The organism is Amycolatopsis sp. NPDC051128, assembly GCF_040682715.1.
Taxonomy (GTDB): Bacteria; Actinomycetota; Actinomycetes; order Mycobacteriales; family Pseudonocardiaceae; genus Amycolatopsis.
Genome location: NZ_JBFBBN010000004.1, coordinates 1 through 54289, shown reverse-complemented (window position 1 = coordinate 54289; position 54289 = coordinate 1). Strand labels below are relative to the sequence as shown.

The window sequence follows — 54289 nt, the reverse complement described above, 5'->3', positions numbered from 1 at the left end:
CGAGGCGTCCGCGGAGGACCTGTCGGGCATCCTGCGCGAGTCGGTGTCACTGTGGTGAACGGGTATCCGCACTGGCAGGCGATTCCGTTGCGCTGGAAGGACAACGACGTCTACGGGCACGTCAACAACGTCGTGCACTACTCGTTGATGGACACCGTGATCAACACCTGGCTGATCGAGCAGGGCGGCCTCGACATCGAAACCGGGACGGTGATCGGGCTGTGCGTCGAGTCGCGCTGCGGGTACCACTCGTCGGTTTCCTTTCCCGGTTCGCTGCGGGTGGGATTGCGCGTGGCACACCTCGGGAAGTCCAGCGTGCGCTACGAAATCGGGATGTACGCCGCCGACGAGTCCCTGGTCGCGGAAGGACACTTCGTGCACGTCTTCGTGGACCGCGAGACACGCCGGCCGACGCCGGTCTCCGGCAAGCTGCGTGCGGCGCTGGAAGCACTACAGCCCGGCTGACGGCATGCCGCCCAGGAAGGGCAGCGCCTCCTTGCCGTCCAGGAGGGCGGCGAGGGCGAGGAGGATCCCCGCGCCGCCGGTCTTGACGTCCATGGACAGGCGCAGCAGCTGGTGGCCGGGGAAGGCGAGGCCGCCCTTGAACGGCACCGCGTACCAGGCCAGCCACGCCAGGTGCCGGTCGATCGCCGCCCGGGTCGGCGCCGCGGGGTCCGGGTCCAAGCCCAGCGCCACGGCCAGGCCGCACCGGCCGTGGAGCAGACCGGGATGCGTGACGAACTCGCCGCGGCACGCTTCGCGCAGGCCGGGGCGGCTTTCGCCGGCGGCCGCGTCCGGGCGGTGCCGCGCCAGCTGCTCGGCGACCAGGAGGATCCCGGCACTGCCGATGCCGGCGTAGGGCAGCGTGCGGGCCGAGCCGTCGCGGACCCGCAGCGACCCGTCGCCGGCCTCGACGCATTCTTCGAGGTCACGGCGCAGTGCTTGGTCGGCGAAGGACAGCCACGTGGGTTCGCCGGTGCGCTCGAAGAGCCGGACGAACAGCAACGCGGGCCCGGACCAGCCGGACAGCAGCCCGGCGCGGCCGGAATCCCCGGGCAGCGCCGCGGTTTCCAGCGCCTCGGCCAGCCGGACGGCCGTGGTCAGCGCCTGGCGGCCGTACTCGTTGTCCTGGCGGACCGTCGCGAAGTGCAGCATGGTCAGCCCGATGCCGGCCAGCCCGCGCTCCAGCGAATGGTCGGTCGTCTGCTCGACGAGCCGCGCGGACGACGCCAGCAGCTTGCTCGCCTCGTCGTGGTAGCCGAAGTTCTCCAGCACGTAGGCGATGCCGTAGCTGCCGTCGTAGAAGCCGGGCCGGGCCGGCGGGTCACGGCGGACCGACTCGAGCAGCCAGCGCTCGTGCTCGGGAAACCGGCCGGCGCCGATGACCTCGAGGGCGTGCAGCACGCCCGCGGCACCGACGCCGAAGCAGGCGCCGCCGACCCGGAACTGCTCGATGTCGCCGGGGAACAACCGGTCCTGCCGCTGGGGCGTCGCGCCGGCCAGAATGGCCTCGGCGATCTGCTTGCGGACCAGCGGCCAGTCCGGTTTCTCTTGGTCGAGCCCGGTGTGGATCGGTGCCGGCTCCCCGGAGGCGGCACGCGGAGCCAGCACCGCGACTGCGGCGTCGACGTACCCCTCGGGCAGCGCGAACCGGCGTCCGACGAAGCCGGCGATGCCCCGCAGCTTCGCCGGGGCGAGCTCCGTCAACGGGAAAAGCGGCAGGAACAGCCACAGCCGCAACGCGGCGACGGCGTGCTCGTCGATCTCGAAGCCGGTGCGGTCGGCCGGGGCGCGGAACCCGGGCGCAGCGAGCGCCGGGTGGCCGCCGGACTCGACGTCGAAGGCCGTCTCGAAGCCGATCAGCGAGATCCGGTCGTCGTGGTCCTCGTCGATCAGGATGTTCCGCGGGCACAGGCCGCCGAAGACGATGCCGCGGGCGTGGACGGCCTCCATCGTCTTCTCGACCCGGGCGACCACGTCCAGCGCGCGCCTGGCGTAGTCGGCGAGGTCCGCGTCGCTCGCATCCTTCCTGGTCAGCGGGTAGTGGCGGGTCAACCAGGTGTCCAGCGAGTTGCCCGGCATGTGCTCCATGGCCAGGTAGTGGTGCTCCCGGACGGTGAAGCGCTCGAAGGCCCGCGGCACGCCGGGGACACCGGCCAGCCGGTCGAGCACCTCGTGCTCGCGGCGCAGCCGTTCGACGGCGTCGATCCGCGCCGGGTCGAGGCCGGCGTACGGCCGGGCCTCCTTGAGGACGACCTGGTCGCCGCCCGCCTCGGGGTCGGCGAGGTGGACGCCGCCGCCGTTCGAAAGGCGCGGGGAACTCGTGATCCGGTAGGGGAACCGGGTCGAGTCGCCGCTCTTGCGCGCGGCGATGCTGCTCCGCAAACAGGCCGGAATCTTGACCCAGCCGGGAACGGAGAACGTCGGCTCCCGCTTGTCGGGCACGATTCTGCCGTCCGGCTTGCGGATCGCCGGGACGCGGCGGCCGCCGTGTTCGATCCACTGTTCGCCGAATCCGCCGTAACGGACGTAGAGTGGTCCGTCGCCGTATCGCAGGTCGCCCGGGATATCCGCGCCGTGCTCGCCTTCCAGCCGCGCCGACAGGTCTTCGAGAACTCGCTCCAGTTCGTTGTCGTCGGCCGGGTAAATGGTCACCAGCTTGGCGCCGCCGTCTCGCGGCGCGTATTTCGAATTCCGCGCGAGCAGCGTCAACGCCGAGCGGAGGTGCTTGTAGGGGATCCGGTGCTCGACGCAGTACTCGTGCACTGGCACGAGTACGCGGCGGGCGTTGTCCGGACCGGCGGAAACGTGGATTTTCCACCCCTGGCCGGGCAGAGCGCGACCTTCGGGGCGCAGCACGCGCCAGCCGCCGCGGTCGGCGCCGCCCCAGCCGGCGGCCGGCAGCGGCAGCGCCGTGGCGAAATCGTCGATCGGCGCGCCGGTTTCCGGTTGTTCGTCGTAGAACCACGGGTCGGCGAAGCAAAAAGCTTCATAGCGCGGATCCATCCGAGATTCCCCCTCCGTACGATCCCGGCACGTCGCGGCGCCAGGATGAGGAATATTCCCTCATACCGGCCGCGTCTGAGCAAATCCGCCAAGCCGGGGTTTCAACTGGGCTATCCGAGGTAGGCAAAAACGTCGCTTACCGCCCAGTAGTCGAACCCAGAGTGCTTCCCCGGCGGCAGCCACCACCCTGTAGAGGGGTAACACGAAGGTTCTTCCGGCATCCCACCGCATTGGCAGAATGCCATCAAAGCCCGGCTCGTGATCACTCTCTCCGATCGGCCCTGGCCCCGTGACCACCACCGGGCCGGATGGCCCGCGTCACGCCCCGGCCCCCTCGGCGGACGGCCCCGCCGGTTCCACGGAGTAAGTTGGCGCCCGGCGGACCGGAAGGAGGAACGCGTGATCTTCGGATTCGCCGTGACGGTCGCCGTGGCTGCCACGCTCGTCGCGCTTTGGAGCTTCGTCCAGACGGCTCGCAACCGGCTGCCCGACAACCCGCTCTTGGTCGCGCTCACGGTGCTCGAACTGCTGCTGGTGGTCCAGCTGGTGATCGGGATCGTGCTGCTCGCCGGCGGCGACAAGCCCGGCAGCCTGGCGACCTACCTGGCCTACCTGATCGGCAGCCTGGTCGTGCTGCCGGTCGGCGCCGCCTGGGCGCTGGCCGAGCGGAGCCGGTCGAGCACGGCGGTGCTCGGCATCGCCTGCTTGGCCATCCCGGTGATGGTGCTGCGACTGAACGAGGTGTGGAGTGGAGCGACAGCGTAGGACGGCCGGCGGCCCCGGACGGGTGCTCGTCGCCGTGTACGCGATCTTCGCGCTGGCGGCGACGTCGCGGGCGGGCGTCCAGATCAGCACGAAGTTCCACGAAGCCCCGCTGGCCTACCTGCTCTCGGCGTTCGCCGCGGTCGTCTACATCGTGGCGACGATCGCGCTCGCCCGGCGCGGTGACGGCTGGTGGCGCGTGGCCCTCGCGGCCTGCTCGATCGAGCTGCTGGGCGTCCTGACCATCGGCACGCTGAGCCTCGTCGACGCGGCCGCGTTCCGCCACCCGACCGTCTGGTCGGTCTACGGCGAGGGCTACCTGTTCATCCCACTGGTGCTGCCGGTCATCGGGCTGTACTGGCTGCGCCGGACCGCCCCGGCGAAGGTCGCGGTCTGAGCGTCGCCGCAGTCACGCCGCCTCCCCTCCGTGGGTCGAGCGCGGAACAGTACGGGAACTGCACGTAGCTGCGACTCGGGCGGCCCGATGTTCGCCTCCGGCCGCCAGGTCGGCGTCGCTTCGACCAGCGACCGGTCGAACAACACCGCGTACACGAACGTCACGCGTTATCGCAGCTGGATTTCCCAGGTCGCCGGGGTCTGAATTCCCGGGCCCGATTCACGGAAAGGGCCCGGCGGCGCGGCCGGGCCCTTTCGCCGTCGTCGTCAGGAATCTAGTCGCGCGGCCGGAAGAAGGCGACGAGCCGGGCTTTCGTGAGCGCGTCCCAGCCATCGGTGGTCTCGAGCACGGCGGCGGCACCCGTGGGGAACTTGGCCTGGACGTCCCGAGTGTCCTCGCCCTCGCCGGCGAGGTGCAGGGTCAGCTCGCCGACACCGGGCTCGTGCGCGATGAGAGCGAGGGTGGCGACTCCGGGCGGCGTCCGACGTACGGCGTTCAGCAGATCGGGGACGTCGGCGCCGTAGAGGTCTTCGTCGTACCTGACGGCCGGCGCGGCGGGAAGTTCGCCGGTGACGTACTGGCAGGTCTCCCTGGTCCGGCGGGCGGTGGAACAGAAGACCAGGTCGGGAACGTGCCCGGCTTCGGCGAGCCAGCGGCCGAGCCTCGGCGCATCACGAAGCCCACGAGGCGATAGCGGGCGTTCGTGGTCGGGAAGGTCGTGCGACCAGTCCGACTTGGCGTGGCGGACAACGATGAGCCACCTGGTCGAGTCCATGTTCACCGCCTGTCCCCTGGGCCGACTCTTCCGTCACAGTAGCCGAGGGGCCGAGGTGCCCAGCGCCGCTGGGCACCTCGAACTCACTAGCACCAAAACCAGAACCAGTGGAACATCTACTTCCTCTCGAAATTCACCACATACGCGAAACATTCAGGCGAGGACGAAAGAGCAATCCTCTGTTGACGCGGAGATTAAGGCAAGGAAGAGCCCAGCGCAAGCCTCTTACGAAGATCCAGTTACTTACAGTCGTGTCCGTAAATTCCTTCGAGGCTGCGACCCACTCGACAGTGGGCAACACCTGCACGTTCGCCCACCGACAGCTAGTGAGAGCCCACGAACGTTCAGTGATTCACACTTTAGTGCGCTATGAGGAGTGACGACGGGGTGGGGCAGGAAGGGAGATCGTGTCCTCGTCGCTGACCCGGGAGGCCGGGACGTCGGGCGCGTCGGGCGCGTCGGGCGCGACGCCGAGGTCGGCCAAGAGCCACTCGACCCGCTCGGCCCGGCGGTGGCGCTCCCGGTCACGGTACAGCCCCGCGGCGCGGTTCCAAGCGGTCCGCGCTGGTTCCAGGTCGCCGCGACGCGCCAGGACAGACCCGAGAGCGGTCAGCGCCCGCGCTTCTCCAGTGGCGGTATGCGACCGCTCAGCGAAGACCACCGCTTCCCTGGCGAATCGCAGTGCGTCGTCGAGCCGGCCTTCGGCAAGTGCCAGGTTGGCCCGCGCGGTGTGGAGCCGCATTACCGCCGACAGATCACGCACTTTGGCCAGCAGCGGGAGTGCCTCACGGCAGTGCGCGTGTGCCGGACCGAACTCGGCGAGATCGGTGTGGACGCCGACCAGTTCGGTATGCGTTTCGACCAGACCCGACGCGTCGTCGAGCTCACGACGCAGGAGCAGGGCCTGCTGCAGGTGCTCGAGCGCGCGATACGGCCGGTCGAGCTCGGCCAAGGTCTTGGCCAGGTTGTGCTCCGCTTTGGCCTGCCGCTCCATGTCACCGATCTCGTGGGCGGCGAGGGCGCATTCCTCGTACAACGCTGCCGCCTGACCGAGCCGGCCGGCATGCCGGTGGCGGTGCCCCATGTTGAGCTTGACGGTGAGCACGGCGAACGGGACGTCGTGCGCCGTCGCGAGTTCGAGAGCCTGCCGCAAGTGGGTCTCCGCGATCGCGTCGCGGCCGGTCAGCAGGTGGATGTAGCCGAGATCGTTCAGGCAAGCCATGCGAGCGAGCTCGTTTCCCAACGCGGCGGCGGACCGCGCGGCGACAGCCAGGCCCGCGATGATGTCGTCGAAGTACCCGAAGCGGTTCAGGATCCCACCGGTGACGTGCGGGAACCGCCAGGCGAGCTCGTGCAGGCCGTGTTCGGCCGCGTAGCCGACCATCGCGGTGAGGTTCGCGCGCTCACGCAGGCACCAGCGCATCGCGGCGAGGGGATCCGTGAACCGGTCGGGCCGGCAGCCCGGTTCGACAGGCGGCATCTTCGGTCCGATCCCGTGCGGGTGGACGATCCGGTGCGCGTTGTGGGCGGTGTGCAGATAGTAGGAGACCATCCGCCGGCGCGGCCCATCGACCGGCACGCCCGGCGTGTTCAGGGCCCGGGCGAAGTGGTGGAACAGGTCGTGAATGCGGTAGCGGTCGCCGTCGCCGGGTTGCTGGACGAGATGAGCCGCGACGAGCAGGTCCAGTGCCCGCCGGCCGGCCGCCACCGAGACACCGGCCGCCGAAGCCAGTACCTCGACGCCGGCCTCGGGGCCTGGATGCAGGCCGAACACCCGGAAAGCCTCCTGCGCGGCCGATTCAAGGCACTGGTAGGACCAGGAGAACGCCAAGAACAGGTTCATCTCCTCGCCGTCGCCGTCATCGCTGATCGTCAGCAGGGTGTCGGGGTCGCTGACCTGCTCGACGATGGTCTGCAACCGGCTGCCCGCCCGGCTGGCGGCCCGTTCGGCGACGATGGTCAGGGCCAGGGGAAACCCGTTGCACAGCAGCGCCAGGTTCGCGACCGCCTCCGGTTCGCGCACCGACCGGTCGCCCAGCCGCCGGCGGAGCAACTCGGCCGACATCTCGCGGGAAAGCGGGGCGAGGGTGAGCGTCGGGCACTGGTGACGCCGGACGAGGGCTTTCAGCCGCCGCCGCGCGGTGATGATCACCGCGCAGTCGGACAGGACACCGAGCAGCGGCTCGACGTGCGCGGTGTCCTCGGCGTTGTCCAGGACGACCAGCATCGGCCGATCACTCAGGAGACTGCGCAGCCGGGCGGCCCGCCCGGCCGCGCCGACGATCTGGTCGACGGGGTAGTTCAGCGCGGACAGGAGCGCGCCGACGACGTCGGCGGACTCGACCCGCGGCGCGGGACCCACCCCGTGCAGGTCGATCACCATGACGCCACCAGGGAAGCGCGCTGCGGCCCGCGTGGCCCAATGCACGACCGTGCTGGTCTTGCCGACGCCTGGGGGACCCGTCACCGCGACGACGGTCGGCACGAACGCCGCGCCGGCGGGGGTCAACGCGGCGTCGAGGTCCGCGAGGATGTCGGCGCGGCCGGTGAAACCGGACACGTCGCGTGGCAGTTCACGCAAGGGCACAAGGTAAGGCCGATCGGCCGGGCCCGGGTCCGTGCCCGCGGGAAGGGGCTCGGGCGCCCGAAGGTGGTCCTGCAGCGCACGGAGGTCCTCGGCGGCCTGGTCGTCGCCGGTCTTGCGGAAATACCGATACATGTCGACGTAGTACTCGTTGCGCGCTGCGTAGCGGCCGACGGCGGTGAGCGCCTGCAGACGCAGCTTGGCGAACCAGAGTTCGGTGGCGTACTCGCGGCTCAGTTCGTCGAGCAGCAGCAGGGCCTCGTCCGGGCGCCCGACGATGAGCAGCTCCGAGAGCAGGAACGTATTGGCGGGAATCCAGTAATTGACGGTAACGGAAGTCCGCCAATTCTGCGCCGGTTCGGAGGTGATCCCGGCGAGCGGTTCGTCGCGCCACAACGCCAGCGCCGCGCGAGCCGCTTCGCACGCTTCACGGTGCTCGTCCTGGTCACTCAGTTCGTGCGCACGCCGCATCGCCGAGCGGAAGGCGTGGAAATCGATCAGCTCAGGGTCGATCTCGAGCTGGTACCCGCCGCTGATCGCGACGATCTTCGCGGGCGCGCCCGCCTGGTCCAGCGCTTGACGGATCCGCGCGACACACTTGTAGAGCGCGCCTCTCGGTGCGCGCGGCCGGACTTCGTCGTCGTTCCAGGCCCAGGTGACCAAGGTGTCGATCGACATCCGCCGGCCCGGCTGGGTCAGCAGCGCGGCGACGACGTTGCGTTCGCGCCTGTGGGTCCACCTCACGCTCAAATTCCCGTGCATACGCATCGTTGTCTGCCCGAGAATTCCGAACGTGATCTCCATTCTGCGTCCCCTCTCCGCAGAGTTGGCACGGCGGCCCGCTCCTACTCCCGAGTTTTGCATCCACCGGCCGGAAACGCTATGACGACCGGATAACAACGGGCGCCGGAAACGTCCGGTCGACTGGTTGTCAGTTTTTTGTCCAATGTCCGGATGTGCCTTGTCGAACGGTCGTTGCACGCTGGTCGCATGGTCGCGACGAATACGGGAGGGTGCGCGAACATGGACAGGTGGATTCGTGGGCCGATCGGACTGGACGCCGATCGGCGGATCACCAGACCCGGATGCCGGAACGCGGTCGTGGTCGTGCCCACCATGACCGCGGGCACCCGGTTGCTGGACGTGCTGCCGTTGCTGGAGGCGGATCACCGGGTGCAGACGGTGTTCACGGTGCCGCACACAGGCGACGGCTGGCACGGCGTGGAGGAGTTCGTCCGGGCCCAGCACGGATTGGTCCTGCCCTGGCACCAGGCCGTGCAACACCGCTTCGACCTGGTGCTGGCCGCCAGCCACCGGCACCTCGACGAGCTGCACGGCCCGATCCTGCTCCTCGCGCACGGCGCGGGGACGGCCAAATCGCGGCGCCACAGCCGGAAGGCCGGCGCCGCGACGAACCCAACGACCGGGCTCGACCGTGAGCTGCTCACCTATCGCGGGCGGATCCTGCCCGCCGTCCTGGGGCTGGCGACCGACGCGGAGCTCGCGGCGCTTCGGCGGTCGTGTCCGGAGGCGGTACCGCGGGCACTGGTGGCCGGGGACATCTGCCTGGACGAGATGCTCGGCAGCATCCCCCTGCGGGAGAACTACCGGCACGGGCTGGGCGTCAAGCCAGGGCACCGGCTGGTCACCGTCAGCTCGACCTGGTCGACCGACTCGGTGTTCGGGCGGCTTCCCCGGCTGTGCCGCGCGTTGCGAGACGCACTTCCACCCAGCCGCTACGCCGTCGCGGCCGTCCTGCATCCGAACGTCTGGACCGTGCACGGACGGCGTCAGGTCACCGCGTGGTTCGCGGATTGCCTCCGCGACGGTCTCCTGCTCATCCCGCCCGACCAGGGCTGGCAGGCGACCATGGTGGCTTCGGACTGGGTGATCGGCGACTACGGCTCGACCACCGCCTACGCGGCGGCGCTCGGCCGCCCGGTCACCGTCGCGGCGGATGGCGGCTCGGCGATCCGCACCGGCAGTATCGCGGATCTGGTGTGTCGCAACGCTCCTGGGCTGAGGTGCGACGTAGCCCTGCCGCTGCAGGAGGAAATCGCTTCGAGAGCGAGTGAGCGTCTTGCCCGGGTTGTCCGGGCGGCGATCACCTCCCGGCCCGGTCAGGCCGCCGCCCTCCTCAGGTCGGCGATGTACGAGCTCCTCGCGTTGCCAGAGCCGGACGGCGAAGCAAGCGCGCGATTGCTGCCGTCGCCAAACCCGCTTCGGGACGTCGCGTGACGGGCCCGGACACGCTTGGGGTCGTGGTGTGGCGCGAACGCCGGGTGCCGGGTGTCTGGCACCTGCGGCTCACCCGGCCAGGCTGGGCCGCCGACGTGCTGGTCGTCGCGGACGAAGCGCCGGCCGCTTGGTGCGAGGCCGGCGACGTGCTGGTGTGCCGGAACTCCACTGATCGCGCGGCGGCGGTCTTGGCCGCGAGGCGGGCGTTGCGATCAGCGGCCGGAGCCGAGACCGCGCTCGCCGGCTTCCCCGGCGGCTGTGCCTGGGCCATCCGTGGCCGCGGCGGGTTTCGCGATTTCGCCGGCCCGTGGGTCCCCGAGCCGGACGTAGAGTTCGCGTGCCTCGGCGCGGTGACGGCGGCCGTCCTCCTCATGGCCGGCTTCCTGTTCGGCCTGCCCGAGGGCCGACAGCACTTCGGCCGTGTAGTAGGGCGAGTCGAGATCGCGGACGACCCGTAACGCCTCCTTGAGGACTCGGCGGGCTTCGTCGTGCCGGCCTTGCCTCGAGCGCAGCGTGGCGACGGCCGTGGCGGCCCTGGCGTGCTGGACCGGATCGCCGAGCTCGGCCATCGCCGTCGCCGCCGCGGTCAGCTCGGTGATGGCCTCTTCGTCGCGCCCGAGCATGGCCAGGACCTCGCCGCACCGGCGCCGGCACAACGCGACCCCGCGGGGGATGCCGAGATGCTCCTGCAGTTGTGCGGCCTGCTGGTAGTACCCGAGGGCGGCCGGCAGATCGCCCTGGCCGCGCGCCGCGCGCCCGAGCTGGGCGAGCGCGGTCGCCCGGGTGGAGCCGTGCGCCTGCTGCTCGCCGAGGCGCAACGCGATCAGGTTCTGCGCAATGGCGTCGTCAAAGCGGCGCAGTTTCGCGTACGCGAAACCGAGCTGCGAACGGAGTCTCGCCTCCACCAGCGGAACGTCGCAGCGCTGGGCGGCGGCTACCCCCGCGGTGTGCATCGCCAACCAGGGCTCGTAGTCGCGGTGGTGCAGGAAGAATCCCCAGGACGCCTCACAGAACTGCCAGAGTTCTTCGTCCCACTGCCGCCGCCTGGCCTCGGCGACCGCCGCACGGATCGATCGGAGGTCACGCCGCCACCAGGCCACCGCGGCCGCCCGGTCCGGAAACGCTTTGCCGTGTTTGCCCGGTGGGGTGACGCCGAGTCGGGGACGCTGTGGATGGATCAGGTCGTCCGCGGCCTGCGCCCGGGTGAGATACCACCGAGTGAAGCCGCGGACGACGACGGCCTGGTCCGCGGGTTCGAGCTCCCGCTCCGCGCGCAGGCGGGCGTCCCGGCGCAACAGATCGTGCTGGGCGACGCGGTCGTCCGCGGCGTCGGCGAGGAGGTTGACCGCCACGAGCGCGTCGACGGCGTCCTCGACTTGCGCGGAAGGCTCGCCGAGGACGTCAGCGAGCGCGTCGACCGAGACGTCCGGGCCGGGATGCAGGCCGCAGGCGCGGTACACCCGGGCGGCCCTGTCGGGCAGTTCGGCGTACGACGTGTCGAAGACGGCCTGCATCTCACGCACGTCATCGGGCGCGCGGGTGCCCGCACCGAGGTGACGCGCGTACGTGTTCGCCTCCCGGGCTATACTCCGTAACGGACGGGTGCGCAACCGTGCGCCGATGATGCCGAGCGCGAGCGGCAGGCCACCACAGATCTCGATGATCGTCCCGGTCGCGTCCGGTTCCGCCGCGAGTCGGCCGGTTCCGACGAGCTCGCCGAGCAACCGCCGCGAGTCGTCCGGAGTCAACGGAGCGAGGTCGAGCAGTTCCGCACCGTCCATCGCGAGTCCGGTGAGCTGCCGCCGGCTCGTCACCACGACCATGGCCGACGCGGTGGCGGGCAGTAGCGCGCGCACTTGCGCGGCGGATACTGCGTCGTCGAGCAGGATGCCGACGAACCTGTCCGCGACGGCGGCCCGGAACATGGCCGACCGCTGGCCGGGGTGCGGCGGGATCGTGTCGGCGGGGATGCCGATCGTGGCGAGGAACCCGAAGAGGATCTCGCCGGTGGGCACCGGATCGCCGCCGGGTTCGGACAGGCGCGTGTAGAGGAGCCCGCCAGGGAACCAATCGCGGCGATCACTCAGCCACCGCACGGCGACCGTCGTCTTGCCGACCCCGCCGATGCCGCTCAGCACCACGATCGGTGGCCGATCCGCCCGCCGCCGCCACGTCCGGTCCAGGTGGCTCAGCACGGCCTCCCGGCCGACAAAGCCGTCCGCCGGAGCCGGGATCTGGACCGGCGGCGTTCGCTCCTGTGTCTCATCCATCCGAGATCTCCCCGTGGGTCTCGAACTTTTCTTTCTACCGTCGGTCCGCCTAGGTGAGGCGGTTCGCCCGCAATTCCACTCGAACGCGCGTGCACGTGCACGCGAACTTTACGCACAGCGCCTAAAGAGGCCAGAAAGCAATACGGATTGCCGGTGATCTCATGCACATTCATCGGGCTTCGGGCTTGGCGCGGGTCGACGGGCGCAACTCGACACCTTCGCGGAGCAACAGTTCCCGGACGCGCTTGTAGTACAACCCGTGCGCCTCGGCGAGAGTGAGGATGCTCGCCCCGGCGCGGTACTCCTCAGCAAGCCTTTCCGGTGGAACGGGAGATTCCCGCGGACCCGGACGGGAGCGCAGCTCGACACCCGCCTTCAGCAGCCGCCGGCGCAGCCAAGAGTAGCTGAGGCCGCTCAACCGGGTCAATTCGGCGAGCGAAGCACCGCGCGCGTAGACCTCGGCGAGGAGGTTGTCCTGTTGATCGTGAGTAAGATCGGCGAACGTCCGGTAGGGCGACGTCCTTTCGTCCATGATGCCCCCGTCGCATCGTGGCTGGTGAGGAGGATCGCGTTCAGGCACAGACGACAGTCTGTGTGTCACATCGTCTTGACGAAGCTTTTGGTTACCGCACGTTGTGGTGAACCAACGGGAAATCTCTACGAAATCGTCGGCCACACCCCCGCGGATGATCAACGGAATTCGTTACGGAACCCCGCGATGCGGCAGGAGCACGCAGAACCACACCGGTGGTGCAGCGTCAGGGTGACGCGAACAGTCGGTCGACCGCTTGTCATCGGCGATCGATTCATCCACACTCGACGCGTACTGAACGTGTTCGAGGGGGATGGTTTCAGTAGTGGACGGTCCTGGGTTCCACGTCGATGTAGGCAAGGTCGAGGAAGCGGCGAACGGCATCAAGCGAAGCGTGACAGACCAGTCGAGCTTCGAACTGCGCGACCTGTGCGGTGACACCGGCCTGTACGGGCACGACAGGATCCATAACGCGCTGATGAACTTCTGCGTCCGCTGGAGCGACGGTCTCGATACCTTGACCGACGACGCGGAGGCGATCGGCGACGTCCTCGCCAAGGCAGCTGCCGCGTACCGGACAGCGGACTCCGTCGCTGCTGGCTCGCTCACCACCGACCCGGGCCAGGGACCGGTGGACGATGGCTGAGCTCGGAGACACCGACGATCCGATGGCCCTCGTTCCCGGCAAGCCCGAAGCGGTCGAGGAGAACGCGCGCGTACTCAAGGCTCGTGGCGACCTCGCCGGCCAAGCCGCCGACGGACTCAAAGCCATCGACACCGGAGCCTGGGTCGGTCCTGCCGCCCGCGCGTTCCATGACAAGTTCAGCTACGAACCGAACAAGTGGTTCGACGCCGCCGACGCCCTGCACCGCGGCGGATCGCTGCTGACCGACTACGCGCGCACGCTGCGTTGGGCACAAACCCAGGCCGGTGAAGCCATCGCTCAGTGGAACAACGCCCAAGCCCTCACCCAACAGGCCAAAGCCCGCCACGACGTCACTGCAGCCGAAGCGCAGGCGAACAGCCAACCCCCGCCACCGTTCACCGATCCGGGTGAAGCCGGACGGCAAGCCGCCCACGACACGCTGAACCGCGCCCGAGCACAGCTGACTGAGGCCGGGGACACCATCGCCGGCATGCTCGACACCGAAGCGGACGTAGCACCACAAGAGTCCAGCTGGCTCGACGACGCCGGCAATTTCCTCGCCGACTTCGGCGCCCATGCGGCGAACAGCCTCGCCTCGTTCGGCAACGCCATGCTCAACCATCCGGTCGACACCGCCGCCGCGGTCGGTGGAATCGCGCTGACCTACATCAGCTCGGCGGGCGAAGGCGCAGGACTCCTCCTCGACGCCACCGGCGTCGGCGCCATCGCCGGCGTACCCCTCAACGCCGTGTCCGCAGCCGGCATCGCTGTCGGCGGAACGATGACCGTCGGCGCCGTCGGCGACCTCGCCCGACACGCCATGACCGACGACCACGTCGAACCCGTCAAGCCACGAGCCAACCCGACCAAACCCACCAAGACGGACCGGCTCAAGGAACACCTCACCGACAAGGACCTCGACGGCGCCCGCCGCGAGCTGAACGGCGAAGTCGTCGCCCGCAAAGGCGACGGCACTCCCTGGGACCACGTCACCGAAGTCAGAGAAGCCCAGAACGGGCTCTCGAACCAAATCAACCGGCTGAAACGCCAGCTCAGCGACTCACGACTGGCACCAGAAGACCGCCCCGCCATCGAAGCCGAGCTGTCCGAGGCCAGCCGGCTGCTCGACTACAGTGAGCAGTGGGTACCACGCGGATAGCAGCCTCAGGTACACGACAGCTGACACGAGGAGCCATGGGGACCAGTCCTGACGTCGACGAATCGCTCACCCTCGAGCAGCTCGAAGACCGCCGCTGGGGCAACCCACCAGCCGACGCGACCCGGCTGATCAAGACCGTCTACGAGCTGCGTCACAAGCCGATCGGCGTCATGGACACCGAAGACCTCCGCGTCCTGCTGCTCCAGCAAGAGAGCGTCGACGTGCTGATCCCCCTTGCGCTGACCCACCTCGAGCAGAACCCCCTCGCCGAAGGCGACTTCTACCCCGGCGACCTCCTCACCGCCGTATTGAAGATCCCGCAGTCGTACTGGCAGCGGCGCCCCGACCAGCATCGTCGGGCATCAGCCGTGATCACAGCAGTCGAGGGCCTTGGCAACCTCGACGACCACGACGCACCACACGACACCATTTGGCAGCAGATCAACACGTTTCGCGGCTGACCCGCTGACGACTCATAAGTCGCTTCTGACGTCGTCGGAGACGTCGAGGTGACGGTTCACCGATCCTGTCAATGGTGTCGACCGCCGCTACATCGGGAATTCCTTCCGGAGGGCGGTTGAGATCGGTTCGAGGTCGGTGACGAGGCGGTCGAGTTCGCTGGCGTCCAGTGCGTTGTACGGCGCCTCGGCGAGCCGGTCGGTCAGCGCCTCGACTCGTTCCTTCGTGGCTCGGCCGGCGGCGGTGAGCCAGCCGTCGGTCCCGACCAGGCCGCGGGCGCGCATGCCGTCGATCACCGCGGTCAGTTGTGCGGCCGGGAGATGCCAGACCCGGCCGAACTCCTGCGCGGGCATGTCGACGGACAGGGCGTGGAGCACGTGGGCCTCCGTCCCGCCGATGCCCTCGGCCAGCAAAGCGACGGTGTGGCCGTCGCCGCGGTGCTCGCGCAGCATGGTGGCCGTGTGCCACAGCCGGGCCACGGGCTCCTGCGGCACCGGAAGCGCGCGCAGGGCGGCGTAGAGGGCGCGTCCCTCCACCGGTGCGCTGGTCGCCGCTTTCAGCAGGAGGTCGCCGGCGCGCGCGACGCCGGGTTCGTCGGCGAGTTCACCGAGGATCCGCCGCAGCCCCGCGACGCAGCCCCGCTCACGGGCGGCCAGCGCCGCCTCGGGCGTGGTCAGGTCCCAGACCCGGGGGATGTGGCGTGCCACCTCGCCGGGCGCGAAGTTGTAGAAGACCGCGTGGACCACCTCGGCCGGCACCGACCGGCCGAACGGCGCGGCCCGTCCGGCGAAGTAGGCGTCCCACTGGTTGCGCAGGCCCAGCGACATCAGGGCCTCGTCCGACTCGTCGGCGAAGTAGGGCACCAGGCCGATGGGCTCGACCAGGTCGTACATCAGGCGGGCTACGGGTTCCGGGTGCGACATCTCAGCCCCTGCGGGTCCTGGCGGCGCCTTCGTGGCGACCGCTCACCTACTCCACGAACGGCTCACACCGGATCCGACACCCAGCTTTTGCCCCACCGGCGGAATACCCCCGGACACGGGGGCGATTCACCCGATAGGGTGACCCCCGCACGAAGTTGATCTAGAAGATGTGGATGGTTAACGTGGGGAAAATCCGACGTCTGGCAACGATCACGACCAGTGTTCTGGCAGGTGTGGCGATGGCGGCCGGGCCGGCTTCGGCGGTGACGTCTTCGGTGGACCTGCCCGAGGGGATGACCGCCAGCTACCTCGTCGTCGATCAGCAGACCGGCAAGACCTTCGGCGCCGACGAGCACAAGCAGTACCGCTCGGCCTCGCTGGTCAAGCTGTTCATCGCCCTCGACTACCTCGAATCGCACGGCCCTGACTACGAGATCCCGGCCGGCGACCTGGCGCTGCTCGAGCCGATGCTGCGCTCCAGCAACGACGACGCCGCCAGCACGCTGTGGGTACGCGACGGCTGGGAGGAGATCGTCAAGCGAATGGTCGTCAAGATCGGTCTCACCGACACCGCGCCGCCCGCCTCCCGCGGCAAGTGGGGTTACACCGCGATCAGCGCCGCGGACATCGCCAAGACCTACCAGTACATCCAGCACGACGCGAACCCGAAGTACCGCGACTTCATCATGGGCAACCTGGCGAAGTCCACCAAGTGCGGTTCGGACGGTTTCGACCAGTCGTTCGGCATTCCGAGCGCGGTGCCCGGGGAGAAGGCGGTCAAGCAGGGGTGGTCCGGTTTCGGCGCCGCACCCGCGCCTGGTGAGGAATGCACGCAGACCGACGCCCGCGTGCTGCGCATGCTGAGCTCGCCGGAGGTCAAGGCGGCCACCGCGGTCGCGTCCAGCGGGGAGGGCACGGTCAGCGCCCAGGACGACATCGACCTGACCAGCCGTGCCATGCACACGAGCGGCACGGTGGGCGCGGACAACGACAAGATCGTGGTGGTGCTGACCCTGGAGCCGACCACGCTGTCCTGGCGGGACTCCGCCGGCCGGATCACCAAGCTCACCCGGGACATCTACAGCGAGTTCGCAAGCTGAAGCCCTTGATGGAGCTGTGAACCAGTTCCCTTCTTGGGAGTGGCGGCGGTCGCTGACCAGCGGCCGTCGCCACCGGCAGCTGATCGACGCCAGGTGGCACGGGGTACCGTGCGAACGTGTCAGCCAGTCAGTGGGCCAAGGTTCCCGTCGGACCACAGAGCCGGCGCTGGAACACCGCGTCGACCGAGCGGACGGTCCTGATGGTCGTCCACACGGTCACCGCACTGAACCGGTTGCACGACCTGGTGACGGTGTTCGATTCCGACCGTCGGATTCAGCTGGTCTACACCATGCCCGGGGCCTCGGCCGTCGAGTCCGGAGTGGAACGCGAACTCGCCGACCTCGGTGTCGCACAGCTTCCCTGGCACCAAGCTCTCGCCACCGAATTCGACCTCGCGATTTCGGTACACAATAGCGGGAATCTGCACGACATCGCCGCGCCGCTCGCGGTGCTGTCCCACGGAATTGGCTACACTAAATACTCGGCCCGGAAGCCCGGAAGCCCGGAAGCCCGGAAGCCCGGAAGCCCGGAAACCCGGAAACCCGGAAACCGGCGACGTATACGGACTTTCCGCCCAATGGCTTGTCCAAGGTGGCGCGGTTGTTCCCAGCGCGATCATCCTGGCCCATGACGAAGAAATCGCGCGCCTCGCTTCCGCTGTACCGGCAGCGGTCGCCAACGCGGTTGTGGCCGGAGATCCCTGTTTCGACCGGCTCGTCGTCAGTTCCGTGTCACACGACGCCTACCGCGACCGGCTCCGTGCCGGCCCGCAGCACACCGTCGTGTTCGTGTCCTCGACCTGGGGTCCACGCTCACTGTTCGGCCGGTTCCCGGACTTGATCGCCCGGGTGCTCGCCGAACTCGATCTCGACCACCACGTCGTCTGCGCGGCATTGCACCCCAACGTCTGGTACGCCCACGGCCCCGCGCAGATCGAACTCTGGCTCGGCGACTGCCTGCGCGCCGGGCTCCGCCTCATCCCGCCCGTGCGAGGCTGGCAGCAGGCGCTGCTCGCGGCCGACGTCGTCATCGGCGACCACGGCGCCGTCACCGGCTACGCCGCGGCACTGGGCAAGCCCACCGTCCTCGCGACCTTCCCGGAGCAAGACGTCGTGGCCGACTCCGCCATCGGCGCCCTCGGCCGGGTCGCCCCACGGCTGGACCGGCAGCGCCCATTGGCGCCCCAGCTTCGTGACGTCATGTCGATCGGGCGAGACCAACGGGAGGTCCGCCGTCTCGCGACCTCCCTGCCCGGTGAGTCGGCGGCGCTCCTGCGTCACACGTTCTACGCCTTGATGGATCTTCCGGAACCGGCGACGGCCGCGCTGCTCCCCAGCTACCGCGCCGAGGACCTGGTGCCGCTGAGCGGCGACGTCCGGGCCTGGTGGGCCGCCGCCGACGTGCTCGGCCCCGGCACCCTCCGGCTGAACCGCTGGCCGGCCGACGTCACCTCGCCCCAGGGTGGCCCTCCGGAGCCGTTGGACGGTCATCTCGTCGTCGCCGTCGACCATCCCCGGCGAGACCTGTACAGCCTCGCTGCCGTCGTGCTCACGACCGTGAACGGCCCCGCGCCGGCCGAGGTGTTCGCGAATCAACCGGTCTGCCGGCTCGTGGTGCAACGCCTCGATCCGGTCCGCTGCCGAGTCACCACGCGCGACGGCGACACGGTGTTCGCCCGGGCCGGCCACCCCGGCTTGGCCGAGGTGGCGGCCGCCGCCCTGCTTTCCCGGCTGGACGCGGGTCAACGGCTCGACGCCGCGATCACCGTTCAGCTCGGTTCGCAGGCGGTCGACCTCACGGTGACGCGTCAAGATCAGCCGTGACGTCGTCCTCCCGGGCGTCACCCAGTGCGGCATAGAGTTCGCGGGCTCGTTCGAGAGCCGACTTCGCCGCATCGGAGCCGGTGTCGCGCCGACCGACCCGATGCCACGATTCGGCTTCCAGCCGACCGAGCCCGTCCGCGGCGAACAGCTCGGCCGCCTCGCGATGGGCGTCGACACCGGCCGCCCGATCTTCCAGCACGTCCCCGAGGACCAGCAGGCACTTGGCCCGGTTCTCCCGTTCCTCCGACGCCGAGCCGAAATACGCCAGGGCACGAGCCGCCGCCGCACGGGCTGAGGGCGCGTCGCCGGCTTGGCGGTGTGCTCGGGCGCGCTGCAGATCCAGCAAGGCGCGCATCCGAGGCGCCTGGTCACCGGGGATCGCCGTACCGGACATGTCGATCACGCGCTCGGACTCGTCGTAGCGGGCGAACGCCTGCGTGAGGTCACCTTGCCGAGCCGCCACCTTGCCGAGCCACTCCAGGTTCGACTGTTTCCCCAGCGCGTGCCCCGCGGACTCCGCCGCGCCGAGGGAGGCCGTGAAGTCGGCACGCGCCGACTCGAGATCACCGACCGCGATCCACGCCGCACCTCGCTGGTTGGTGAGCTGCATGATCGCCGCCTGGTCACCGGTCCGCTCCGCGGCGGCGACACCCACCCGGTGGGTTTCCAGCCAGGCCGCCGTGTGTCCGTGCATGTGCAGGAACTTGAACAGCGCGACGCACAACTGCCAGGCCACATCGTGGCGCTCGACGCGTTCGGCGGCGGCGACGCAGGCCACGACGGTGCGCCACTCCGCCTCGAACCACGCGATCGCGTCATCCCGCGTCGACACGGGCCTCGTGTGGGTGGCGAAGACGGAGCCGACCCGCCATCGCCCGGACAACGCCGCGTCCCGGGGCACCGCCTCGTGCAAGAACCACTCCACGATGCCGGCGATGATCGCATCCCGGACTTCGCTGTCTTCGTCGTCAAACGCCCGCAACCTGGCGTGCTCGCGAACCACGGCGTGGAACGCGTAGCGGCCGGAGGTCTCGTCGTGAGTCAGCAAGCACGCGTCGACCAGCTCGTCGAGCAGCTCCGTCGCGGTCAGCACGTCGGCGTGACAAGCGATGGCGGCCGCGGCCGACGTGAAACTGGGCCCGGGAATCAGCGCCACCCGCCGGTACGCCCGGCGGTACGGCTCCGCCAGCCCGTCGTAGGCCAGCTTCAGGGACGACGCGACCGGCTGCGCCACGTCCAGTTCCAGCAGCGCGGCACGGGACCGCCGGACCCTGGCCACCAACGGCTCGGCCGCCCTCGCCCGCCCCAGCAGGTGGGCCGCCACCAACCGGATGAGCAGCGGATGCCCGTCACACAGGGCACACAGCTCGTCGATCACGCCGGGCTCGAGCTCGCGACCGGTCGCACCCAAGCTGGCGAACATCAGTTCCCGCGCGTCCCGCTCCGGCAGGCCGTCCAGCGCAACCGCGAGGAACCCGTGCGGATAAAGCCTGCGCAGCGCGCGGCGGCTGGTCACCAGCACCACGGCGTCCGGCGCGGCGTGCGGGATGAGCGGCTCGACCTGCTCGGCGGCGACCACGTCCTTGACCAGCAGCACGAACCGACGACCGGCCGATTTCCGCTGGTAGGCGTGGGCCCGCTCGGCATCCGAGCCGGGCAGATCCGACTCGGCCAGCCCAAGGCCGCAGAGAGCCTGCCCCAGCAGTTCCCCCGGCGGCACGGCCTGACCGTCCACCGCGGTCGCCTGCACCTCGACATACGCGCAGTCGCTGCCCAGCTCGTCCTCACACACTTCGGCGACGAGGCTGTAGCTGCCCAACCCCGCCCTCGCGTGCACGCACACCAACCCCGGATTCCCCGGTGTCCGACGGCTCTCGAGGTGGTCACGGATCAGCTGCCGCGGAACCGTTCGATCCAGGAACGGCACCGCCCGGCGCGGCCTGCGCCCACCTCCCACGACGAGCCCCCTCGGCTGCCCGATCGACTTCCCGTCCCCACCGTAGCGATCGGCGTACCGGCTGTCACCGCCGGTCGTCACCACCACGGACCCTTCGAGAAGTTCAGCAAGCCGTGGGGGTCTCAGCCACAGGCGGCCGCGCTGCAGTTGCTCGGCACCGCGATACGGAGACGCGACGGAGCCGCCAACTACCATTCACAGCGGCAAAGGATGCGCGCATCTCAGACAAACGCGCAGGTGAAACGCACGGACGGTAGTGGGCCGCCTGGGGCTCGAACCCAGAACCTACGGATTAAAAGTCCGCAGCTCTACCAATTGAGCTAACGGCCCGCTCCCCCAGTTTAGCCAGGCCCCCGTCACCTCCCCGCACACCGGGTCCCGGCTGAGGCCGCACGGAAGGTCAAGGCTGGTCCTCGACGGGCGGGCTGCCCATGCGTCCATGCCCACCGAACCTGGTTCCCTGCTGATCCTCACCGGGCCGCCCGGTGCCGGGAAGTCCACCGTCGCGCGGCTGTCGGCGAATCGCGACGGTCTGGACCTGTTCTACGTCGTGCTGCGGCCGAGAACGTCATGGACACCTCGGCGCAGACCGTCGAAGACGCCGCCAATACGGCGGCGTGCCCCAGTCGGCGGCGTTCGCGCTGTGACGCTCCTCTGTGGACGAACGCGCGGGGCCCCGGCCAGGCCCCGCGCGTCAGTTCGTCAGCACTGCACGTAGAGGCCGGTGTAGGCCGTGCACTTCTTCGACGCCGTGTCGTTGGCCGCGTTCGGGTCGGCCGGCGTGCTCGCCGCTCGCTGGGCCGTGGCCGTGAACGCGCCCCAGGCGAAGAAGCCGCCCTCCGACGTGAACTTCGCCTTGGCCGAGGCGCCCGGGGCCAGTGTGGCGATCGCGCAGGTCAGTGCCGTTCCCGAACGGGTACAGCCGGTCGTCGAGACGATGGTGCGGCTCGAGCCCGGGTTGGCCGTCACACGGATGCCGGTCGCGGTGGCCGGGCCGGTGTTCGACACCGTGACCACGTAGTCGACGCGGGCGACCAGGCCGGGGCGCGGGGTCGCCGTCAGCGCGACCTTGACGTCGGCCTTGTCCGGCGCGGCGATCGTGACGGCCGGGCCGTCTTCGACGGCGAACGCGTAGTTGTCGCCGGCGAACTGGTGCTGCAGCGTGAACTGGCCGGGCTGGACGTCCTCCTTGACGCGCAAGGTGAACGTCACCGTCCGGCTTTCGCCCGCGCCGAGGTCGCCGACGGCGCCTCGGAAGCTGCTGAGGTACGGCGCGCACGACAGGGCCGAACCGGCGCAGGAGACCAGGTCAACCAGGTCGACGATCGGCTTTTCCTTGGTGTAGAGCGCCGCCTTCGCGCCGGTGACCGTGAAGTCCGTGGGGTTGTACAGCTGCTCGGTGACCGTGATGGTGCTGCCCGCGCGCACGGTGGTCGCGCTGACGTCGATCGTGCTCGCGGGCGGTGCCGCGGCCGCGACGGCGGGCGCCGCGAACAGGACCGCCGTGGTCAGCGCGGCCAGTAGAGCGGTTCTTCGTCCGGTTCGCTGCATAGTCGTGATCTCCTGGTTCCGAACCGAGGGGGATGCCGCTCCGACAGTGGACTGGCGTGCGCAGCAGGGTGACGAAGATCAGATCGACGGACCCGAAGATTCGTTACCGGCTTCGGGAATCCGAGTCTGAACTGGGTTTCGAGCTGGTTGCCCGGCCACCGGCCACGACGGCGAACCGAAATTGTCGGACCCCTGTGGCACGCTCCGCACATGACCGGTCACGCGGCTCAGGCGTCCGCCGCCGGGCGGCTGCGGAAGCGGAACAGGAGGTTGACGACGACAGGAACGACGATCCAGCAGGCGTAGGCCCAGTGCGTGAAGAAGGCAACGGGCATCGAGATGGCGAAGGCGGCGACCATCGCGGCGATCCCGCGGTAGACCGCGCCGAAGAGCTCCGGCGGGGTGTCCGCGCGGTACAGGTGGTCCCGCTGGATCTGCCAGGTCATCAGGAGGAACAGCGTCAGGGCCACGACCTGCACGAGTGAGTAGAAGACGAAGCGGAATTCGAACGCGCCGTCCTCGGCGATCACCTTCGTGGCGAAGGGCATGATCACCTGCATCAGCAGCCAGCCGAAGCTGAGCCGGATCAGCCCGCCGCCGACCGTGGTGACGTAGTGGAACAGGCGGTGATGGGCACGCCAGTGCCCGCCGATCACGACGAAGCTGATCAGGAAGGAGATGTATTCGGACCGATGATCCCCTAGCGACCGCAGCAGTTCGGCGTTGCCGGCGCCCTCCGGCAGCGGCAGCTCGAGCGCGAGCAGCGTGATCGCGATGGCCACGACGGCGTCCGAGAAGAAGGTGAGCCGCTCGGCGGCGATCGCCCGGGCTTCGGAGCCGACGGTGTCTTCGTCGGACGTGACGCTGCTCATGGCGGAGAGCGTGCCAGACCCGGCTGCGCGGCCCGTCGCCGAGGGCGGACGCGTGCGATGCTGACGCCATGACCGTCGACCCCGATTCCGGACTCCTTTCGCCCGTGCGGGCCGGTACTCCGGCCGAGGCGTCGACCGGTGACGAGGCCTGGTTGCGGGCCATGATCGACGCCGAGGCGGCGCTCGCGAGGGCGCAGGCGCGGCTCGGGACGGTGCCGTCCGAGGCCGCGGAGGCGATCACGGAGGCCGCGGGCAGCGTGCGGATCGACGTCGTCGAGCTGGCACGCGGGGCGCGGGCGACCGCGAACCCGGTCGTCGGCCTGGTCAAGGCGCTGACGTCGGCTGTCGGCGAGATCGCGCCCGGCGCTGCCGAGTACGTGCACCGCGGCTCGACCAGCCAGGACATCTTCGACACGGCGATGATGCTGGTCGCCGACCGGACGCTGCGGCTGCTCGTCGCGGACCTCGACGCCACCGGCGAGGCGCTGGCCGAGCTGGCACGCGCGCACCGGGACACGACCATGGCCGGGCGGACGCTGACGGCGCACGCGGTGCCGACCACGTTCGGGCTCAAGGCCGCGGGCTGGCGGCAGCTGGTGCTGGACGCGGCCGTCCGGATCCGGCGCGTGCTCGACGGCGGGCTGCCGGTCTCGCTCGGCGGAGCGGCCGGAACGTTGGCGGCGTACGTCGAGTACGCGCGCCTCGCCGCCGACGCGGGCCTCGACCAGGCCGGCTACAGCGAGCGCGGCGGGGGCGGGGGCGGGGGCGGGGGCGGGGGCGGGGGCGGGGGCGATGCCACCACACCGATCGAGGTCTCCGGGACCGCGGGGGGTGCTCGCGACGCTGCCGTCGACGGTTATGCGGAACGGCTGACCGCCGCGTTCGCCGAGGAAACCGGGCTGGCCGCGCCGGTGCTGCCGTGGCATTCGCTGCGGACGCCCGTCGCGGACCTCGCGGGCGCGCTCGCGTTCACCGCGGGCGCGCTGGGCAAGCTGGCCGTCGACGTCGAGACGCTGACCCGGACCGAACTGGGCGAGGTCACCGAGCCGGCCGCCGAGGGCCGGGGCGGCTCCTCGGCGATGCCGCACAAACGGAACCCGGTGCTCGCGACGCTGATCCGTTCGGCCGCGCTGCAGGTGCCGGTGCTGGCCGCGGGCGTCACGCAGTCGATGCTGACCGAGGACGAGCGCTCGGCCGGGGTCTGGCACGCCGAGTGGCAGCTGATCCGTGAATGCCTCCGGCTGACCGGCGGCGCCGCGCACACCGCCGTCGAGCTGGCGCGTGGGCTCACCGTGCAGCCCGGGCGGATGCGGGCGAACCTGGCGTCGACGCACGGGCTGATCGTCTCCGAACGGCTCTCCGCCGTGCTCGCGCCGCTGCTCGGCAAAGCGACGGCGAAGGAACTGCTGGGTGAGGCGTCCCGGCGGGCGGTGCGCGAAGACCGGCCGCTCCGGGAGGTGCTGGACGAGCTCCCCCCGATCACCGAAGTCCTGACCCCGGCCGCGCTGGACGACCTGCTCGATCCCGCCGGCTACACCGGCGCGGCCGCCACGCTGGTCGACCGCGCGCTCGGCGGCGGCAGCGAGCCCAGGTCGGACAACGCCGCGGAGTAGCGCCTGCGGCGGCCAAGCCTCCGACGACGAGCTGAGCCGCGAGCAAGCACAGTCGGCAGCCCACGGGAACACGGCCAACAGCCAGCCACCCAGGGCTGCGTCCCGACCAGGCTTCGGGGCCGCTCCCATGGTCCGTCGCCCAGGCGGGCGGGGCCCGTGGTGGCCGGCTGCCGCAAGGTCCGCCGGGCAACTCCGCAGCTCAGCCGCGCCTGGGCGGCGTCCACCCGGCCCAGGCGAACCGCGGGAAAGTTTTTTGAACCGCCTCCGCCGGGGGTCCGTGTATTGGGTATCAGGCAGCCGCACCGAGCGGCGGGAATCCCAACGGACACAAGGAGAACTTCCATGCTTCGCACGCGCATCGCCGTCTCCGTCGCCGCTGCGGCAGCCGGGCTGGCAGTGCTCACCGCTTGCTCGGGTGTCGAAACTGCGCAGCCGGTCGTCGCTCCGGCGGCGGCGGGCGGCAACGGCGGCGGCCAGGTCGGCAACGGCCAGGCCGGCAACGGCCAGGTGGGCAACGCCGCTCCGGCGTCGAACGAGTCCAAACTGGTCGTCGCCGACGTCAACGGCGTCGGACAGGTGATCACCGACCAGAACGGCATGACGCTCTACCGGTTCGACAAGGACACGGCGAAGCCGCCGAAGTCCAATTGCGATGGTGACTGCGCCAAGGCCTGGCCACCAGTGCTCTCCACCGGGGACGTCGAAGTGCAGGGCGTCGACAAGAACCTCGTCGGGAAGGTGACGCGCTCCGACGGCACCGAGCAGGTCACCGTCGGCGGCTGGGCGCTCTACCGCTACGCCAAGGACACCAAGGCCGGTGACGCGACCGGCCAGGGCGTCGGTGGCGCCTGGTACGCGGCGAACGCCAAGGGCGGCAAGGCCGGGCAGGCCGCGAGCACCGAAGCCGGCACCGTCAAGCTGAGCGCCAGCGAAATCGAGGGTCTCGGCAAGGCGATCGTCGACCAGGACGGGATGACGCTCTACCTGTTCCAGAAGGACGGCAAGAAGGCCAAGACGTCAACCTGCAACGGCGACTGCGCCAAGACCTGGCCCCCGGTCCTCTCCAACGGCAAGGTCGAACTGCAGGGCATCGACTCGAAGCTCCTCGGCAGCATCAAGCGCGCCGACGGCACCGAGCAGGTCACCATCGGCGGCTGGCCGGTCTACAAGTTCGCGAAGGACCTGAAGCCGGGCGACGCGAACGGTAACGGCGTCAACGGCACCTGGTTCGTCATCGAGCCCGCCGGCTGCAAGGTCGGCGCCAACCCCGCCACCGCCGCCAACCAGGCTCCGGCTCCGGCGGCCGACAGCGGTGCGGGGGCCGGCGACTCCTCTGGTGGCACCACCTACTGAGCCACCCCGAAACTGCTAGTGGGCGAGGCCCGGCGGACGCTCTTCGTGAGTGACCTCCGGGCCTCGCCCCTTGTGGTCACGACGCAGGAACGACCGGCGACGCGGCTCGGCGCGGTCGGTGCCGTCCGTCCGGTCGATGCGCTCGGTGCGCTGCTCGGCGACCGTCGGCTCGTCGACCGTCTCGTCCTCGGGGACGAGGATGGTGCGGCGGGCCGGCATCGCGGCGATCAACAGGCCGAGCGCGGCGACGCCCAGGTGCAGCCACGTGTCGGCGGGGCCGAGGTCCATCGGGTTGCCGGCGTTGGCGAACGGGTTGGTCGAGATGAGGCCGTCGATCATCAGGCCCCAGACGAACAGCAGGCCGTAGCCGATGAACAGCAGCCAGCCGAACGTCCGCGCGCGGCCCGAACCGAACGCCAGCAGCAGGCCGACCACGCCGGTCACGACGCGGACCAGGCTGGTGAGGGGATTGGCGGAGAACCGCCAGAACCCGGCGTCGTTGTGGCCGGCGAAGTTCCCCAAGCCGGTCCTGGTGAATCCGATGATGCCGACCACGAGGAACGCGATCCCGGTCAACCCGGCCAGCACCTGGGCAGGCTGCAGGCCTCGGACCCGGATGCGGGCCCCATTCGCGTGAACCATGACTCAAGTCCTTCCCAGCGGGTGGTGACGACCGTCACCGGACACTGGTACCCAGTTACTACGGGGAGCGAAACGACGTTGCTTGCCCGCAGGGCCCCCGCGCGTCACCGGATCCGCCCCGATCCGAGAGCTATCCCACAAATTCACCTGATTCGACGAACACCGGAGCGCTCTCCCGGCAATCCGGGTTATGCGCAAGCTGAGCAGCATCTTCCTGGTGGGGCTGTGCCTGGGGGCGATCGGCGCGGTGGTGGTGACGGCCAGTCATGGCCGGGCCGCGACACCCGAGCCGATCGCGGTCGCCGAAGAGATGCCATCGATGTCGGATTCTCCGCCCACCGCGGCTTCAGCAAGCGCGACGCCGACGCCGACGCCGCCCCCCGCCTCGGCGCCGGCCAAGGCCGATCCCGGGTCCGGGGTGGACGCCGCCGAGCTGGACCGGCTGGTGCCCGGGGGCAACGTCAGCGCCGTCGTGTTCGACCGGCAGCGCGGCGCGGCGACCGTCTCCGCGCACGCGGATCGCGGGTATACCTCGGCGTCGCTGGTGAAGCTGCTCATCGCCCTCTCCGTGCTCGATGGCGGCGGTCCCACGACGCAGGTGCAGCGGATGCTGTCGCGCAGCGACGACGACCTGGCGAGCCAGTTCTGGACCACGTACGGCGGGCCGTCGATCGTCACGCGCTGGGCGAAGAAGATGGGGCTCACCGGCACCCGCCCGCCCGCGGATGCCGGCCGGTGGGGCGACACCCGGATCACGGCGAAGGACGTCGTGCGGATCTACCAGTACGTGCTGGGTCACGCGCCCGGCGCGATCCTCGCCGCGCTACGCGGCGCGACCGAGCGCGGTTCCGACGGGTTCCGGCAGTACTTCGGCATCCCGGACGCCGCGGGCGGGCGGCCGTGGGCGGTCAAGCAGGGCTGGTCGTGCTGCATGCCGACGCGAATGCTGCACACCTCCGGTGTCGTCGGCGAAGACGACCGGTACATCGTGGTCGTGCTGAGCGAGCACCCGAGTTCGGTCGACTACGCGACCGGCTCGAGGCGGGTGACGGCGGTCGTCAAGGCACTGCTCGGCTGAAGGACCGGCCCCGCCGGACCTACTGGTCGATGTCGGCCAGGGCCCCGTGCGCCCCCGAGTGCGGCAGCGGCCACGGCGGCACGCCGCCGGCGGTGTCCGCATGGCGGGCGGCCGGGGCGGGCGGGGTCGTGTGGGCGCCGATCCACGAGAGGACGTCCGGGATCTGGGACTTGAAGGTGTTCATGTTGTGCCCGGCGTCCGGGACCCGCCACGACGAAACCTGCGTCGGCGGCCGGGCCGCCTGGCGGATCTGGTCGGCCGCGAAGCTCTCGTACTTCTCCTTCTCGCCGGAGACGGCGAGGATTTCCACCGGCGACGGGTGCAGGCCCACGTTGATCCGGACGTTGTTGGCGTCGTTGATGTCCTGCCGCCCGCGGAAGAGGTCCTCCGTCTCGGAGTCGACCTGGGCCTTGTCGTAGCCGCTGACGCTGACCGCCTGGCCGTACCACTGCGGGTGGCGGGTCACGAGGTTCATCGCGCAGTACCCGCCGGACGACCAGCCGGCGATCGTCCAGGCCCGCCGGTTCGGCGAGACGCCGAGCTTGTGCAGCGCCCACTCCCGCAGGTCCGCGGTCAGGTAGGTGTCGCTCGCGCTGCCGTTGACCTGGTCGACGCACTCCGTGTCATGGCCGACCTTCGGCACGCCGGTGGGGTCCGGCACGATCACGACCGTCGGCGGCAGCACGTGCTTGGCGATCGCCGCGTCGAGTTGCTCCGGCATGTGGTAGCCGCTGGTGAACACCTCGGGACCGGACGGGTAGTTCGGGATCCACTCGACGGCCGGGAACCGAAGTTCCTTGTACGCCGCGTCGAAGTACTGCGCTGGCAGGTAGACCGTGACGTCGCGGGTGAGCTTCGTCCGCCGTCCGGTCACCTTCATGTGGACGACGGTCCCCTTGCCGTCGCGGGCGTGCGTCACCCCCGTGTCACGCAGCTTTTCCAGGTCCTCGCCGTTCTGCGCCGCTTCGGCGTCGGTGCCCTGCGAAGAGAAGCTGCCGGTGCCGAGCAGCGATCCGACCGTCGGGAAGAACCCGCCGATCATGTTGCCCGCCATGCCGGTGGTGACCACCAGGAGAACGACCCCGAGCAGGATCGTGGCGCTGCGCCACAGGCGCTTGCGCTTCCACCGGTCCCAGAACCACGGGACCGCGATGATCGCGAGCAGCGTCAGCACGACCATGACGATCATGTTGACCGGCGAATCGAGCCGGATGCCGCTCAGGTGCATGGCAACAGTCCTTCCAGGCGGGCAGAAATGCGCGCCCGGATCCACGGGACTCGCCTCTATAGCACGTTTGGGCGACCGCGCACGTTGCGACCCTGTGAGTTCTGTCATAGGGCCGCAACGTGGTGCGTACTCAGCGTTTTCTCAGTTATTTCCCCAAAGCCCGCGACAGCACCGTGATCGCCTGGGTGATCGCGGCCTCGGCGGCGTGGGTCTCGCGAAGCGCGTTGACCATCACGAAGTCGTGGATGATCCCCTGGTACCGCACGGCGGTGACGGGCACACCGGCCTGACGCAGCTTCGCCGCGTACGCCTCACCTTCGTCGCGAAGCACGTCCGCCTCGGCGGTGATCACGAGGGCCGGCGGCAGCCCGGCGAGCTCGTCGAGCGACGCGCGCAGCGGCGACGCCGTGATCTCCGCGCGCTGGGCGGGGTCGGTCGTGTACTGGTCCCAGAACCACTTCATGCCGTCGCGGCCGAGGAAGTAGCCCTCGGCGAACTTCAGGTACGACTCGGTGTCGAAGTTCGCGTCGGTGACCGGGTAGAAGAGCACCTGCTGCCGGAAGGTGACGTCGCCGCGCCGCTTGGCCAGGAGGGTCAGCGCCGCGGTCATGTTCCCGCCGACGGAGTCGCCGGCGATCGCGATGCGCGAGGTGTCGAGCCCCTTCTCGGCGCCGTGCTCGGCGACCCACTTCGCCACGGCGTAGCTCTCCTCGATGGCGATCGGGTAGCGCGCCTCGGGCGAGCGGCTGTATTCGGGGAAGACGACGGCGGCGCCGACGCCGGCCGCCAGTTCGCGCACGAGCCGCTGGTGGGTGTGGAAGTCGCCGAAGACCCAGCCGGCGCCGTGGATGTAGACGATCACCGGCAGCGGGCCGGTGACGCCGGCGGGCCGGACGATCCGGGTTTCGACGTCGCCGTTGGGTCCACCCGGGACGGTCAGCACCTCGATCTCGGCGTCGGCCATGGTGACGTCGCCGTCCTGGACGCCGTCGACGGCCTTGCGCCCCTCCTCCGGCGGCAGCTGGAACAGGTACGGCGGCTGGTCGGTGGCCTCGGCGAACGCCTGCGCGGCCGGTTCCAGGGCGAGGTTGTGCGGGTTGGCGGTCATGTCGTCCTCCTCGGGGAAGCAAGCTGACGCCACTGATGCTAGACCTCAACTGAGTTGTGCACAACTAAGTTGAGTCCAATGAGATTTGTGGCACTTTAGTTGCGGCATGCACCGCGACCGGGGATCATCGAAAGTTGTCGAGAGGAGACGCCATGACGGACACCGGCTCACCGCGACTGGACGACCAGCTCTGCTTCGGCCTGTACTCGGCGTCCCGTGCGGTGACGTCCCTCTACCGGGTCGTCCTGGCGGACCTCGACCTCACCTATCCCCAGTACCTCGTGATGCTGGCGCTCTGGGAGCAGGACGACCGCCTGGTCAAGGAACTCGGCGCCGAGCTGAGCCTCGACTCGGGCACGCTCTCGCCACTGCTCAAGCGCCTGGACGCGGCCGGCCTCGTGCTGCGGAACCGTCAGGCCGACGACGAGCGTTCGGTCCGGATCAGCCTCAGCGACGCCGGGAAGGCGTTGCGCGAGAAGGCCGTGGGCATCCCGGACGTGATCGGCGACGCGATGGGCCTCGACGCGGCCGGGCTCGCCCGGATGCGCGACGAACTCGACCGGTTGACGCAGTCCGTGAACGCCTATCGGGAGGCCTTGCCGCCGGCGTGATCGTTCCCGTGGCAGCATGGGTCACGAAGGGATGGTCATGATCAACCACGACGACGCGCTCAAGGCCGTCGAGAGCAGCCTCGACCGCCCGTCGGCGGCCCGGATCTACGACTACTTCATCGGCGGCACCACGAACTACGCGATCGACCGCGACTTCGCCGAGAAGGTCCGCAAGCGGCTGCCGCTCATGGGCGACTACTGCCTGACCAGCCGCCAGTTCCTCGGCCGCGCGATCCGCGAGTGCGTGCGCGCGGGCATCCGGCAGTTCGTCGACATCGGGTCCGGCCTGCCGACCGCGGGCAACGTGCACGAGGTCGCCGACGAGACGCGCGAAGAGCTCGACACCCGTGTGCTCTACATCGACAACGAGCCCATCGCGCTCGCGCATTCGACGTTGCTGCTCGCCGACACCGCCGACCCGGAGCGCCACCAGGCCATCGCCGCGGACTTCCTGCGGCCGGAGGATCTCTGGGACCGGGTGTCCACTTCGGACATCATCGACGTGCGTGCGCCGATCGCGCTGGTGATCAACGCCGTCATGCACTTCGTCAAGGACGAGCAGAACCCCGACCGGCTGCTCGCGTACTACCGCGAACGGCTGGCGCCCGGCTCGCTGCTGGTGCTGTCGCAGATGACCAACGAGAATCCGGTCAACGAGGACGAGCGACAGGCGCTGATCGATCTGCTCGAGTACTACGAGAGCACGACCAATCCGGGTTTCCTGCGGTCGATGACCGAGTTCGAACGCTTCTTCGGCGGCTGGCCGTTGGTGGAGCCCGGGCTCGTCTACGCGCCGGCGTGGCACCCGGACGAGCACACCGTGTTCGCCGGTTCGCCGTCCGAGTCACGCGTGATCGGCGGCGTCGCGCGCAAGCCTTAGGACGCCTCGCGTAGCCCTTCCAGCACGTCGAGGACGGCGCTCTTACCCAGGTCGACGGCCTTGCGCAGGACCTCGGGATCGCGCTCCAGCACCGCCACGTCCGGCGCGCCGGCGGGTGGGCGGATGCTCAGGATGCGAGGGGCGGCCGCCAGGGTCTCCTCGTCTTCGACGTCCCGGCGGTAGGTGTCCTGCCACGCCGGGATGGCGCCGGGGGCCTGGCGGCGCAGGAACCGCGGCACGACGACGTCGTGGACCCGCGGCGGCGGGACCGGAAGTTCGTCGGCGCGGCGGGTGCGCAGCACGAGCACATCGGTGGCTCCTTGGGCCAGCGCCGTGCGGTAGGGGATGGGTTCGGCGACGCCCGCGTCGACGAACCGGCGGCCGGAGAGGGGGATCGGCGGCCCGGCCAGCACCGGCATGCAGGACGACGCGGCGAGCGCGAGCTTGATCGCGTCGACGTCGGCCAGAAAGGGGTGCAGGTCGGTCGACTCCCCCGTGTCGGCGTCGGTCGCGAGGGGGTGGAAGGTGACCGGGTTGGCCAGGATCGCCGGGAAGTCCATCGGCTCCAGCACCGAGTAGACCTGGTGGACGAGGTATTCGAGGTCGATCACCGCGCGGCCGCGCAGGGTGTGCAGCGGGTTGATGATGCGGCGCATGACGATCGGGTTCCACCAGGTCCGGACGCCGGTCGACGACCGGCCGCAGAGCAGCCAGGCGCCGTTCAGCGCGCCGGCCGACGAGCCGTAGACGGCGTCGAACGCGGGGGTGACGCCGAGTTCGTCCAGCGCGAGGACCATGCCGCTGGAGTACGTGCCGCGGCTGCTGCCGCCTTCGATGGCCAGCGCGAGGCGCCTGCCGTCGGTGCGTTCTCCCGGGACGCTGCCGGTCGCCATCCGTTCGGAGATCAGTTCGAGTACCGGGTGCACCTCTCCCATCCTGGTCGTTTCCGCCCGTTCGTCGACCCGTTTTGTGAAGGACGCTGTGTGAAGGCCGCCGCAGAGAGTGACTTGCGCCTCGTTGCACTGCAACTGGGTGCATATGAAACTGGGCGCATGGCACTGGAGCACGCGATCCTCGTCTCGCTGTCCGAGCGCGCCGGCTCCGGCTACGAGCTCACGCGCCGCTTCGAGAAGTCGATCGGGCTCTTCTGGAGCGCCACCCACCAGCAGATTTACCGCGTGCTGAAGCGGATGGAAGAGGCCGGCTGGGTCGCCGTCGACGTCGTCGCGCAGGCGGGGCGGCCGGACAAGAAGGTCTACACGGTCAGCGACGAGGGCCGCACCGAACTCGTCCGCTGGCTCGCCGAGCCGGACCCGTCGGCCGGGCCGGTCGAGCTGGCCGTGAAGATCCGGGGCGCCACCTTCGGCGATCCCGGCGCCGTCGCCGAGGAGATCGCCCGGCACCGCGCGAAACACGCCGAACGCCTCGACGTCTACCGCCAGATCGAGAAACGCGACTTCCCCTCGCCCGCGGGCCTCGACGGCCGGCACCTGCACCAGTACCTGGTCCTGCGCGGCGGCATCCGCGTCGAAGAGGGCCAGGTCGAGTGGTTCGACGAAGTCCTCAGCGCCATGGATGCCGCCCGCCACCACGAGAAGGACGCCCGATGAGCCCGTACCCGCACCTGCTCGCGCCGCTCGACCTCGGCTTCACGACCCTGCGCAACCGCGTGCTGATGGGGTCGATGCACACCGGCCTCGAAGACAAGGCCGCGCACTTCCCCGAACTCGCCGAGTACTACGCCGAACGCGCCCGCGGTGGCGTCGGGCTCATCGTCACCGGCGGGTTCGCGCCGAACCGCACCGGCTGGCTGCTGCCGCTCGCGTCCAAGCTGACGACGTCCGCCGAGGCCCGGCAGCACCGGCAGCTCACCGCGCCGGTGCACGAGGCAGGCGGCAAGATCGCGCTGCAGGTCCTGCACGCCGGCCGGTACGCCTACCACCCGCTGAGCGTGTCCGCGTCGAGCATCAAGGCGCCGATCAACCCGTTCCGGCCCCGCGCGCTCACCGGCGACGGCGTGCGCCGGCAGATCCGCGCCTTCGCCGACTGCGCCGCTCTCGCGCGCGAAGCGGGCTACGACGGCGTCGAGATCATGGGCTCCGAGGGCTACCTGATCAACCAGTTCCTGGCCGAGCGCACCAACAAGCGCACCGACGCCTGGGGCGGCACGCCCGAGAAGCGCCGCCGGTTCGCCGTCGAAATCGTCCGGCAGACCCGCGCGAAGGTCGGCGACGACTTCATCATCATCTACCGGCTCTCCATGCTCGACCTCGTCCCGGGCGGCCAGCGCTGGGAAGACGTCGTCGCGCTGGCGAAGGAGGTCGAAGCCGCCGGGGCCACGATCATCAACACCGGCATCGGCTGGCACGAGGCCCGGGTGCCGACGATCGTGACGTCGGTGCCGCGCGCCGCGTTCACCTGGGTGACCGGGAAGCTCAAGCCGCACGTCGGGATCCCGGTGGTGACGTCGAACCGGATCAACATGCCCCAGGTCGCCGAAGAAGCACTGAGCGGCGGCGACGCCGATCTGGTGTCGATGGCGCGGCCGTTCCTCGCCGACCCGGAGTGGATCCGGAAGGCCGAGAGCGGCCGCGAGGACGAGATCAACACCTGCATTGCCTGCAACCAGGCCTGTCTCGACCACGCTTTCAAGCGCAAGCTCGTGTCCTGCATGGTCAACCCGCGCGCCGGCCACGAGACGACGCTGACGCTCGCGCCCACGCGGCGGTCGAAGCACGTCGCCGTCGTCGGCGCCGGGCCCGCCGGGCTGTCGGCCGCGACCGCGCTGGCCGAGCGCGGCCACCGCGTCGAGTTGTTCGAAGCCGACGACGAGATCGGCGGCCAGTTCGGCATCGCGCGCCGGATCCCCGGCAAGGAGGAGTTCGCCGAGACGATCCGCTACTACCAGCGGCGCCTCGAGGTGACCGGGGTGAAGCTGCACCTCGGGAGGCGCGTCTCCGCCACGGACCTGACCGGCTTCGACGAGGTCGTGCTGGCCACCGGGGTCGCGCCGCGCGTGCCGTCGCTGCCCGGGATCGACCACCCCAAGGTGCTGTCCTACGTCGACGTCGTCCGGCACGGCAAGCCGGTCGGCGGGCGGGTCGCGGTGATCGGGGCCGGCGGCATCGGCGTCGACGTCAGCGAGTTCCTCACGCACACCGCTTCGCCGGCGCTCGACCTCGACGCGTGGATGGCCGAGTGGGGTGTCACCGACCCGGCACAGGCGGCGGGCGGGCTCGCCGAGCCGAAGCCCGAGCCGTCACCGCGGCAGGTTTATCTGCTGCAGCGCAAGAAGAGCGGGATCGGGGCCGGGCTCGGCAAGACGTCCGGCTGGGTGCACCGGGCGGCGCTCAAGGCCAAGCGGGTCGAGCAGCTCTCCGGCGTCACGTACGAGCGGATCGACGACGCCGGCCTGCACCTCACCGTCGACGGCGTGCCGCGCGTCCTGGAAGTCGACACGGTCGTCGTCTGCGCCGGTCAGGAACCCGTGCGGGACCTCGCGGACGAGCTGTGCGCCACCGGGCTCCCGGTGCACCTCATCGGCGGGGCCGACGTCGCCGCGGAACTCGACGCGAAACGCGCGATCGACCAGGGAACGCGGCTCGCGGCCGCGCTGTAGCGCGGCTCACCCGGAAAGAAGTTCGAGTCCGCGGCGGCTTTGGCCGCCCTCGAGCACCGAGAAGACTCCGGATCGCGGTCGCGCCGCGGCCCGGGAAGCGTCCGGCACTGGCAGGATGAACCTCGTGCGAGACGTATGCGTGATCGGGCTGGGGCTGATCGGCGGATCGGCGCTGCGCGCGGCGGCCGCGAGCGGCCGCACGGCGTGGGGTGCCGCGGTGTCCGAAGGGGATGCCGACGCGGCGAGCAGAGCGGGCTACGACGTCACGACGGACGTCGAAGCCGCCCTGCGCCGGGCCGCGGCCGAGGACGCGATGGTCGTGCTCGCCGTGCCGCTCCCGGCCGTCGAGGACCTGCTGCGCCTGGTCTCCCAGCACGCTTCGCACTGCCTGCTCACCGACGTCACCAGCGTGAAGGCGCCGGTGCTGGACGCCGTCCGCCGTCGCGTGCCGTACACCCGCTACGTCGGCGGGCACCCGATGGCCGGGACGTCGAACTCCGGCTGGCTGGCCGGCGACGCGTCGCTGTTCCAGGGCGCGGCCTGGGTGGTCACGGTCGAGGAGGACACCGACCTCGACGCCTGGGCCGAGGTGGCGAAGTTCGCGCTGGACATCGGGGCGCACATCATCCCGCTGCCCGCGGAGTCGCACGACGAAGCCGTCGCCCGGATCTCGCACCTGCCGCACCTGTTCGCGGCGATCCTGGCCACGATCGGCGCCGAGGGCGGCCCACTCGCCATGTCGCTGGCCGCCGGGTCCTACCGCGACGGCACGCGGGTCGCGGGGTCGAACCCGCAGCTCGTCCGCGCGATGACCGAAGGCAACCGGGACGCCCTGCTGCCGATCGTCGACGAGGCACTCGGCCGGCTCGGCGCGGCCCGCGGTTCGCTGGCGTCGACCGGCGGGCTGGCGGCCACGATCAACGCGGGATACGAAGGGGCGCAAGCGCTGGCGGCCGCCCTCGACCTGGAACGGGCGGGCGTTCGGATCAGCCTGGCGGCCCCGGACGCGCGGCAGGGCCTGATCGCGCTCGGCGAGCGGGGAGGCCGGATCACCGGCCTCTCCGACGGCATCGCGACCGGCGAGGTCCAGTAGAAGGGACTACTGGGCCGGGGGTGTGTCCGGCTTGTCGTCGAACTTGTTCAGGAAGTCCTTCGCCTTCTGGACGCCGCTGTCGATCTGCTCGTCGTGGCCGGCGATCTTCGACTTCGCGAAGCCGGCCGCCTTGTCGAGCCCCTCCTCGATCTTGTCGTTGTGCTCGCGCAGGGCCTCTTCGGCCTTGCCCTTCAACGCGTCGAAGTCGATTCCCATGGGTCAATCAAACAGCACCGGCGTCACGTGCGCCGGTGGTAGGGCAGGAATCGCCGGACGAGCCGCAGCGGCGCGCGTTCCACCAGGTCGGGACCGCGGACGGCGTCGAACGCCGACTCGAGCTGGTCAACCACCCCGGACAGCCGCGGGGCGTCCGGCAGCGGCATCGACCGCGGGTCGCGCTGCTCCCGGACCGCCGCGGCGAGCTCGTCCAAAGCGGCCGTCAGCAGCTCGATGTCGTCGGGGTCCGGTGGTGGCGCACCCCGCCCGATCGTCACGCCGACCTCGGTGACGGCGTCCGCGACGCGTTCCTGGGCGGCGATGACCGGCCACCACGCGACCGCCTGGCGGCCGTTCGCGGACGGCTCGACGACGACCTGCTGGAACGCCGTCCGCAGGTCGGCCAGCGCCCGGTAGGCACCGCGCCGGGCCCGCGACCGCGCCAGCCGCGCCTCCGCCGTCGACGTCTCGACCAGCGCGCACCGGACGTACTTCGCGACCGCGTCCAGTCCGTCGGCCAGCCGCCCGCCGACCTGCGGCCGCCTGCTGCCCGGCCACAGCAGGTAGCCGAAGACGAGGACGATCACGCAGCCCACCGCGGTGTCGACCAGCCGCGCCAGCACCACGCTCCAGTTGCCGTTGTTGGCCAGATCCATCTGCAGGATGATCAACGGCGTCACGAAGGCGCTCTGGACGCCGTAGTTGCGCACCTTGCCGACCGCGATACCGCCGGCGAACACCGCGATCAGCGCCACCAGCACCCAGCCGTGCGCGCCGAAGCCGAGCACGGCGGCCCCGATCCCGACGCCGGCGACCGTGCCGACCCCGCGCAGCACCGCGCGCCCGAAGACCGAGCCGAAGTCGGGCTTGAGCACGATGCCGACGGTCAGGGTGATCCAGTACGACCGCTCCAGCGGCACGAGCAGGCCGACGGCTTCGGCGATCGCGACGCACAGCGACAGCCGCAGCGCGGCGATCCACGTCAGCGGGCCGGACGCGAGCGAGCCCGCCCACTCCCGCACGCGCCGGTGCCAGGGCGTCGGCTCCCGGCGCTTCCGGTCGTCGCCCTTGCCGATCCGGACCAGCCCGGCGTACAGCGCGGTGAGCAGCGGGTCGGGGTCGTCGGACGGCGTCGGCGGCGGTGCCGGCAGCGGCTGGCTGCCCAGCACCGACGCCGACAACGCGACGAAGTGGTCGATGACCTCCTGGGCCGGGCGGCGGCCGGCGTTGACCATCGCCACCGACGCCTCGACCGCGGGGGTGGTGGCCGAGAGCAGGTTGAGCAGCTGCCGGTAGGCGGCGTCGCGGCCGGACAGCCAGGACCGCGCGGTGAGCAGCTGGTCGTAGGCGGTGTTCATCGCCGTGGTCAGCCGGTGCCGAGCGACCCGCGAGACGGCCGGGTCGCTCGCCGAGAGCATCGCGGCCAGCTCGACGTAGACGTGCGCGACGGCGGTGCGCTCGGGGCTGGTCGCCCGGACGGTCCAGGTGACGAGCGCGACCAGGAAGCTCCAGGCGGCGCCGAGGCAGAAGAAGCCGAGCAGGACCTCGACGCGCATGCCGGTCGTGTGCTGGCCGGTGCCGAGCACGGCGAAGACGATCATCTGCAGCCCGGCGACGGAAGCGTTGCTGCCGGCCGCGCTGATCAGCTCGGACACCGCGGCGATCAGGATCACTGCGGGCACGGACAGCGCCGGCGTGCCCCCGGTGAGCACGCCGACGAAGTACCCGGCGGTCGCGGCGAGCGTCGCGCCGCCGAGCCGGCGGGCGCGGTAGCGGTAGGGCCCGGCCGATTCGGACAGCACGGCGGGCAGGGCGCCGGTCGAGATGAGGGCGCCGACGGCGATGTCGCCCGCCGCGTACGCCACCGCGAGCGGCACGGCCAGCGCGGCGACGGCGCGGGCGACCATGTTCCACGGCACCGGGACCGGCTTGCTGCGGAGGAGCTGGACGAGCCAGTGCGGCGCGGCGAGGTCGGGGCGCGGCGTGCTCACGCCCCCATCTTGACCTACGCTGCCGGGAGCGCTTAATTATCAGCCTGTCAACAACGCTGCCGTGCAGGAGGTCCCGATGCCGGGCCGCAAGTACTCGTTCGAGGTCAACCGCACGAGCTCGGCGCCGCCGTCGGCGCTGTTCGCGCTCGAAGCCGATGGCCCGCGCTGGGCGGAGTGGGGAAAGCCACTCGTCGTGCAGGCCCGCTGGGCGCGGCAGGGCACCGAGGAACCGGCGGGCGTCGGCGCCGTCCGCGAACTCGGCCTGTGGCCGGTGCTGGTCCGCGAGGAGACGGTCGAGTACGAGGTCGACCGCAAGCACGTCTACACGTTCTTCGGCGCGAACCCGATCAAGGACTACCGCGCCGAGGTGCTCTTCACACCGACCGCCGACGGCGGGACGCACCTGCGGTGGACCGGGTCGTTCACCGAGCCGGTCCGTGGCAGCGGGCCGCTACTGGTCGCCGGGTTGCGCGCGACGATCCGCCTGATCTCGGCCAAGCTGGTCAAGGCGGCCGAAACCGGGCGCTGACCTGCGTGCGCCGGGCCACATCAAGATCGCCCGGCGCAACTTCGCGCTCCTCCTGACGTCACCCTTTCGGGTGGTCTTCACGACCACCAGGGCGAAAGGGGACGCGGCGGATGAAGCGACTGGTGGCGGTGGTGGCCGCGGTGGCGCTGACGCTCACGGCCTGTTCGGCGGACGAGCCGGACGAACGCGTGTTCGGGAACAGCCAGCCGAACCCGGCGCCGGGAGGTCTGAGCCCCGACGCGAGGACGTCGGCGCCGTACGCGTTCGGCACGGTCCAGCAGCAGGCGCCCGCGATCGCGAACGGCCAGGTCCCGCTCGTCCGCCGGATCACCACCGACAAGCCGTACGTCTTCCTCACCATGGACGACGGCGCGGTGCAGGACCCCGACGCGCCGAAGCTGATGCAGCAGAACGGGACCCACCCGGTGCTGTTCCTGAACCAGAAGTACGTGAAGGGCCACGAGGCCTACTTCAAGCAGATCCTCGACGCCACCGGCGCCACGCTCGGCGACCACACGGTCGACCACCCGAACCTCAAGGGCAAGCCCTACGAGTTCCAGCGCAGGGAAATCTGCGACGACGCCGACGACTTCCAGGCCGGGCTCGGCGTGCGCCCGACCCTGTTCCGGCCGCCGTTCGGCAACTACGACCAGAACACGCTGCGCGCGGCGGCCGCGTGCGGGATGCGCGCCGCCGTGCTGTGGACGGCCGCGGTCAACGACGGGCACGTCCAGTTCCAGGCCGGCGACAAGCTCAAGCCCGGCGACATCGTGCTGATGCACTTCCGCAAGACCTTCAAAGAGGACTACACGGCCTTCGTCGAGCAGGCGAAGAAGGACGGGCTCACGCCCGTCCCCCTGGCCGACTTTCTCGGCTGACGCTGACGCTGACGCCTAGAGCACGACCGTCGGCGTCACGACGGTCCGGCGGCACGAAACGTCACCGAGGTGCACGAGGATCTGCGTCGTCCCGCGGGGCACGTTGTCGAGCACGAACCGGCCGCCTTCGTCGGCCGTCGTGGACGACGTGCCGTGCTCGGCGACCCGCACCTCGACGCCGTACTGCCCGGCCGGCACCAGCCAGCCGTCGATGCGGTGCAGCTTGCCGATCTTCGTGAGGTTGATCATCACCGTCAGGTCGCTGACGGTGAACGTGATCGTGCCGGTGCCGCCGCCACGGACGCCGGCGAGGTTGTCCATCCGCTCCCACCGCGCGACCTCGACGTCGAGGTCCTCGAGGGCGAGCGCGAACTGGACCCGCTGCACCAGATCGTCCGGTGGCGGGTCGAGCTCGTCGAGAAAACGGCCGATGTCGGCCAGCAGGATTCCGTCGTCCGGGGAGGCCAGGCCTCCCGACGCCCCGACGTCGTTCATCGGCTTCCCCCTTCGCTGGTGAGGAGATCGCGCATCTGGTCGAGGCAACGCCCCCTGGTCGGGCCGATACTGCCGCGCGGAATGCGCAGCGCCTCGGCGACGAGCTGATACTCCGCCCGACCCGCGAGCACGGTCAGCCGGAGCAGCTCCTGACAGCGGTGGGGCAGCCGGACGAAGGCGCGCCAGACCCGGCGGTCGCGGTCGGCGCGGACGGCTTCGTCTTCGGGTGCCGGTTGGGTGCTCGGCATGGCTTCGGCGACTTCGTCGCTCAGCGGCACGGGCTGCAGGCGACGGCCGAAGGGGTGCGTGGCCTCGCGCCGGGTGGTGGTGATCAGCCAGGCGGCGAGGGCCTTGGGATCGCGGAGCTTGCCGAGCTGGCTGAAAAGAGCCAGCCAGACGGTCTGGACGACGTCTTCGGCGACCGAGCGGTCGAGGCCGTTGGCCCGGGCGACGTGCCAGACGAGCGGGGTCAGCTCTTCGACGAGGCGGGCCATCGCCTGGCGGTCACCCTCCCTCGCGGCATGCATGCAGGCGGCATGCAGCTCGGCGCCGGTCAGGCCCTCCCAAGGAGGATCTACCTCTGCTGTTCGCACGTCGGTCACGGTATCTGCCCCTCTTCGGAAAAGCATTCGAGTCGGCTTCGGCAGTATCGCGGGTCCTTCGGGGGGAAGGAGCGTGCAGGTGGATCTGGGATACATCGATCACTTACTTCGTCGGTCGTGCACTACCGGTCAAATGGCGGCGAGGGGGAGGTACCGGCCGACGCGGGCGGGTGGACCCACGCCGACCGACACTCCCCTCCCTCAACAGACCCGCTCCCCAACGGGCCCCGCCGGATGACCCCTCCCCCGAAGGGCACCCGGCCGACGGTGTCCGGAAGCCCCCTCGGCTCCCGGCCACCGCGTTCTCTCCGAACGCGACACCCCCTGTCGTGTTCCTCCGTGCTTGGCTGCTCCACAGGACGCAGTAGGGGCACCGCCAGATACCCGAACCGGCGAACTTTCTTGAAGATCGACGGAGGGCGGCTAACCGATCACAGGGAGTGCGTCGGCGAGGGTTCGCGCCCACCTCGCGTAGCCGGCCGGTCCCGGGTGGAAGCGGTCCGAGGCGAAGGCCGCGGGGTCGAGGAGCACGGGGTCCATCGGCACGTGGGTGACGCCCGGGACGCGCGCCACCGCGGCCGCCGCCGCGTCGAGGGCGGACGAGCGCGCCGCGAGGACGTCACGGAGGGGCCTGGGCAGGGCCGGGAAGCGGGACATCGGCGGCACCCCCGCCAGGAGGACGTCGACCGGGCCGAGCCGCCGCCGCAGGTCGAGCACCAGGCTCAGGAGGTCGCGGCGGTAGGCCGCGGCCGTCCGGAGCTCGATGGTGTCGTTGACGCCGAGGGCGATCACGACGAGGTCGGCCGGGCGGACCAGCGGGGCGAGCTCGGCGCGGACCGTGCGGGCGTTGGCGCCGGTCCGGCCGACTGCCTGCCAGCGCACGGCCCGGCCGTCGCGGGCCAGCTCCCGGGCGAGGCGGCCGGTGAGCGCTTCCTCGTGGTCCGCCGCACCGACGCCGTCCACTGTGGACTCGCCGAGGACGGCCAGGCGGAACGGCTCCCCTTCGCCGGGAACGAGCCCCTCGGTCGGACCGGCCGCGCCGGGCAGCCGCGGAGTCGTCCGCTTGACGTACAGAGCCTGAGCGAGGATCACCATGGCACGACGCTAGCCGTGGGCGATCGAGACTTTCGCCCTGATCAGCGTGGGCTCCGCCACGGCGTCGAGCAGGTACGCGGCGACATCCGCGCGCCGGATCGTGTAGCTGCCGCGCACGTTCCCGTCGAGCCGGCTGGCCACGACGCCCGTGCGAGGGCCGTTGAGCAGCATCGGCGGCCGGACCACCGTCCAGTCGATTTCGGTCGCCATGACCAGGGCTTCCATCGCGCGCATGTCCGCGTAGCCGTGCTTCAGGACCGCGTTGAGCAGGGGCTTCACGAGCGTGCGGGTGAAGACGCCGTCGCCGTCGGCGTCCAGCCCGCTGGCGCTGACGACCAGCAGGCGCTTCGCCCCGGCCTCGATCGCCGCGCGGGCGCCGTCCACGCAGACGGTGGTCGGCTTGCGCTCGCGCGAACCCAGCGCCGACAGCACCGCGTCCCGGCCTTCGACGGCGGCCGTCAGCTTCTTCTGTTCGCCGAGCCCGGCGACGACGACGTCGAGGCGGTCCTGCCCCGGCACCGCCAGCCGCGCGGGGTCGCGGACGACGGCCGTGACGTGCCAGCCGCGGCCCAGCGCCTGCTTGACGACCTCGCCGCCGACGCCGCCGGTGGCTCCCAGCACGGTGATCTTCATGGTGATCCTCCTCGGTTAGTGAACACTCACCAGGTAGAGTGAGTGTTCACTAACCCCGCTGAGAATCCACTGAGGAGTGCGCATGGGTAGCCGCGAAGAGATCGTCGCCGCGGCCGCGAAGGTGATGCGCGAGCAGGGCTACGCCCATGCGACGACCAAGGTCATCGCGCGGACCGCGGGCTACTCCGAGGCGATGCTCTACAAGCACTTCCGCGACAAGACCGACCTGTTCCTCAGCGTCATGGCCGAGGAGCTGCCCGCGCTCGGCGCCGCACTGGGCGAGCTGACCGCGAACCCCGGGCAGGCGCCGCTGCGGGACAACCTGGTCCGCATCGCGCGGCTCGGCCTCGCCTTCTACCTCGAAGGGTTCCCGATCGCGGTCTCGGTCTTCTCGTCACGGGAGCTGCTGCGGTCACACCGCGAACGGCTGGGTGAGCACGGCCCCCACGTGCTGCTGAAGGGCGTCGTGGACTACCTGCGTGCCGAGCAGGAGCTGGGCCGGGTCAAGGCGGACACCGACGTCGAGGCGGCCGCGGCCCTGGTGCTGGGGGCGTGCTTCCAGCAGGCGTTCCTGGCCACGTTCGAAGAGCGGGAGCCGGCGGACCGCGCCGACCGGCTCGCGGACGTCCTGCTCGCCGGGCTCTAGCGGTTCTTCTCTTCCCGGAGCTTGTGCCAGCGCTCGTACATGCCGTTGAGCTCCGTCAGCATGAAGGTCAGGAAGTCCCGCATCTCGGCGAGCCGCTTGCCGGCGGGAGTGTCCTCGCCGAGCGCGTCGATGCCGTTCTCGGCCGCGTCGCGCCACATGGTGATCATGCGGTCGCGCTTCATGAACGTCGCGTACCAAAGATCGTCGTAGAGGCGGTAGTGGTCGCGGCGCTCGCCGGGCTCGCGCTCCTTGGCGACCAGGCCGACCTGCTCGAGGTAGCGCACGGCGCCGGAGACGGCGGCCGGGCTGACCGACAGCTGCGAGGCCAGGTCGGCGGCGGTCAGCCGGCCTTCGTCGGTCGTCATCAGCGCGGCGAACACCCGCGCGGACATGCGTTGCATCCCGATCTGCGAGAGCACGAGCCCGAGGCTCTCGACGTACCGGCGGACGGCGTCTTCGTCCCGCTTCGTGTCAGGCGTCGTCATCGGCCCATCCTCCCGTACCCCGCCCTCCATGATCACTCGATCTAGACATTTTCTTAACTTCACAACTTCATGAAGCGAGTGTAGCTTCCGAAACATGGAAAATGCCATTTCGGTCACCGACCTGCACAAGTCGTTCGGCCGGACGAAGGCCCTCGACGGCCTCGACCTGCACGTGCCCGCCGGGGAGGTGCACGGCTTCCTCGGCCCCAACGGCGCCGGGAAGTCGACCACCGTCCGGGTGCTGCTCGGCCTGCTCCACGCGGACTCGGGGGACGTCCGGCTGCTCGGCGGCGACCCCTGGAAGGACGCCGCGAGCCTGCACCGCCGCCTCGCCTACGTGCCCGGCGACGTCAACCTCTGGCCCAACCTGTCCGGTGGCGAGGTGATCGACCTGCTCGGCAGGCTGCGCGGCGGGCTCGACGAGAAGCGCCGCGCCGACCTCATCGAACGGTTCGACCTCGACCCGAAGAAGAAGGGACGGACGTACTCGAAGGGCAACCGGCAGAAGGTCGCCATCGTCGCCGCGCTCGCGTCCCGGGTCGACCTGCTGATCCTCGACGAGCCGACGTCCGGGCTGGATCCCTTGATGGAGGCGACGTTCCAGTACGCCATCCAGGAGGAGCGCGAGCAGGGCCGCACCGTGCTGCTCTCCAGCCACATCCTCGCCGAGGTCGAGGCGCTGTGCGACAAGGTCAGCATCATCCGCAACGGCCGCACGGTGGAGTCCGGCACCCTGGCCGAGCTGCGCCACCTGACCCGGACGTCGATCACCGCCGAGCTGGCCGGACCGCCGAACGGGCTGGCGAAGCTCGACAACATCCACGACCTCAAGGTCGAGGGCAACCGCGTCCGGTTCGACGTCGAGACGCGCTCGCTCGACGAAGCCCTGCGCCGGCTCACCGAGGCGGGCGTGCGGAGCCTGGTCAGCCAGCCGCCCACGCTCGAAGAACTGTTCCTGCGCCACTACACGACCGAGGCGGGCGCGAAATGACCGCGACGCTCGAGCGATCCGCCGAGGTCGCGCCGGCCCACGAACTGGCCGGCACCTGGCACCTCACCCGGCTCGCGCTGCGCCGCGACCGCGTGATCCTGCCGATCTGGATCGTGCTGCTCAGCATCGTCCCGGCGAGCACGGTCAGCACGTTCACGCAGTTCTACCCGACGGTCGCCGACCGCCTCGCGCTGCAGGCGGGCGCGAACGCCAACCCGTCGTACGCGCTGCTCTACGGGCCGCCGTTCGACCTGACCACCGCCGGCGGGTTCATCGCCTGGCGCATGTGCGGGTTCCTGGCGCTGCTCACCGGGCTGATGGTGGTCTTCACGGTCACCCGGCACACCCGCGCCGAGGAGGACACCGGGCGCGCGGAGCTGCTCGCGTCCGCGGTCGTCGGCCGGTACGCGGCGCTGACGGCGGCCCTGCTCGTCGCCGGCGGTTCGAGCGTGGTGGTCGGCCTGATCCAGGCGGGCACCATGGTCGGCGCGGGCCTGCCCGCGGCGGGATCGGTGGCCTTCGGAGCGTCGGAAGCGCTGGTGGGGCTGGTGTTCACCGCGGTCGCGGCGGTCGCCGTCCAGCTCGCCGGGTACTCCCGGACCGCGAACGGGATCGGCACCGCCGTGGTCGGCGCCGCCTTCCTGCTGCGCGGCGCCGGAGACTCCACTGTGGACGCTCGCTGGCTGTCGTGGCTGTCCCCGATCGGCTGGGTGCAGCAGCTCCGCGCGTTCGCGGGCGAACGCTGGTGGGTGCTGCTGCTGCTGGTGGCCGCCGCGCTGGTGACCGGTGCGGCCGCGTACTGGCTGCTGCCCCGCCGCGACGTCGGCGTCGGCTTCCTCCCGCCGCGGCCGGGCCCGGCGACGGCGGCGCCGGGCCTGCGGACGCCGTTCGCGCTGGCGTGGCGGCTGCACCGCGGCCCGCTGCTCGGCTGGACGATCGGGACAGCCGTCGTCGGCGCCGTCTTCGGCTCGATCGCGAGCGGCATCGGCGGCCTGGTCGGCTCCAGCCCGCAGGCGCAGGAGATCATGGCGCGCCTCGGCGGCAGCGAGGCGCTCACACAGGCGTTCCTCGCCGCCATGGCCGGGATGTTCGCGATGGTCGCGTCGCTGTACGGGATCCAGGCGGTGCTGCGCATGCGCGGCGAGGAGACCGCGATCCGGCTCGAGCCGGTGCTGGCCACCAGCGTCGGCAGGCTGCGCTGGGCGGCGGGCCACCTGGTGTTCGCGTTCTTCGGCACGGCGCTGCTGCTGCTGGCGGCTGGGCTGTTCATGGGGCTGGCCAACGGATTGCGCACCGGCGACGTCGGCGGGTCGGTCGGCGACTCCCTCGCCGGGATGCTCGTCCAGCTGCCCGCGACGTGGGTCGTGATCGCGCTGGCGGTGACGATCTTCGGGCTGCTGCCGGGCTTTTCGGCCGCGGCCTGGGCGGTCGGCTCGCTGGCGCTGCTGATCAGCCTGTTCGGCCCGGTCGTCAACCTGCCGCAGGCGGTGCTCGACGTGTCACCGTTCCAGCACCCGCCGAAGCTCCCCGGCCAGGAGTTCGCCGCGACGCCGATGGTCTGGCTCCTGGCGGTCACGGTTGTCGCCCTGGTCGCCGGGCTCGCCGGCTGGCGCCGTCGCGACGTCGGCTAACGCACCCGGAGTTCGCGGTCCGGGCCGGCTTCGAGCTGGACCTGCGGCCCCGCCTTCCCGCAGGCGGGGCCGTTCGGCTCGCTGAAGCCGGGATTCACGTCGATGGTGTGCGGCTTGCCGTCGTCGAACCGGACGGTGACGCGGACGGGCTCGGCGGGCAGACCCGGCACGGCGGCGAAGCCCCGGAGGCCGCCGGTCGGGACCATCGACGCACCGCAGGCGCTGTCCGGCCCGGTGCCGGCGCAGGTCGTCGCCCCCACGGTGGTCTCGGGCTGAAGGTCGACCGGACGCGTGACGCACTGCCCGCGCCAGCACGCGTCGAGCGTGGCCCGGGAAATGCCCACGGGTGCCGGGACCGTCAGGCCGATGCCGGTGAGGAAGCCGATCGCCGGACAGGCGGTCTCCGGCCCGGCACAGCCGGCCGTAACCGCTGTGCTGGCCACGAACACCGCGAACCACGAGAAACAGCGCATACCGGCCAGACGGAGCCGGCGGCCGGGCGGTTGCATCGTTCAGTCACGCCACCCGCTGGTGAGCGGCAGGGCGGGGTTCGTCGAGGCCGGCGTGGCCGAGGTCGCGGACGTCGTGGGCCGCACCGTCACCTCGACGACGCTGGTGGTGGTCGTCGGCGGGGCCGTCTCGACCGACGTGAGGGTGGACGGGGGCACGGACGCGGTCACCGTGACGGGCACCGCCGGAACGGTCCTGGTCGGCGGCGCGGTGGGGTCGGCGGGCCGCGGCGTGCTCCGGCCCGCGATGAGCAGTGCGGCCACCAGCAGCCCGGTGGCGAAGCCCGCGAGCCCGGTCACGCCGGCGGAACCCCAGGTAGGTCGGCTCATCCGGGCACCCCCTCGCCACGCGTAGCGCAGGTTCGAGGACTGACTCGCGTTGATCTTAACTCTTGTTACCGGCCATTTGATGTGCTCGCAGCCCGTCGACCACCACGCGGACCAGGTGCCGGCTCTCCGGCGCGTACCGCTCGACGGCCAGGCAGCCGACGATGAGCGCGCGCAGGTCGTCCCCGTCGATGTCGGGCCGGACGGCGCCGGCCGCCTGGGCCCGGGAGAGCAGTTCGGCCATGGCCGCGCGGAAGTCGTCGCCCGCGCCCGCCTTGAACGCGTGCCCGCTCGACTGCGCGAGGGCGTCACAGATGGCGCGGTTGAGCGAAGCCTGCCTGATGACGCGGACGAAGTAGTCGACGAAGGCCTCCCCGGGATCCTCGGCCGTGGCGAGTTCGCGGGCCTCTTCGGCGAACTGCTCGAGGCGCTCCAGGACGACGGCCTGGAAGAGCGCCTCCTTGCTGGGGAAGTGCCGGTAGACGGTCCCGGCGCCGACACCGGCCAGCCGCGCGATGTCGTCGAGCGGCACGGCGAGCCCGTCGACGGCGAACGCCTCTTCGGCGGCGGCCAGGACCTTGGCCCGGTTGCGCCGCGCGTCCGCGCGCATCTTCTCCATGACGTCTCCTCGTTGACAACCGGAACGCTCGCTCCGCATCGTCGTAAGCGGGTGCACCGTTCCGATTCAACGCCCAGTCTTCCAGGAGAATTCCGATGCCCGAAACCCCGCGCTTGGTGTTCGACCGCTTCCTGACCGCCTCGGTGAAGAACCGGTGGGACGACCTCGCCGACATCTACGCCGAGGACGTGACCGTCGAGATGCCCTTCACGCTGCCCGGAGTCCCTCGGCTCACGCGCGGCCGCGAGGAACTCCGTCGCCGCTTCCACGCCGCAGGCCAGGTCCGTCGGCTGGTGAAGGCCGAGAACGTCGTGGTCCACGAGACGACGGACCCGTCGGTGCTGGTCGCGGAGTTCGACCTGCACGGCGAGCTCAACGACTCGGTGTTCGTGTCGTCGTACGTGATGGTGATGACGATCGAAGACGGCTTGATCACGTACTCCCGCGACTACACCGACACCGCCGCGGCGGCGCGGCGGCTCAAGGCGTTGTCGCCTGCTGGCTCGCCGGCGGAATGAACAGCCGCTGGAAGGTGTCGACCGTGTAGGTCCACACGCCCGGCACCAGCAGCACCCCGAGCAGCGCGAACACCGGGAAGATCAGCCGCGTCTCGACCTTCTTGCCGGTCCGGAACCGCAGCGCCTTGGGCGGCCGGATCTCGTACCAGGTCTCGCCGGCGATGGGGACGGGAAAGAGGAACGGGCACCCGGACTCGGTCAGCGCGTCACCCAGGCAGTGGGTCACGCACCCGGCCGCGACGGCGATGCCCAGCCAGCCCGAGATCGAAGCCAGCTCGCCGGCGCGGTCCGGCGGTGCCGTGAAGAACCACCAGGCCACCGCCGCGCCGCTCACCGGCAACAGCCAGTCGCCCAGTGCGCCTTCCGCCAGCATCAGCCCGAAGATCACGACGCCGACCACGGCCCAGGCGCCACCGGCTTCAGTGCCCCACGACGTCAACGCGCCCAGACCCGCCGCGAACAGGACCGTGTGGGAGAGGTGACGGTGCTTGCCGGTGACCTTCTCGTCGCGCGGACCTTTCGTCAGCGCGTAGAACGCCGCCGAGACGCGTCGAAGCACCCAGGACAGCGCCCCGGTCAGCCAGCCGAGGAGGCGGGACGCGCTCGCTCCGGGATGATCCAGGTCGGGCAGCAGGGCGAACCCCGCCGTGGTGGCCGCGAAGACCACCGCCTGGTGCACCGAACCGGCCCCGACCACGGGCGCCAGGGCCAGGCCCGCACACCAGCCGGTCAGGGCATGCGTCCGCCCCATCATCGTGCCGCCCCCAGGTCCGCGAAGAATCAGTCCGCAGGACCGTAGCGGGCGGTCAGGCTTGGGGGTCCTCCGACACGCTCAGGTGTTCGGCCACGCCAGTGAGCTCGATCACCCGGCTCACCGCGGGGCTGGGGACGACCGCGAGTTCGACCTCCTGCTCGCCGGCCTGGCGTTGTGCGCGGAGCACCACGTTCAGCGCGGAAGAATCGAAGAAGGTCACCCCGGTCAGATCGGCCACGACCCGCTGCGCGCGCTTGTCCGCGATCAGCCCGGCCAGGGCCTCCTGCAGCTGCGGGCTGGTCAGCAGGTCGAGCTCGCCGGTGACCACCACCCGGGGCTCCGTCGCGTCGGTGTCCAGCGTGATGCCGAACCCGGGCGGGGTGGCGTTCTGGTCGGCTGCGGGCATGCAGTTTCTCCTCGTCAGGCGCTGCTCCTGCGCCGGGTACGCGCCTGATGTCTCAAGCGGCATCCGTGTCACCGTGCCTTCCACAACGCGGGGCAGACCCCGCCCCGGACACGGTCAAGGCAACTCCGGGGCCAACCCTAACCCAGGACGCGACCGAGCCCGCCACGGCCGCCGTCCTTTCGCGCGGACTACTCACGTGCGACCAAATCCTGCCTGCTCAGCGCCGTGTTCAGTGCGCACTCATCGCCTTCCGCGCCGCCCTGCGCTGCCGCAGGAACAGCTGTCGCCGCTCGATCTCGCCGAGCCCGCCCCAGATGCCGTACGGCTCCTGGACGGTCATCGCGTGCGTGCGGCACTGGGCCAGCACCGGGCAGGCCTGGCAGATGGCCTTCGCCCGCGCCTCCCGCCGCTCCCTCGCCGAACCCCGCTCGTTGTCCGTGTGGAAGAAAAGGCTGCTGTCCGCACCCCGGCACGAACCGCGCAGCTGCCATTCCCACTCTTCAGCAACCACGTTGGGCAGCCGGCTCACGTCAGCCATGTCGTCCCTGCCTTTCCCAGGATCAGCATGTCGACCGCTACATGCCCGCCGGTGGAGCGGATCAAACCCGGGTTTGGTTTGCTCACACCCCGGGCATCTCGCAGACCGGGCGTCGGAGGACACCGCAGGACATCTGGAGCGCGAGCCGGAGAAAGGAACAAACGTGGAGGACAACGCCCCGCTCGTGCCGGAAGGCGCACAGGTCATCGAGGTGCGGACGGCAGCGATACCGCACGTCGTGCCCACCCTGCGGACCATCGTGGCGGACATCGCGATGCGCCAGGACTTCGACCTCGACGCCGTCGAAGACCTCCGGATGGCCGTGGACGAAGCTTGCTCGCTGCTGCTCCCCGCCAGCGCGGACGGCCGGCTGACCTGCGTCTTCTCGTGGAGCGGGCCGCGCATCGAGGTCTCCGTTTCGGTGCTTTCGGACAACCCCGGGCACGACGACGACGCCGGCCTGTCGTGGCAGCTGCTGACCGCGCTCGCGACGTCGGCGCAGCGCACCGTGACCCCCGAGAACGGCCGTTACCTGTCCCGGGTCGACCTCGTCCGGGAGAGCCAGGCGGCGGGGTCGTGACCGATCCCGCCGGGAGCAGCGGGGACGACCTCGACGTCGGCGCGCTGTTCACCCAACTCGCCGCGCTGCCGGCGGACGCCCCCGAACGGGACCGCGTCCGGGACACTCTGGTGCGCGCCCACCTGGAGCTGGCGCGCAACCTGGCCAGGAAGTTCCGCAACCGGGACGAGGCGATGGAGGACCTGGTCCAGATCGCCACGGTCGGGCTGATCCACGCCGTCGACCGGTTCGACCCCGAGCAGGGGACGGACTTCCTCGCGTTCGCCGTGCCGACCATCTCCGGTGAGCTGCGGCACCACTTCCGGGACAACAGCTGGTCGGTGCGGGTGCCGCGGCGGCTCAAGGAGCTGAACGCGAACATCTCCGCCGCGCGCGAAGAGCTCACCGTGCAGCTTTCGCGCGCGCCACGGCCGAGTGAAATCGCCGCCCGGCTCGGCGTGCCCGTCGAAGACGTCTTCGAGGGCCTTCGCGCGGGACAGGGCCGATACGGCGCGTCGCTCGACCACCTGCTGGAGAACGCGGCCCACACCCGGTTCGGGGCGCCGGACGCCGAGCTGGGCCAGGCCGAGCTGCGGGAAGCGCTACGCCCGATGCTGGAAAGCCTGCCGGAGCGGGAGCGCAAGATCGTCGCGCTGCGGTTCGGCTCGGGGATGAGCCAGTCGGACATCGCGCGCCGCGTCGGGGTCTCCCAGATGCAGGTGTCGCGGTTGCTGGCCGCGACGCTGAAGAAACTGCGTTCCGGTTTGGACGAATCCGAGCTGGCCGACGGCACCTGATTAGCCGCGCACGCGCTTGGGTACTTCGCGGGCGGTAGCGAACTCACTGGGAGGGGGACCAGATGACGACGTCGAGAATGCCGCGGACGACCATGCCGGCCGCGCCGCTCAAGGTGTTCCTCCCGGCCGACATCACGGCCCCGGCGCTGGCCCGGAACGAGGTCCGTTCGGCGCTGCTGGACTTCGGCCTGCGCGAGCGGCAGGTGGCGGACATCCTGCTGGCCACCTCGGAGCTGGTCACGAACGCCTTCGAGCACGGCGAACGTCCTCAGCGGCTCGAGCTGGAGTTCGCCGACGGGCGGCTGACGCTGCGGGTGCACGACACCGGACGGCGGCTGCCCGAGCTGCGGTCGCCGGCCCCGGCCGAAGCACGCAGCCGCGGGCTCGTCCTCGTGCAGGCGCTTTCGCTGGACTGGGGCTTCGAACGCTGCCCCGGCGGCAAGTACGTCTGGGCGGTCTTCCGCGTCCCCGGCGCCTGATCAAGGTTCCAGGAGCTCCCTGGCGGCCTCGGTCTCCCCGATCCGCTGCCGGAACGGCTTGCGCTCCAGCGCTTCGACGATCGCGTCCAGCACCCCGCGCAGCGGGTAGGGCAGCTCGGCTTCCAGCGCCTCCGACGCCTCGGTCGTCGCCGTCCACTCCGCCTCGATCAGCGGCAGCAGGTCGCGCGCCTTCGCGGTGAGCGACACGATCCGCTGCCGGGCGTCGGCACCCGGTTCGAGAGCGACGAGCCCCGCCCGGGTCATCTGCGCCACGGTCTGGCTGGCCGCCGAGCGTGTCACGCCTATTTCCCCGGCGAGATCGCGGATGGCCAGCGGGCCGCGCGCGAGCAACGCCCGCACCACCGGCGAGTACCGCGGCCGGTAGTCGGCGAGGCCGATGTCGGCGAGGAACCTCGCGACGTCGCCCTCGAAGATCTCGAGGACGTGCCGCATCCGGGTCCCCAGTCCGTCCGGACCCGATGTCATGGCCATGACGGCCGATCATAGGCCGGGGCGTGTGCTTGGATCGCGGCATGGAGAACCGCGAGATCACCCGCCTCGGCCGCGAGGTGTCCGTCGTCGGGCTCGGCTGCTGGCAGCTCGGGGCGGACTGGGGCGAGGTCGACGAGAACGACGCGCTGGCCGTGCTGCACGCGGCGGCCGACGCCGGCGTCACCTTCTTCGACACCGCGGACGTCTACGGCGACGGCCGCAGCGAGCGGCTGGTCGGCCGGTTCCTCGCCGAACGCGGCGACGTCTTCGTGGCGACCAAGATGGGCCGCCGGGTCGAGCAGGTGCCGGAGAACTACGTCGCCGCGAACTTCCGCGAGTGGAACGACCGGTCGCGGCGCAACCTCGGCGTGGACACCCTCGACCTGGTCCAGCTGCACTGCCCGCCGACGCCGGTGTACTCCTCCGACGCGGTGTACGACGCGCTCGACGCGATGGTCGACGAGGGCCGGATCAAGGCGTACGGCGTCAGCGTCGAGACCTGTGACGAGGCGCTGACCGCGTTGGCGCGGCCGAACGTCGCTTCGGTGCAGATCATCCTGAACTGCCTGCGGCTCAAGCCGCTGGAGCGCGTGCTGCCCGCGGCGGCGGAGGCGGGCGCCGGGATCATCGCGCGGGTGCCGCTGGCGTCGGGCCTGCTGTCCGGGCGCTACACGGCGAGCACCACCTTCGCGGCCGACGACCACCGCAACTACAACCGCAACGGCGACGCGTTCGACGTCGGCGAGACCTTCTCCGGCGTGCCGTACGAGGTCGGGCTCGAAGCCGTCGAGCGGCTGCGCGGACTCGTTCCCGAGGGCCAGACGCTGGCGCAGTTCGCCTTGCGCTGGATCCTCGACCAGCCGGGCCTGAGCACGGTGATCCCGGGCGCCCGCAACGCCGAGCAGGCGACGGCGAACACCGCGGCGGCCGCGTTGCCGCCACTGTCGGTGTCGTCTTCGGAGGCGATCGCGGGGGTCCGCGAAACCTACGACGAGCTGATCCGCCCGCTGGTGCACGATCGCTGGTAAGCCCGGCATGATGGGCCGATGATGACGCCCGAAGAGCTGCTGACGACCACCCGGACCGTGCGCAAGCGGCTCGACCTGGACCGGCCAGTGCCGCTCGACCTGGTGAAGCACTGCGTGCAGGTCGCGCTGCAGGCGCCGAGCGGATCGAACACCCAGCAGTGGCAGTGGCTGGTGGTCACGGACGCGGACCAGCGCGCCGAGCTCGGTCGGCTCTACCGCCGGGCGTGCCGGGAGTACCTGGATTCGGACGGGGCGGCGGGCAAGCTGTTCGCGGACGACCCCGCGCGGTCCGAGGTGCAGCAGCGCGTCGGCGACAGCGTCGCGTACCTGGCCGACCGCATGGGCGACGTCCCGGTGCTGGTCGTCCCCTGCCTGGAGACGGCGTCCGCGGAGCTGCCGGCGGGCAACCAGGCGGGGCTGTGGGCATCGCTGCTGCCGGCGGTGTGGAGTTACATGCTGGCGGCGCGGTCGGTGACGCTCGGGACGGCGTGGACGACGCTGCACCTGAAGTACGAGCAGGAGGCGGCGGAGGTGCTGGGGCTGCCGAAGAACGTCCACCAGGCGGCGCTGATCCCGACGGCGTTCTACACGGGCGCGACGTTCAAGCCCGCGGCGCGGCAGCCGCTGGAGGAGGTCCTGCACCTCGACCGCTGGTGACGGCTCGGCGCGTTCCCGAAAGCCGTGAATGTCGCATTGAGGGACTTAGAGTGCCGAGATGGGGGATAAAAGCGGTTAGGAGGAGGGTAGGGAACGAGGGGGGGGGCCCGAGGGACCGGGGGGCGGAGAGGGGC

At 70.7% G+C, this 54289-nt stretch carries 57 protein-coding genes, 1 tRNA gene and 1 pseudogene (1 of these 59 cut by a window edge); 31 read left to right on the top strand and 28 right to left on the bottom strand.

Annotation, left to right across the window (positions count from 1 at the left end):
* Together AB0M82_RS06005 and AB0M82_RS06000 are read left to right on the top strand one after the other, a co-directional pair.
* Positions 1–58 carry the end of a hydroxyacid-oxoacid transhydrogenase gene (locus tag AB0M82_RS06005; RefSeq protein ID WP_364718111.1) on the top strand. Its footprint begins 1223 nt before the window's first position, so the window shows 58 of its 1281 coding nt (coding positions 1224–1281); the start codon falls outside the window, past its left edge; the stop codon is at positions 56–58.
* Complete coding sequence (locus AB0M82_RS06000) at positions 52–465, top strand: thioesterase family protein (RefSeq protein WP_364718110.1); 414 nt, start codon at positions 52–54, stop codon at positions 463–465. Before AB0M82_RS06005 ends, AB0M82_RS06000 begins: the two co-directional genes overlap by 7 nt.
* Here AB0M82_RS06000 and lanKC read toward each other — a convergent pair.
* A complete protein-coding gene (gene lanKC / locus AB0M82_RS05995) occupies positions 451–3006 on the bottom strand; it encodes a class III lanthionine synthetase LanKC (RefSeq protein WP_364718108.1) in 2556 nt (851 codons plus the stop codon). The two genes, AB0M82_RS06000 and lanKC, sit on opposite strands and share 15 nt — an antisense overlap.
* 399 nt (positions 3007–3405) lie before the next feature.
* Between lanKC and AB0M82_RS05990 the strand changes: the two genes are divergently transcribed.
* The 3 genes and pseudogenes from AB0M82_RS05990 to AB0M82_RS05980 form a co-directional block, all read left to right on the top strand.
* Positions 3406–3771 (top strand): hypothetical protein, encoded by a 366-nt coding sequence (locus AB0M82_RS05990; RefSeq protein WP_364718107.1) that lies wholly within the window; start codon positions 3406–3408, stop codon positions 3769–3771.
* A 22-nt stretch (positions 3772–3793) separates the two neighbouring features.
* The gene (locus AB0M82_RS05985; protein WP_364718504.1) at positions 3794–4165 is read left to right on the top strand and encodes a hypothetical protein; all 372 of its coding nucleotides are present in this window, start codon (positions 3794–3796) and stop codon (positions 4163–4165) included.
* A 72-nt stretch (positions 4166–4237) separates the two neighbouring features.
* A pseudogene (locus tag AB0M82_RS05980) lies at positions 4238–4369 on the top strand (trypsin-like serine protease); the annotation flags it as partial.
* A 70-nt stretch (positions 4370–4439) separates the two neighbouring features.
* On the opposite strand, the gene AB0M82_RS05975 reads toward AB0M82_RS05980, so the two are convergent.
* Both AB0M82_RS05975 and AB0M82_RS05970 read right to left on the bottom strand, forming a co-directional pair.
* Positions 4440–4940, bottom strand: a complete 501-nt coding sequence (locus tag AB0M82_RS05975; RefSeq protein WP_364718105.1) for a histidine phosphatase family protein — start codon at positions 4938–4940, stop codon at positions 4440–4442.
* A gap of 367 nt (positions 4941–5307) precedes the next feature.
* On the bottom strand, positions 5308–8268 hold the full coding sequence (locus AB0M82_RS05970; RefSeq protein WP_364718104.1) for a BTAD domain-containing putative transcriptional regulator: 2961 nt from the start codon (positions 8266–8268) through the stop codon (positions 5308–5310).
* 279 nt (positions 8269–8547) lie between these two features.
* Between AB0M82_RS05970 and AB0M82_RS05965 the strand changes: the two genes are divergently transcribed.
* Positions 8548–9762 carry a hypothetical protein gene (locus tag AB0M82_RS05965; protein ID WP_364718102.1) on the top strand — a complete coding sequence of 405 codons (1215 nt, stop codon included), beginning with the start codon at positions 8548–8550 and terminating at the stop codon, positions 9760–9762.
* Between the two features lie 212 nt (positions 9763–9974).
* On the opposite strand, the gene AB0M82_RS05960 is transcribed toward AB0M82_RS05965, so the two are convergent.
* Both AB0M82_RS05960 and AB0M82_RS05955 read right to left on the bottom strand, forming a co-directional pair.
* Positions 9975–12032 carry a tetratricopeptide repeat protein gene (locus AB0M82_RS05960; RefSeq protein WP_364718101.1) on the bottom strand — a complete coding sequence of 686 codons (2058 nt, stop codon included), beginning with the start codon at positions 12030–12032 and terminating at the stop codon, positions 9975–9977.
* 169 nt (positions 12033–12201) lie between these two features.
* Positions 12202–12564, bottom strand: coding sequence for a hypothetical protein (locus AB0M82_RS05955; protein ID WP_364718099.1), 363 nt, complete (start codon positions 12562–12564; stop codon positions 12202–12204).
* Positions 12565–12889: 325 nt separating this feature from the next.
* Between AB0M82_RS05955 and AB0M82_RS05950 the strand changes: the two genes are divergently transcribed.
* From AB0M82_RS05950 to AB0M82_RS05940, 3 genes are read left to right on the top strand one after another with little or no spacing between them, the layout of a single operon-like run.
* Positions 12890–13210 (top strand): hypothetical protein, encoded by a 321-nt coding sequence (locus tag AB0M82_RS05950; RefSeq protein ID WP_364718097.1) that lies wholly within the window; start codon positions 12890–12892, stop codon positions 13208–13210.
* Entirely contained in the window at positions 13203–14369 is a 1167-nt protein-coding gene (locus AB0M82_RS05945) for a putative T7SS-secreted protein (RefSeq protein WP_364718095.1), read from the top strand. The genes AB0M82_RS05950 and AB0M82_RS05945 overlap by 8 nt, the downstream gene beginning before the upstream one ends.
* 35 nt (positions 14370–14404) lie before the next feature.
* Positions 14405–14830, top strand: coding sequence for a contact-dependent growth inhibition system immunity protein (locus AB0M82_RS05940; protein WP_364718094.1), 426 nt, complete (start codon positions 14405–14407; stop codon positions 14828–14830).
* Between the two features lie 87 nt (positions 14831–14917).
* Here the strand turns inward: AB0M82_RS05940 and AB0M82_RS05935 are convergent, their stop codons facing one another.
* On the bottom strand, positions 14918–15751 hold the full coding sequence (locus AB0M82_RS05935) for a MarR family transcriptional regulator (protein ID WP_364718093.1): 834 nt from the start codon (positions 15749–15751) through the stop codon (positions 14918–14920).
* Between the two features lie 239 nt (positions 15752–15990).
* On the opposite strand from AB0M82_RS05935, the gene AB0M82_RS05930 reads away from it, so the two are divergent.
* The 3 genes from AB0M82_RS05930 to AB0M82_RS05920 all read left to right on the top strand — a co-directional run bounded on the left by AB0M82_RS05930 (position 15991) and on the right by AB0M82_RS05920 (position 18675).
* Positions 15991–16851 carry a hypothetical protein gene (locus AB0M82_RS05930; RefSeq protein WP_364718092.1) on the top strand — a complete coding sequence of 287 codons (861 nt, stop codon included), beginning with the start codon at positions 15991–15993 and terminating at the stop codon, positions 16849–16851.
* A gap of 116 nt (positions 16852–16967) precedes the next feature.
* Positions 16968–17483 carry a hypothetical protein gene (locus AB0M82_RS05925; protein ID WP_364718091.1) on the top strand — a complete coding sequence of 172 codons (516 nt, stop codon included), beginning with the start codon at positions 16968–16970 and terminating at the stop codon, positions 17481–17483.
* 97 nt (positions 17484–17580) lie between these two features.
* The gene (locus AB0M82_RS05920; protein WP_364718090.1) at positions 17581–18675 is read left to right on the top strand and encodes a hypothetical protein; all 1095 of its coding nucleotides are present in this window, start codon (positions 17581–17583) and stop codon (positions 18673–18675) included.
* Here AB0M82_RS05920 and AB0M82_RS05915 read toward each other — a convergent pair.
* From AB0M82_RS05915 to AB0M82_RS05900, 4 genes are all read right to left on the bottom strand, one after another.
* On the bottom strand, positions 18647–20512 hold the full coding sequence (locus AB0M82_RS05915; protein WP_364718089.1) for a hypothetical protein: 1866 nt from the start codon (positions 20510–20512) through the stop codon (positions 18647–18649). The two genes, AB0M82_RS05920 and AB0M82_RS05915, sit on opposite strands and share 29 nt — an antisense overlap.
* A 377-nt stretch (positions 20513–20889) precedes the next feature.
* Positions 20890–20962, bottom strand: a tRNA-Lys gene (locus tag AB0M82_RS05910).
* A 372-nt stretch (positions 20963–21334) separates the two neighbouring features.
* Positions 21335–22183, bottom strand: a complete 849-nt coding sequence (locus tag AB0M82_RS05905; protein ID WP_364718087.1) for a hypothetical protein — start codon at positions 22181–22183, stop codon at positions 21335–21337.
* A 227-nt stretch (positions 22184–22410) separates the two neighbouring features.
* Positions 22411–23055 carry a TMEM175 family protein gene (locus AB0M82_RS05900; RefSeq protein ID WP_364718085.1) on the bottom strand — a complete coding sequence of 215 codons (645 nt, stop codon included), beginning with the start codon at positions 23053–23055 and terminating at the stop codon, positions 22411–22413.
* A 68-nt stretch (positions 23056–23123) separates the two neighbouring features.
* Here AB0M82_RS05900 and AB0M82_RS05895 point away from each other — a divergent pair, with 68 nt between their 5' ends.
* Together AB0M82_RS05895 and AB0M82_RS05890 are read left to right on the top strand one after the other, a co-directional pair.
* Entirely contained in the window at positions 23124–24668 is a 1545-nt protein-coding gene (locus AB0M82_RS05895) for an adenylosuccinate lyase family protein (protein ID WP_364718083.1), read from the top strand.
* A gap of 342 nt (positions 24669–25010) precedes the next feature.
* Positions 25011–26021, top strand: coding sequence for an SCO0930 family lipoprotein (locus AB0M82_RS05890; RefSeq protein WP_364718082.1), 1011 nt, complete (start codon positions 25011–25013; stop codon positions 26019–26021).
* A gap of 15 nt (positions 26022–26036) precedes the next feature.
* Here AB0M82_RS05890 and AB0M82_RS05885 read toward each other — a convergent pair whose 3' ends face one another.
* Positions 26037–26663, bottom strand: a complete 627-nt coding sequence (locus AB0M82_RS05885; protein ID WP_364718081.1) for a DUF4383 domain-containing protein — start codon at positions 26661–26663, stop codon at positions 26037–26039.
* A 190-nt stretch (positions 26664–26853) separates the two neighbouring features.
* On the opposite strand from AB0M82_RS05885, the gene AB0M82_RS05880 reads away from it, so the two are divergent.
* Positions 26854–27741: a hypothetical protein gene (locus AB0M82_RS05880; protein WP_364718080.1), complete on the top strand. Its 888-nt coding sequence runs from the start codon at positions 26854–26856 to the stop codon at positions 27739–27741.
* A gap of 19 nt (positions 27742–27760) precedes the next feature.
* On the opposite strand, the gene AB0M82_RS05875 is transcribed toward AB0M82_RS05880, so the two are convergent.
* Together AB0M82_RS05875 and AB0M82_RS05870 are read right to left on the bottom strand one after the other, a co-directional pair.
* Positions 27761–28969, bottom strand: coding sequence for an alpha/beta hydrolase-fold protein (locus tag AB0M82_RS05875; RefSeq protein WP_364718078.1), 1209 nt, complete (start codon positions 28967–28969; stop codon positions 27761–27763).
* Positions 28970–29114: 145 nt separating this feature from the next.
* Positions 29115–30077, bottom strand: a complete 963-nt coding sequence (locus AB0M82_RS05870) for an alpha/beta hydrolase (RefSeq protein ID WP_364718077.1) — start codon at positions 30075–30077, stop codon at positions 29115–29117.
* A 152-nt stretch (positions 30078–30229) separates the two neighbouring features.
* On the opposite strand from AB0M82_RS05870, the gene AB0M82_RS05865 reads away from it, so the two are divergent.
* The gene (locus AB0M82_RS05865; RefSeq protein ID WP_364718076.1) at positions 30230–30688 is read left to right on the top strand and encodes a MarR family transcriptional regulator; all 459 of its coding nucleotides are present in this window, start codon (positions 30230–30232) and stop codon (positions 30686–30688) included.
* A gap of 37 nt (positions 30689–30725) precedes the next feature.
* Positions 30726–31568 (top strand): SAM-dependent methyltransferase, encoded by an 843-nt coding sequence (locus AB0M82_RS05860; RefSeq protein WP_364718503.1) that lies wholly within the window; start codon positions 30726–30728, stop codon positions 31566–31568.
* Here AB0M82_RS05860 and AB0M82_RS05855 read toward each other — a convergent pair.
* Positions 31565–32503 carry a patatin family protein gene (locus tag AB0M82_RS05855; RefSeq protein WP_364718075.1) on the bottom strand — a complete coding sequence of 313 codons (939 nt, stop codon included), beginning with the start codon at positions 32501–32503 and terminating at the stop codon, positions 31565–31567. The genes AB0M82_RS05860 and AB0M82_RS05855 overlap by 4 nt on opposite strands.
* A 117-nt stretch (positions 32504–32620) precedes the next feature.
* Here AB0M82_RS05855 and AB0M82_RS05850 point away from each other — a divergent pair, with 117 nt between their 5' ends.
* The 3 genes from AB0M82_RS05850 to AB0M82_RS05840 all read left to right on the top strand — a co-directional run bounded on the left by AB0M82_RS05850 (position 32621) and on the right by AB0M82_RS05840 (position 36280).
* Complete coding sequence (locus AB0M82_RS05850) at positions 32621–33178, top strand: PadR family transcriptional regulator (RefSeq protein WP_364718074.1); 558 nt, start codon at positions 32621–32623, stop codon at positions 33176–33178.
* Entirely contained in the window at positions 33175–35187 is a 2013-nt protein-coding gene (locus tag AB0M82_RS05845; protein WP_364718073.1) for an NADPH-dependent 2,4-dienoyl-CoA reductase, read from the top strand. Before AB0M82_RS05850 ends, AB0M82_RS05845 begins: the two co-directional genes overlap by 4 nt.
* Positions 35188–35302: 115 nt before the next feature.
* The gene (locus AB0M82_RS05840; protein WP_364718072.1) at positions 35303–36280 is read left to right on the top strand and encodes a prephenate dehydrogenase; all 978 of its coding nucleotides are present in this window, start codon (positions 35303–35305) and stop codon (positions 36278–36280) included.
* Between the two features lie 6 nt (positions 36281–36286).
* Here the strand turns inward: AB0M82_RS05840 and AB0M82_RS05835 are convergent, their stop codons facing one another.
* Positions 36287–36496 carry an antitoxin gene (locus AB0M82_RS05835; RefSeq protein ID WP_364718071.1) on the bottom strand — a complete coding sequence of 70 codons (210 nt, stop codon included), beginning with the start codon at positions 36494–36496 and terminating at the stop codon, positions 36287–36289.
* Between the two features lie 23 nt (positions 36497–36519).
* Entirely contained in the window at positions 36520–38487 is a 1968-nt protein-coding gene (locus AB0M82_RS05830; RefSeq protein WP_364718070.1) for an FUSC family protein, read from the bottom strand.
* A gap of 76 nt (positions 38488–38563) precedes the next feature.
* Here AB0M82_RS05830 and AB0M82_RS05825 point away from each other — a divergent pair, with 76 nt between their 5' ends.
* On the top strand, positions 38564–39016 hold the full coding sequence (locus tag AB0M82_RS05825; protein ID WP_364718068.1) for an SRPBCC family protein: 453 nt from the start codon (positions 38564–38566) through the stop codon (positions 39014–39016).
* 110 nt (positions 39017–39126) lie between these two features.
* Positions 39127–39894, top strand: a complete 768-nt coding sequence (locus AB0M82_RS05820) for a polysaccharide deacetylase family protein (protein ID WP_364718067.1) — start codon at positions 39127–39129, stop codon at positions 39892–39894.
* Positions 39895–39909: 15 nt separating this feature from the next.
* On the opposite strand, the gene AB0M82_RS05815 is transcribed toward AB0M82_RS05820, so the two are convergent.
* The 4 genes from AB0M82_RS05815 to AB0M82_RS05800 all read right to left on the bottom strand — a co-directional run bounded on the left by AB0M82_RS05815 (position 39910) and on the right by AB0M82_RS05800 (position 42719).
* Positions 39910–40389: a carboxypeptidase regulatory-like domain-containing protein gene (locus tag AB0M82_RS05815; RefSeq protein ID WP_364718065.1), complete on the bottom strand. Its 480-nt coding sequence runs from the start codon at positions 40387–40389 to the stop codon at positions 39910–39912.
* Positions 40386–40991 (bottom strand): sigma-70 family RNA polymerase sigma factor, encoded by a 606-nt coding sequence (locus AB0M82_RS05810; protein WP_364718063.1) that lies wholly within the window; start codon positions 40989–40991, stop codon positions 40386–40388. The genes AB0M82_RS05815 and AB0M82_RS05810 overlap by 4 nt, the downstream gene beginning before the upstream one ends.
* A gap of 423 nt (positions 40992–41414) precedes the next feature.
* On the bottom strand, positions 41415–42086 hold the full coding sequence (locus AB0M82_RS05805) for an SGNH/GDSL hydrolase family protein (RefSeq protein ID WP_364718062.1): 672 nt from the start codon (positions 42084–42086) through the stop codon (positions 41415–41417).
* Positions 42087–42095: 9 nt separating this feature from the next.
* Positions 42096–42719, bottom strand: coding sequence for an NAD(P)H-binding protein (locus tag AB0M82_RS05800; protein ID WP_364718060.1), 624 nt, complete (start codon positions 42717–42719; stop codon positions 42096–42098).
* A gap of 82 nt (positions 42720–42801) precedes the next feature.
* On the opposite strand from AB0M82_RS05800, the gene AB0M82_RS05795 reads away from it, so the two are divergent.
* Positions 42802–43365 (top strand): TetR/AcrR family transcriptional regulator, encoded by a 564-nt coding sequence (locus AB0M82_RS05795; protein WP_364718058.1) that lies wholly within the window; start codon positions 42802–42804, stop codon positions 43363–43365.
* Here the strand turns inward: AB0M82_RS05795 and AB0M82_RS05790 are convergent.
* Positions 43362–43850: a MarR family transcriptional regulator gene (locus tag AB0M82_RS05790; protein ID WP_364718057.1), complete on the bottom strand. Its 489-nt coding sequence runs from the start codon at positions 43848–43850 to the stop codon at positions 43362–43364. The two genes, AB0M82_RS05795 and AB0M82_RS05790, sit on opposite strands and share 4 nt — an antisense overlap.
* Positions 43851–43944: 94 nt before the next feature.
* On the opposite strand from AB0M82_RS05790, the gene AB0M82_RS05785 reads away from it, so the two are divergent.
* Together AB0M82_RS05785 and AB0M82_RS05780 are read left to right on the top strand one after the other, a co-directional pair.
* On the top strand, positions 43945–44841 hold the full coding sequence (locus AB0M82_RS05785) for an ABC transporter ATP-binding protein (RefSeq protein WP_364718056.1): 897 nt from the start codon (positions 43945–43947) through the stop codon (positions 44839–44841).
* The gene (locus AB0M82_RS05780; RefSeq protein WP_364718054.1) at positions 44838–46472 is read left to right on the top strand and encodes an ABC transporter permease; all 1635 of its coding nucleotides are present in this window, start codon (positions 44838–44840) and stop codon (positions 46470–46472) included. The genes AB0M82_RS05785 and AB0M82_RS05780 overlap by 4 nt, the downstream gene beginning before the upstream one ends.
* On the opposite strand, the gene AB0M82_RS05775 is transcribed toward AB0M82_RS05780, so the two are convergent.
* The 3 genes from AB0M82_RS05775 to AB0M82_RS05765 are packed head-to-tail and all read right to left on the bottom strand — an operon-like array spanning position 46469 to position 47927.
* Positions 46469–46945 (bottom strand): hypothetical protein, encoded by a 477-nt coding sequence (locus AB0M82_RS05775; protein WP_364718053.1) that lies wholly within the window; start codon positions 46943–46945, stop codon positions 46469–46471. The two genes, AB0M82_RS05780 and AB0M82_RS05775, sit on opposite strands and share 4 nt — an antisense overlap.
* Before the next feature lie 39 nt (positions 46946–46984).
* Positions 46985–47311 (bottom strand): hypothetical protein, encoded by a 327-nt coding sequence (locus AB0M82_RS05770; RefSeq protein WP_364718052.1) that lies wholly within the window; start codon positions 47309–47311, stop codon positions 46985–46987.
* Between the two features lie 55 nt (positions 47312–47366).
* Entirely contained in the window at positions 47367–47927 is a 561-nt protein-coding gene (locus AB0M82_RS05765; protein ID WP_364718050.1) for a TetR/AcrR family transcriptional regulator, read from the bottom strand.
* 95 nt (positions 47928–48022) lie between these two features.
* Here AB0M82_RS05765 and AB0M82_RS05760 point away from each other — a divergent pair, with 95 nt between their 5' ends.
* Positions 48023–48445 (top strand): nuclear transport factor 2 family protein, encoded by a 423-nt coding sequence (locus AB0M82_RS05760; protein ID WP_364718049.1) that lies wholly within the window; start codon positions 48023–48025, stop codon positions 48443–48445.
* Here AB0M82_RS05760 and AB0M82_RS05755 read toward each other — a convergent pair.
* The 3 genes from AB0M82_RS05755 to AB0M82_RS05745 all read right to left on the bottom strand — a co-directional run bounded on the left by AB0M82_RS05755 (position 48408) and on the right by AB0M82_RS05745 (position 50143).
* On the bottom strand, positions 48408–49196 hold the full coding sequence (locus tag AB0M82_RS05755) for a metal-dependent hydrolase (RefSeq protein ID WP_364718502.1): 789 nt from the start codon (positions 49194–49196) through the stop codon (positions 48408–48410). The genes AB0M82_RS05760 and AB0M82_RS05755 overlap by 38 nt on opposite strands.
* 55 nt (positions 49197–49251) lie before the next feature.
* The gene (locus tag AB0M82_RS05750) at positions 49252–49605 is read right to left on the bottom strand and encodes an STAS domain-containing protein (protein WP_364718047.1); all 354 of its coding nucleotides are present in this window, start codon (positions 49603–49605) and stop codon (positions 49252–49254) included.
* A gap of 229 nt (positions 49606–49834) precedes the next feature.
* Positions 49835–50143, bottom strand: coding sequence for a WhiB family transcriptional regulator (locus tag AB0M82_RS05745; protein WP_364718045.1), 309 nt, complete (start codon positions 50141–50143; stop codon positions 49835–49837).
* Positions 50144–50306: 163 nt separating this feature from the next.
* Between AB0M82_RS05745 and AB0M82_RS05740 the strand changes: the two genes are divergently transcribed.
* The 3 genes from AB0M82_RS05740 (at position 50307) to AB0M82_RS05730 (ending at position 51978) form a co-directional block, all read left to right on the top strand.
* The gene (locus AB0M82_RS05740; protein WP_364718044.1) at positions 50307–50723 is read left to right on the top strand and encodes an anti-sigma factor; all 417 of its coding nucleotides are present in this window, start codon (positions 50307–50309) and stop codon (positions 50721–50723) included.
* Positions 50720–51499 carry a SigB/SigF/SigG family RNA polymerase sigma factor gene (locus AB0M82_RS05735; protein ID WP_364718042.1) on the top strand — a complete coding sequence of 260 codons (780 nt, stop codon included), beginning with the start codon at positions 50720–50722 and terminating at the stop codon, positions 51497–51499. Before AB0M82_RS05740 ends, AB0M82_RS05735 begins: the two co-directional genes overlap by 4 nt.
* Positions 51500–51561: 62 nt before the next feature.
* The gene (locus AB0M82_RS05730) at positions 51562–51978 is read left to right on the top strand and encodes an ATP-binding protein (protein WP_364718041.1); all 417 of its coding nucleotides are present in this window, start codon (positions 51562–51564) and stop codon (positions 51976–51978) included.
* On the opposite strand, the gene AB0M82_RS05725 is transcribed toward AB0M82_RS05730, so the two are convergent.
* Positions 51979–52470 carry a MarR family winged helix-turn-helix transcriptional regulator gene (locus AB0M82_RS05725; protein WP_364718040.1) on the bottom strand — a complete coding sequence of 164 codons (492 nt, stop codon included), beginning with the start codon at positions 52468–52470 and terminating at the stop codon, positions 51979–51981.
* Between the two features lie 41 nt (positions 52471–52511).
* On the opposite strand from AB0M82_RS05725, the gene AB0M82_RS05720 reads away from it, so the two are divergent.
* The gene (locus AB0M82_RS05720) at positions 52512–53498 is read left to right on the top strand and encodes an aldo/keto reductase (protein ID WP_364718039.1); all 987 of its coding nucleotides are present in this window, start codon (positions 52512–52514) and stop codon (positions 53496–53498) included.
* 18 nt (positions 53499–53516) lie between these two features.
* Positions 53517–54155, top strand: coding sequence for a nitroreductase family protein (locus AB0M82_RS05715; RefSeq protein WP_364718037.1), 639 nt, complete (start codon positions 53517–53519; stop codon positions 54153–54155).
* Positions 54156–54289: the final 134 nt, after the last annotated feature.

Coding starts and splice junctions, on each gene's coding strand:
- lanKC (WP_364718108.1), bottom strand. CDS start 3,006: ATGGATCCGCGCTATGAAGCTTTTTGCTTCGCCGACCCGTGGTTCTAC.
- AB0M82_RS05975 (WP_364718105.1), bottom strand. CDS start 4,940: ATGGACTCGACCAGGTGGCTCATCGTTGTCCGCCACGCCAAGTCGGAC.
- AB0M82_RS05965 (WP_364718102.1), top strand. CDS start 8,548: ATGGACAGGTGGATTCGTGGGCCGATCGGACTGGACGCCGATCGGCGG.
- AB0M82_RS05960 (WP_364718101.1), bottom strand. CDS start 12,032: ATGGATGAGACACAGGAGCGAACGCCGCCGGTCCAGATCCCGGCTCCG.
- AB0M82_RS05955 (WP_364718099.1), bottom strand. CDS start 12,564: ATGGACGAAAGGACGTCGCCCTACCGGACGTTCGCCGATCTTACTCAC.
- AB0M82_RS05945 (WP_364718095.1), top strand. CDS start 13,203: ATGGCTGAGCTCGGAGACACCGACGATCCGATGGCCCTCGTTCCCGGC.
- AB0M82_RS05940 (WP_364718094.1), top strand. CDS start 14,405: ATGGGGACCAGTCCTGACGTCGACGAATCGCTCACCCTCGAGCAGCTC.
- AB0M82_RS05935 (WP_364718093.1), bottom strand. CDS start 15,751: ATGTCGCACCCGGAACCCGTAGCCCGCCTGATGTACGACCTGGTCGAG.
- AB0M82_RS05930 (WP_364718092.1), top strand. CDS start 15,991: ATGGCGGCCGGGCCGGCTTCGGCGGTGACGTCTTCGGTGGACCTGCCC.
- AB0M82_RS05905 (WP_364718087.1), bottom strand. CDS start 22,183: ATGCAGCGAACCGGACGAAGAACCGCTCTACTGGCCGCGCTGACCACG.
- AB0M82_RS05900 (WP_364718085.1), bottom strand. CDS start 23,055: ATGAGCAGCGTCACGTCCGACGAAGACACCGTCGGCTCCGAAGCCCGG.
- AB0M82_RS05895 (WP_364718083.1), top strand. CDS start 23,124: ATGACCGTCGACCCCGATTCCGGACTCCTTTCGCCCGTGCGGGCCGGT.
- AB0M82_RS05890 (WP_364718082.1), top strand. CDS start 25,011: ATGCTTCGCACGCGCATCGCCGTCTCCGTCGCCGCTGCGGCAGCCGGG.
- AB0M82_RS05885 (WP_364718081.1), bottom strand. CDS start 26,663: ATGGTTCACGCGAATGGGGCCCGCATCCGGGTCCGAGGCCTGCAGCCT.
- AB0M82_RS05880 (WP_364718080.1), top strand. CDS start 26,854: ATGCGCAAGCTGAGCAGCATCTTCCTGGTGGGGCTGTGCCTGGGGGCG.
- AB0M82_RS05875 (WP_364718078.1), bottom strand. CDS start 28,969: ATGCACCTGAGCGGCATCCGGCTCGATTCGCCGGTCAACATGATCGTC.
- AB0M82_RS05870 (WP_364718077.1), bottom strand. CDS start 30,077: ATGACCGCCAACCCGCACAACCTCGCCCTGGAACCGGCCGCGCAGGCG.
- AB0M82_RS05865 (WP_364718076.1), top strand. CDS start 30,230: ATGACGGACACCGGCTCACCGCGACTGGACGACCAGCTCTGCTTCGGC.
- AB0M82_RS05860 (WP_364718503.1), top strand. CDS start 30,726: ATGATCAACCACGACGACGCGCTCAAGGCCGTCGAGAGCAGCCTCGAC.
- AB0M82_RS05855 (WP_364718075.1), bottom strand. CDS start 32,503: ATGGGAGAGGTGCACCCGGTACTCGAACTGATCTCCGAACGGATGGCG.
- AB0M82_RS05850 (WP_364718074.1), top strand. CDS start 32,621: ATGGCACTGGAGCACGCGATCCTCGTCTCGCTGTCCGAGCGCGCCGGC.
- AB0M82_RS05845 (WP_364718073.1), top strand. CDS start 33,175: ATGAGCCCGTACCCGCACCTGCTCGCGCCGCTCGACCTCGGCTTCACG.
- AB0M82_RS05840 (WP_364718072.1), top strand. CDS start 35,303: ATGAACCTCGTGCGAGACGTATGCGTGATCGGGCTGGGGCTGATCGGC.
- AB0M82_RS05835 (WP_364718071.1), bottom strand. CDS start 36,496: ATGGGAATCGACTTCGACGCGTTGAAGGGCAAGGCCGAAGAGGCCCTG.
- AB0M82_RS05825 (WP_364718068.1), top strand. CDS start 38,564: ATGCCGGGCCGCAAGTACTCGTTCGAGGTCAACCGCACGAGCTCGGCG.
- AB0M82_RS05820 (WP_364718067.1), top strand. CDS start 39,127: ATGAAGCGACTGGTGGCGGTGGTGGCCGCGGTGGCGCTGACGCTCACG.
- AB0M82_RS05815 (WP_364718065.1), bottom strand. CDS start 40,389: ATGAACGACGTCGGGGCGTCGGGAGGCCTGGCCTCCCCGGACGACGGA.
- AB0M82_RS05805 (WP_364718062.1), bottom strand. CDS start 42,086: ATGGTGATCCTCGCTCAGGCTCTGTACGTCAAGCGGACGACTCCGCGG.
- AB0M82_RS05800 (WP_364718060.1), bottom strand. CDS start 42,719: ATGAAGATCACCGTGCTGGGAGCCACCGGCGGCGTCGGCGGCGAGGTC.
- AB0M82_RS05795 (WP_364718058.1), top strand. CDS start 42,802: ATGGGTAGCCGCGAAGAGATCGTCGCCGCGGCCGCGAAGGTGATGCGC.
- AB0M82_RS05790 (WP_364718057.1), bottom strand. CDS start 43,850: ATGACGACGCCTGACACGAAGCGGGACGAAGACGCCGTCCGCCGGTAC.
- AB0M82_RS05785 (WP_364718056.1), top strand. CDS start 43,945: ATGGAAAATGCCATTTCGGTCACCGACCTGCACAAGTCGTTCGGCCGG.
- AB0M82_RS05780 (WP_364718054.1), top strand. CDS start 44,838: ATGACCGCGACGCTCGAGCGATCCGCCGAGGTCGCGCCGGCCCACGAA.
- AB0M82_RS05775 (WP_364718053.1), bottom strand. CDS start 46,945: ATGCGCTGTTTCTCGTGGTTCGCGGTGTTCGTGGCCAGCACAGCGGTT.
- AB0M82_RS05770 (WP_364718052.1), bottom strand. CDS start 47,311: ATGAGCCGACCTACCTGGGGTTCCGCCGGCGTGACCGGGCTCGCGGGC.
- AB0M82_RS05765 (WP_364718050.1), bottom strand. CDS start 47,927: ATGGAGAAGATGCGCGCGGACGCGCGGCGCAACCGGGCCAAGGTCCTG.
- AB0M82_RS05760 (WP_364718049.1), top strand. CDS start 48,023: ATGCCCGAAACCCCGCGCTTGGTGTTCGACCGCTTCCTGACCGCCTCG.
- AB0M82_RS05755 (WP_364718502.1), bottom strand. CDS start 49,196: ATGGGGCGGACGCATGCCCTGACCGGCTGGTGTGCGGGCCTGGCCCTG.
- AB0M82_RS05750 (WP_364718047.1), bottom strand. CDS start 49,605: ATGCCCGCAGCCGACCAGAACGCCACCCCGCCCGGGTTCGGCATCACG.
- AB0M82_RS05745 (WP_364718045.1), bottom strand. CDS start 50,143: ATGGCTGACGTGAGCCGGCTGCCCAACGTGGTTGCTGAAGAGTGGGAA.
- AB0M82_RS05730 (WP_364718041.1), top strand. CDS start 51,562: ATGACGACGTCGAGAATGCCGCGGACGACCATGCCGGCCGCGCCGCTC.
- AB0M82_RS05725 (WP_364718040.1), bottom strand. CDS start 52,470: ATGGCCATGACATCGGGTCCGGACGGACTGGGGACCCGGATGCGGCAC.
- AB0M82_RS05720 (WP_364718039.1), top strand. CDS start 52,512: ATGGAGAACCGCGAGATCACCCGCCTCGGCCGCGAGGTGTCCGTCGTC.
- AB0M82_RS05715 (WP_364718037.1), top strand. CDS start 53,517: ATGATGACGCCCGAAGAGCTGCTGACGACCACCCGGACCGTGCGCAAG.